The sequence below is a fragment of the Arthrobacter sp. STN4 genome (assembly GCF_024539665.1).
Classification (GTDB): domain Bacteria; phylum Actinomycetota; class Actinomycetes; order Actinomycetales; family Micrococcaceae; genus Specibacter.
In genome coordinates this window covers 1-55,769 of record NZ_JAKZGX010000026.1, presented here as the reverse complement: position 1 = coordinate 55,769, position 55,769 = coordinate 1, and the positions used below count along the sequence as shown (strand labels likewise).

Annotated in this window: 50 protein-coding genes and 2 pseudogenes; 20 read left to right on the top strand and 32 right to left on the bottom strand. The window is 60.7% G+C overall.

All coding sequences use genetic code 11. From position 1 onward, the window contains the following. Nucleotides 1–116 precede the first annotated feature (116 nt). Nucleotides 117–524 carry an SOS response-associated peptidase gene (locus tag MMF96_RS15850; protein ID WP_256884112.1) on the top strand — a complete coding sequence of 136 codons (408 nt, stop codon included), beginning with the start codon at nucleotides 117–119 and terminating at the stop codon, nucleotides 522–524. Here MMF96_RS15850 and MMF96_RS15845 read toward each other — a convergent pair. The 9 genes and pseudogenes from MMF96_RS15845 to MMF96_RS15805 form a co-directional block, all read right to left on the bottom strand. Then, nucleotides 519–674, bottom strand: a pseudogene (locus MMF96_RS15845) (DUF4113 domain-containing protein); the annotation flags it as partial. The gene MMF96_RS15850 and the pseudogene MMF96_RS15845 overlap by 6 nt on opposite strands. A gap of 473 nt (nucleotides 675–1,147) precedes the next feature. After that, nucleotides 1,148–1,927 carry a ParA family protein gene (locus MMF96_RS15840; protein WP_256884110.1) on the bottom strand — a complete coding sequence of 260 codons (780 nt, stop codon included), beginning with the start codon at nucleotides 1,925–1,927 and terminating at the stop codon, nucleotides 1,148–1,150. Between the two features lie 875 nt (nucleotides 1,928–2,802). Then, nucleotides 2,803–3,564 carry a helicase associated domain-containing protein gene (locus MMF96_RS15835; RefSeq protein ID WP_256884109.1) on the bottom strand — a complete coding sequence of 254 codons (762 nt, stop codon included), beginning with the start codon at nucleotides 3,562–3,564 and terminating at the stop codon, nucleotides 2,803–2,805. 139 nt (nucleotides 3,565–3,703) lie between these two features. Next, a complete protein-coding gene (locus tag MMF96_RS15830; protein WP_256884108.1) occupies nucleotides 3,704–4,129 on the bottom strand; it encodes a hypothetical protein in 426 nt (141 codons plus the stop codon). Between the two features lie 872 nt (nucleotides 4,130–5,001). After that, nucleotides 5,002–5,262, bottom strand: coding sequence for a hypothetical protein (locus MMF96_RS15825; RefSeq protein ID WP_256884107.1), 261 nt, complete (start codon nucleotides 5,260–5,262; stop codon nucleotides 5,002–5,004). A gap of 26 nt (nucleotides 5,263–5,288) precedes the next feature. Then, nucleotides 5,289–6,728 carry a chromosome partitioning protein ParA gene (locus MMF96_RS15820; RefSeq protein WP_256884106.1) on the bottom strand — a complete coding sequence of 480 codons (1,440 nt, stop codon included), beginning with the start codon at nucleotides 6,726–6,728 and terminating at the stop codon, nucleotides 5,289–5,291. Between the two features lie 9 nt (nucleotides 6,729–6,737). Continuing rightward, nucleotides 6,738–7,253, bottom strand: coding sequence for a hypothetical protein (locus tag MMF96_RS15815; protein WP_256884105.1), 516 nt, complete (start codon nucleotides 7,251–7,253; stop codon nucleotides 6,738–6,740). Between the two features lie 10 nt (nucleotides 7,254–7,263). Beyond that, nucleotides 7,264–8,361 carry a CHAP domain-containing protein gene (locus MMF96_RS15810; RefSeq protein ID WP_256884104.1) on the bottom strand — a complete coding sequence of 366 codons (1,098 nt, stop codon included), beginning with the start codon at nucleotides 8,359–8,361 and terminating at the stop codon, nucleotides 7,264–7,266. A 28-nt stretch (nucleotides 8,362–8,389) separates the two neighbouring features. Beyond that, nucleotides 8,390–8,671, bottom strand: a complete 282-nt coding sequence (locus MMF96_RS15805; protein WP_256884103.1) for a helix-turn-helix domain-containing protein — start codon at nucleotides 8,669–8,671, stop codon at nucleotides 8,390–8,392. 143 nt (nucleotides 8,672–8,814) lie between these two features. Here MMF96_RS15805 and MMF96_RS19805 point away from each other — a divergent pair, with 143 nt between their 5' ends. The 8 genes from MMF96_RS19805 to MMF96_RS15765 all read left to right on the top strand — a co-directional run bounded on the left by MMF96_RS19805 (nucleotide 8,815) and on the right by MMF96_RS15765 (nucleotide 17,102). Beyond that, on the top strand, nucleotides 8,815–9,435 hold the full coding sequence (locus tag MMF96_RS19805) for a DUF6668 family protein (protein ID WP_309145234.1): 621 nt from the start codon (nucleotides 8,815–8,817) through the stop codon (nucleotides 9,433–9,435). A 109-nt stretch (nucleotides 9,436–9,544) separates the two neighbouring features. Continuing rightward, complete coding sequence (locus tag MMF96_RS15795; protein ID WP_256884101.1) at nucleotides 9,545–9,736, top strand: hypothetical protein; 192 nt, start codon at nucleotides 9,545–9,547, stop codon at nucleotides 9,734–9,736. Between the two features lie 11 nt (nucleotides 9,737–9,747). Next, nucleotides 9,748–10,476, top strand: a complete 729-nt coding sequence (locus tag MMF96_RS15790) for a hypothetical protein (protein ID WP_256884100.1) — start codon at nucleotides 9,748–9,750, stop codon at nucleotides 10,474–10,476. Nucleotides 10,477–10,565: 89 nt separating this feature from the next. Further along, complete coding sequence (locus MMF96_RS15785) at nucleotides 10,566–11,810, top strand: hypothetical protein (RefSeq protein WP_256884099.1); 1,245 nt, start codon at nucleotides 10,566–10,568, stop codon at nucleotides 11,808–11,810. 1 nt (nucleotide 11,811) lies between these two features. Beyond that, on the top strand, nucleotides 11,812–13,323 hold the full coding sequence (locus MMF96_RS15780) for an SCO6880 family protein (RefSeq protein WP_256884098.1): 1,512 nt from the start codon (nucleotides 11,812–11,814) through the stop codon (nucleotides 13,321–13,323). Next, the gene (locus MMF96_RS15775; RefSeq protein WP_375141452.1) at nucleotides 13,323–14,915 is read left to right on the top strand and encodes a helicase HerA domain-containing protein; all 1,593 of its coding nucleotides are present in this window, start codon (nucleotides 13,323–13,325) and stop codon (nucleotides 14,913–14,915) included. Before MMF96_RS15780 ends, MMF96_RS15775 begins: the two co-directional genes overlap by 1 nt. After that, the gene (locus MMF96_RS15770) at nucleotides 14,915–16,684 is read left to right on the top strand and encodes a type IV secretory system conjugative DNA transfer family protein (RefSeq protein WP_256884096.1); all 1,770 of its coding nucleotides are present in this window, start codon (nucleotides 14,915–14,917) and stop codon (nucleotides 16,682–16,684) included. The genes MMF96_RS15775 and MMF96_RS15770 overlap by 1 nt, the downstream gene beginning before the upstream one ends. Beyond that, nucleotides 16,677–17,102, top strand: a complete 426-nt coding sequence (locus tag MMF96_RS15765; RefSeq protein ID WP_256884095.1) for a DUF4913 domain-containing protein — start codon at nucleotides 16,677–16,679, stop codon at nucleotides 17,100–17,102. The genes MMF96_RS15770 and MMF96_RS15765 overlap by 8 nt, the downstream gene beginning before the upstream one ends. A gap of 71 nt (nucleotides 17,103–17,173) precedes the next feature. Here MMF96_RS15765 and MMF96_RS15760 read toward each other — a convergent pair whose 3' ends face one another. From MMF96_RS15760 to mobC, 6 genes are all read right to left on the bottom strand, one after another. Continuing rightward, nucleotides 17,174–18,217, bottom strand: coding sequence for a hypothetical protein (locus MMF96_RS15760; protein ID WP_256884094.1), 1,044 nt, complete (start codon nucleotides 18,215–18,217; stop codon nucleotides 17,174–17,176). Next, complete coding sequence (locus tag MMF96_RS15755) at nucleotides 18,214–19,272, bottom strand: DNA methyltransferase (RefSeq protein WP_256884093.1); 1,059 nt, start codon at nucleotides 19,270–19,272, stop codon at nucleotides 18,214–18,216. Before MMF96_RS15755 ends, MMF96_RS15760 begins: the two co-directional genes overlap by 4 nt. A gap of 166 nt (nucleotides 19,273–19,438) precedes the next feature. Continuing rightward, nucleotides 19,439–20,227: a hypothetical protein gene (locus MMF96_RS15750; protein WP_256884092.1), complete on the bottom strand. Its 789-nt coding sequence runs from the start codon at nucleotides 20,225–20,227 to the stop codon at nucleotides 19,439–19,441. Then, nucleotides 20,220–20,615, bottom strand: a complete 396-nt coding sequence (locus MMF96_RS15745) for a hypothetical protein (protein ID WP_256884091.1) — start codon at nucleotides 20,613–20,615, stop codon at nucleotides 20,220–20,222. The genes MMF96_RS15750 and MMF96_RS15745 overlap by 8 nt, the downstream gene beginning before the upstream one ends. Before the next feature lie 14 nt (nucleotides 20,616–20,629). Further along, on the bottom strand, nucleotides 20,630–22,189 hold the full coding sequence (locus tag MMF96_RS15740) for a relaxase/mobilization nuclease domain-containing protein (protein WP_256884090.1): 1,560 nt from the start codon (nucleotides 22,187–22,189) through the stop codon (nucleotides 20,630–20,632). Continuing rightward, nucleotides 22,189–22,581, bottom strand: a complete 393-nt coding sequence (gene mobC, locus MMF96_RS15735) for a plasmid mobilization relaxosome protein MobC (RefSeq protein ID WP_256884089.1) — start codon at nucleotides 22,579–22,581, stop codon at nucleotides 22,189–22,191. The genes MMF96_RS15740 and mobC overlap by 1 nt, the downstream gene beginning before the upstream one ends. Nucleotides 22,582–22,829: 248 nt before the next feature. Here mobC and MMF96_RS15730 point away from each other — a divergent pair, with 248 nt between their 5' ends. Next, nucleotides 22,830–23,144 (top strand): hypothetical protein, encoded by a 315-nt coding sequence (locus MMF96_RS15730; protein ID WP_256884088.1) that lies wholly within the window; start codon nucleotides 22,830–22,832, stop codon nucleotides 23,142–23,144. A 407-nt stretch (nucleotides 23,145–23,551) separates the two neighbouring features. Here the strand turns inward: MMF96_RS15730 and MMF96_RS15725 are convergent, their stop codons facing one another. The 3 genes from MMF96_RS15725 to MMF96_RS15715 form a co-directional block, all read right to left on the bottom strand. After that, the gene (locus tag MMF96_RS15725; protein ID WP_256884087.1) at nucleotides 23,552–28,516 is read right to left on the bottom strand and encodes a helicase-related protein; all 4,965 of its coding nucleotides are present in this window, start codon (nucleotides 28,514–28,516) and stop codon (nucleotides 23,552–23,554) included. A gap of 95 nt (nucleotides 28,517–28,611) precedes the next feature. Further along, a complete protein-coding gene (locus tag MMF96_RS15720) occupies nucleotides 28,612–29,043 on the bottom strand; it encodes a TnpV protein (protein WP_256884086.1) in 432 nt (143 codons plus the stop codon). Continuing rightward, entirely contained in the window at nucleotides 29,043–29,750 is a 708-nt protein-coding gene (locus MMF96_RS15715; RefSeq protein ID WP_256884085.1) for a recombinase family protein, read from the bottom strand. The genes MMF96_RS15720 and MMF96_RS15715 overlap by 1 nt, the downstream gene beginning before the upstream one ends. Nucleotides 29,751–30,051: 301 nt before the next feature. Here MMF96_RS15715 and MMF96_RS15710 point away from each other — a divergent pair, with 301 nt between their 5' ends. Continuing rightward, nucleotides 30,052–32,634 carry a DEAD/DEAH box helicase gene (locus tag MMF96_RS15710; RefSeq protein ID WP_375141451.1) on the top strand — a complete coding sequence of 861 codons (2,583 nt, stop codon included), beginning with the start codon at nucleotides 30,052–30,054 and terminating at the stop codon, nucleotides 32,632–32,634. A 409-nt stretch (nucleotides 32,635–33,043) separates the two neighbouring features. Then, on the top strand, nucleotides 33,044–33,253 hold the full coding sequence (locus MMF96_RS15705; protein ID WP_256884083.1) for a DUF1653 domain-containing protein: 210 nt from the start codon (nucleotides 33,044–33,046) through the stop codon (nucleotides 33,251–33,253). Here MMF96_RS15705 and MMF96_RS15700 read toward each other — a convergent pair. The 4 genes from MMF96_RS15700 to MMF96_RS15685 all read right to left on the bottom strand — a co-directional run bounded on the left by MMF96_RS15700 (nucleotide 33,250) and on the right by MMF96_RS15685 (nucleotide 39,263). Then, a complete protein-coding gene (locus MMF96_RS15700) occupies nucleotides 33,250–33,819 on the bottom strand; it encodes a hypothetical protein (protein ID WP_256884082.1) in 570 nt (189 codons plus the stop codon). The genes MMF96_RS15705 and MMF96_RS15700 overlap by 4 nt on opposite strands. Nucleotides 33,820–34,233: 414 nt before the next feature. Continuing rightward, nucleotides 34,234–35,454 carry a helix-turn-helix domain-containing protein gene (locus MMF96_RS15695; protein ID WP_256884081.1) on the bottom strand — a complete coding sequence of 407 codons (1,221 nt, stop codon included), beginning with the start codon at nucleotides 35,452–35,454 and terminating at the stop codon, nucleotides 34,234–34,236. A gap of 432 nt (nucleotides 35,455–35,886) precedes the next feature. Further along, nucleotides 35,887–38,064 carry a 3-hydroxyacyl-CoA dehydrogenase NAD-binding domain-containing protein gene (locus MMF96_RS15690; protein ID WP_256884080.1) on the bottom strand — a complete coding sequence of 726 codons (2,178 nt, stop codon included), beginning with the start codon at nucleotides 38,062–38,064 and terminating at the stop codon, nucleotides 35,887–35,889. After that, entirely contained in the window at nucleotides 38,061–39,263 is a 1,203-nt protein-coding gene (locus tag MMF96_RS15685; RefSeq protein WP_256884079.1) for an acetyl-CoA C-acyltransferase, read from the bottom strand. The genes MMF96_RS15690 and MMF96_RS15685 overlap by 4 nt, the downstream gene beginning before the upstream one ends. 764 nt (nucleotides 39,264–40,027) lie before the next feature. Here MMF96_RS15685 and MMF96_RS15680 point away from each other — a divergent pair. Beyond that, nucleotides 40,028–40,264 (top strand): annotated as a pseudogene (locus MMF96_RS15680) (integrase core domain-containing protein); the annotation flags it as partial. A gap of 105 nt (nucleotides 40,265–40,369) precedes the next feature. On the opposite strand, the gene MMF96_RS15675 reads toward MMF96_RS15680, so the two are convergent. Then, nucleotides 40,370–41,722, bottom strand: coding sequence for a phenylacetate--CoA ligase family protein (locus MMF96_RS15675; protein WP_256884078.1), 1,353 nt, complete (start codon nucleotides 41,720–41,722; stop codon nucleotides 40,370–40,372). Between the two features lie 496 nt (nucleotides 41,723–42,218). Here MMF96_RS15675 and MMF96_RS15670 point away from each other — a divergent pair, with 496 nt between their 5' ends. From MMF96_RS15670 to MMF96_RS15660, 3 genes are all read left to right on the top strand, one after another. Then, complete coding sequence (locus tag MMF96_RS15670) at nucleotides 42,219–43,694, top strand: NCS1 family nucleobase:cation symporter-1 (protein ID WP_256884077.1); 1,476 nt, start codon at nucleotides 42,219–42,221, stop codon at nucleotides 43,692–43,694. Nucleotides 43,695–43,882: 188 nt separating this feature from the next. Then, complete coding sequence (locus tag MMF96_RS15665; RefSeq protein ID WP_256884076.1) at nucleotides 43,883–44,413, top strand: MaoC/PaaZ C-terminal domain-containing protein; 531 nt, start codon at nucleotides 43,883–43,885, stop codon at nucleotides 44,411–44,413. A gap of 6 nt (nucleotides 44,414–44,419) precedes the next feature. Then, complete coding sequence (locus tag MMF96_RS15660) at nucleotides 44,420–45,820, top strand: dihydroorotase family protein (protein ID WP_256884075.1); 1,401 nt, start codon at nucleotides 44,420–44,422, stop codon at nucleotides 45,818–45,820. 251 nt (nucleotides 45,821–46,071) lie between these two features. Here MMF96_RS15660 and MMF96_RS15655 read toward each other — a convergent pair whose 3' ends face one another. Continuing rightward, complete coding sequence (locus tag MMF96_RS15655) at nucleotides 46,072–46,365, bottom strand: helix-turn-helix domain-containing protein (RefSeq protein WP_256884074.1); 294 nt, start codon at nucleotides 46,363–46,365, stop codon at nucleotides 46,072–46,074. 87 nt (nucleotides 46,366–46,452) lie between these two features. Then, nucleotides 46,453–46,659, bottom strand: a complete 207-nt coding sequence (locus MMF96_RS15650; protein ID WP_256884073.1) for a recombinase family protein — start codon at nucleotides 46,657–46,659, stop codon at nucleotides 46,453–46,455. A 591-nt stretch (nucleotides 46,660–47,250) separates the two neighbouring features. On the opposite strand from MMF96_RS15650, the gene MMF96_RS15645 reads away from it, so the two are divergent. Beyond that, entirely contained in the window at nucleotides 47,251–47,832 is a 582-nt protein-coding gene (locus MMF96_RS15645; RefSeq protein WP_256884072.1) for a recombinase family protein, read from the top strand. A gap of 218 nt (nucleotides 47,833–48,050) precedes the next feature. Here the strand turns inward: MMF96_RS15645 and MMF96_RS15640 are convergent, their stop codons facing one another. Together MMF96_RS15640 and MMF96_RS15635 are read right to left on the bottom strand one after the other, a co-directional pair. After that, nucleotides 48,051–48,629 carry a hypothetical protein gene (locus tag MMF96_RS15640; RefSeq protein ID WP_256884071.1) on the bottom strand — a complete coding sequence of 193 codons (579 nt, stop codon included), beginning with the start codon at nucleotides 48,627–48,629 and terminating at the stop codon, nucleotides 48,051–48,053. Nucleotides 48,630–48,984: 355 nt separating this feature from the next. Beyond that, nucleotides 48,985–50,364 (bottom strand): DUF4209 domain-containing protein, encoded by a 1,380-nt coding sequence (locus MMF96_RS15635; protein WP_256884070.1) that lies wholly within the window; start codon nucleotides 50,362–50,364, stop codon nucleotides 48,985–48,987. 155 nt (nucleotides 50,365–50,519) lie between these two features. Between MMF96_RS15635 and MMF96_RS15630 the strand changes: the two genes are divergently transcribed. Together MMF96_RS15630 and MMF96_RS15625 are read left to right on the top strand one after the other, a co-directional pair. Beyond that, entirely contained in the window at nucleotides 50,520–51,776 is a 1,257-nt protein-coding gene (locus MMF96_RS15630) for an IS256 family transposase (RefSeq protein ID WP_256884069.1), read from the top strand. Continuing rightward, nucleotides 51,773–51,994 carry a hypothetical protein gene (locus MMF96_RS15625; protein WP_256884068.1) on the top strand — a complete coding sequence of 74 codons (222 nt, stop codon included), beginning with the start codon at nucleotides 51,773–51,775 and terminating at the stop codon, nucleotides 51,992–51,994. The genes MMF96_RS15630 and MMF96_RS15625 overlap by 4 nt, the downstream gene beginning before the upstream one ends. 589 nt (nucleotides 51,995–52,583) lie before the next feature. On the opposite strand, the gene MMF96_RS15620 is transcribed toward MMF96_RS15625, so the two are convergent. The 5 genes from MMF96_RS15620 to MMF96_RS15600 all read right to left on the bottom strand — a co-directional run bounded on the left by MMF96_RS15620 (nucleotide 52,584) and on the right by MMF96_RS15600 (nucleotide 55,287). Further along, a complete protein-coding gene (locus MMF96_RS15620; protein ID WP_256884067.1) occupies nucleotides 52,584–53,186 on the bottom strand; it encodes a DNA-binding protein in 603 nt (200 codons plus the stop codon). 474 nt (nucleotides 53,187–53,660) lie between these two features. Next, nucleotides 53,661–53,927: a hypothetical protein gene (locus MMF96_RS15615; RefSeq protein WP_256884066.1), complete on the bottom strand. Its 267-nt coding sequence runs from the start codon at nucleotides 53,925–53,927 to the stop codon at nucleotides 53,661–53,663. Further along, nucleotides 53,920–54,216 (bottom strand): hypothetical protein, encoded by a 297-nt coding sequence (locus MMF96_RS15610; RefSeq protein WP_256884065.1) that lies wholly within the window; start codon nucleotides 54,214–54,216, stop codon nucleotides 53,920–53,922. Before MMF96_RS15610 ends, MMF96_RS15615 begins: the two co-directional genes overlap by 8 nt. A gap of 10 nt (nucleotides 54,217–54,226) precedes the next feature. Next, nucleotides 54,227–54,499 carry a glutaredoxin family protein gene (locus MMF96_RS15605; protein WP_256884111.1) on the bottom strand — a complete coding sequence of 91 codons (273 nt, stop codon included), beginning with the start codon at nucleotides 54,497–54,499 and terminating at the stop codon, nucleotides 54,227–54,229. A 644-nt stretch (nucleotides 54,500–55,143) separates the two neighbouring features. Continuing rightward, a complete protein-coding gene (locus tag MMF96_RS15600) occupies nucleotides 55,144–55,287 on the bottom strand; it encodes a hypothetical protein (protein ID WP_256884064.1) in 144 nt (47 codons plus the stop codon). A 52-nt stretch (nucleotides 55,288–55,339) separates the two neighbouring features. On the opposite strand from MMF96_RS15600, the gene MMF96_RS15595 reads away from it, so the two are divergent. Further along, nucleotides 55,340–55,663, top strand: coding sequence for an SOS response-associated peptidase (locus MMF96_RS15595; protein ID WP_256884063.1), 324 nt, complete (start codon nucleotides 55,340–55,342; stop codon nucleotides 55,661–55,663). The last annotated feature ends 106 nt before the right edge of the window (nucleotides 55,664–55,769 follow it).

The following is a 55,769-nucleotide window of genomic DNA, read 5'->3' as shown; positions in this document are numbered from 1 at the left end:
GTTTTACCTCTTGACGACGTCAAAGACATTCAAGAACAGGACCAGATAGTCAGGTCTTCAACAGGATCTGACGACCCGTCACCGCACTCAAAGACGTTGAAGACGACCGCAAATGGATACCGGATAACCCGGCAGATTTCTACTACGAGTGGCACACCGAGGGGAAGACGAAAACCCCGTACGCGATCCACTCCCCCCATGACGAGATCCTGGCCTTTGCCGGCCTGTACACCTGGTGGCCGGATAAGTCCCTGCCAGAGGACCACGCGGACTACTGGACCCTGACGACCACGATCCTGACCCGTGCCGCCGTCGGTGAAGTCAGCCAGCTGCACGACCGCACCCCCGTGACCCTGCCACCGAGCTTTTGGAACGAATGGCTGGACGCCGGCCAGGACGGCGACCAAACACTCGTGGACGCCGCCGTGGCAGCGGCCACGCCCGTGGCCGAGGCGCTGGAGTTCCACCAGGTCGGCCCGCTCACTGGCGACGGGCCCGAGCTGGTAAAGCCCGTCCAGTCATGAGGCCTCCGCGACAGGCAGCTCGTCCCAGTGGGTGGTGTAGCGGGGACTGAGCATGGCGCGATTCATAGACCAATCCGGACCACCCTTCACGCCGGCTGCCCCGAGTCCGATGCTGCCGCGCCCGTACTTTTTGGACCCGTCTTCGAGCAAGGGGAACGGCACCGCGCAATGCACCTGTCCATTGGCGTAGTAAATAGGAGGAATGGTCAATCGAGCGGGCGGTTTGCCATTCCCCAATGCAACTTGGTTTCTATCCAACCGGCCGGAGGACAGGCGCGTTAGGCTCGTCCAGTGTCTGCCGGGCTAGTCGTCTCGCCCCCATTTGGCGAGGATGGCTTGTTCGAGGGCTGAGCGGATAGTGATGCCGTGCTCTGCGACCGCTTGATCGAGTACCTGCATGGCTGTGAGTGAAATGCGTGTTCCGAGTTGGGCAGTTATTTCGCGTCGTCCTGCTGGGCGTCCAACCTTGGATGCGGGCGCATCCGGCTGTGACGTCGTTGTGGGGACCTCTGCCGATGCTTGGGGCACTGTGGGTTGTGCATCCACCGGATCGATTCGTTCGTCGGGGGCAGGCTTGGGGGCCCTGCGCTTGAGTTCTGTAGGCCGGTCTTGCATTTGCTCGGTCATCGGAGGATCTTTCCGGCTAGTTCTTTGTAGGCGTCAACAACGGGCAGGCCCTTGCGGTAGGTCCCGTACCATTCCTGCGTGAGTCGCATTTCCTGGACGATGGTGCGGTGTGGGACCAAGGGTGTCAGGAGCATGCCGGTTTCGCGAAGCTGGTCGATGCTGGCGGCTGCGATTCGGCTCATGATTGTCTCTTGAACGGCTCCGACGACGATGCCTGCCTCGTGCAAATTCGAGGGCGCGCCTATTTGTTCTCGAGAGCGTTTGAAGTGGTTTACGGAACGTCGGGCTCCTTCCACGCCGTCAACTCCGTCTGTTGTCGCGGTGGCGGCATAGACCACGGTGTCCGCGGCATTCAGTGCCGCCAGGGTAAGTGGTCCCCCTTGCCTGTTGGGGCAATCCAGCACTACGAGGTCGGCGTCCACGTCCATGAGAGAGATTCGCAGGCGTAGTTCGGCGTGGTCGGCCCTGTCGGCTTCACGGTTGGAGACGCTGCGGGCGGATGGAATGACGCGTAGTGTGTCGATCCAGTCGCTCTGGACAGCCAGGTCGTTGGCCCATCCCTCGGGGCTCTCGTTCCCCAGGATGGCGCCGACATGTCTCCAGTCTTCCGTGGGTACTATGCCCGTCCATTTGGTGGCTGCAGCTCTCGGGTCGAGGTCGATCAGCAGGACCTTCTTCCCAGTTGCTGCGGCTGTCATGGCCAGCGACACTGCCGACGTCGTTTTGCTTGCTCCGCCTGACTCGCTGTAGACCATCAACGTTTGTGTTGTCTTCATGCGTCAAGGGTACTTTCTTTAGTGCAAGTTAGCTAGCTACGTTTATTTCTTTCTAGAAAGAAATAAACGTAGCTAGCGTTATAGCTTAACTGAAACCGATTCTTTCTTCCAGCTCGCCTACGCCCTCACAGCCTCCTCGCTGGCTCTTCGGCGGTCGCCCAGGCCTGTGTCCTTTGTCAGTGTCAGGTTCTAGCGTTGGGTGTTGTGGAACGAGTATCAGTGATGACGTCGACAACCGGGGTGCCGCTGGCGATGGATGTCGATAACGATCGTTCGCGAGACGCCGGCCAGGATCTCATCCAAGTCAGCAAATACAGGGTCCAATGTGTAACAGCTCCCGTGTACCCACCAATGTAAAGTGCACCGCCTTTTGCGATACGTCGAACGCTTAATCACGGTGACCCGTCATCAATGCGGCTAAATCTAGCCACTACGACGGCTGGCGTCCCTTAGCGTCGGATATTCCACTTTTTCACAAGCCACCCCAATAAGGGGGACACCGTCTGCTTCACAGGTGCAGGACCTGGTAGCTCCCGCTCCGAGTGGGGGAGGCCCGTGCTGAGAGCGCCGGTCTCCGCGTCGCTGTCTCCGTAACGCAGGCGACAGCCGCTCTCGTTGCGCCCATCGACGGGAGCCCGGGCGGCAAGGTAGTCGATGCCGCGCGTCTCGGTATACCGATCGTCAGCTACGAGGACTTCGTCAATTCTTTGGCGCCAGCCCACTAAGGCGCCGGCCGCGCCTCGTCATCAGCTTTGCCGGCGGCGACCTGAGGACATGACGTCGACGTCGGGAGTACTTCAACTTTATACAACTCCCCAGCAGTTGTATGAAGAAGCCCCACGTCAACCCCATGCCGTGGGGCTTCTTCAGTGACGCTACTGGTGCTGATTCCAGCCAGCCAGTAAGGGCCCGGTACTCCTGAACGTGTCCTGAGCCGCCAAGTTCGGTTTAGTTGGCAGCTTGGCGGATGTACTGGTCTCCTGGCCCTGCTGCCGACTTCGGGGTTTTCTCCACCCCGGCACCTCTTCCTCCAGTGCGGTGAGTCGCCATTGTGCCAGGCGCTTGTGGAGTGCGTGGTTGTTTTGGGTTTGGAGCCAGATCGAGAGTGAGCTTTCGGCCTTGGTTGTGAATGGCCGGTGGCGGGGTAGTCGTCCCTGCTCGGCCACGAACACGGCGACGTCGTCTAGGCGTTGGCGCCATTGGGTGTCTTGTTCTCGTTCGAGGTCGGTGGTGACCCAGTCTCCGAGGAGCTCGCCGAGTTCCCTGGCCCGTTCCCAGCCCAGTGTTTGTGTCACCAGTGCGTGGCGCTGGGCGCAGAGCCAACCATAGAGGGAGGCTTCGCCGGCCTCGCGGCCGTGGATGGCGGGGTAGCGGCCGTGGGTGGCGATGAAGTCCCGGAGCTCAAGGAGGCGCCTGTGCCACTGGCGGCCGGGTTTTCGTGGTGCTGCGTGATGTTTGGCGGCCAGTTCCGGGTCCTGGGCCCGCCGGCGTTCCAGGTGCCTCTTCACGGTGGGCACCTTTGCCCCGGCCAGTTCGGCGATGCGGGTTGCCGGCACGCCTGCGGCGTAGAGCTGATCCCACTCGGGGTGGGCCCCGTCCTCGCCCTGCATTCTCTTCTGGTCCCTCCCGGTGGGCATGGTGGATAGTGCCCAGCCTAACGCGGCGGCACGCAGCCGCCCTCGAAGCCCGGCAGACACGGACCACAACCACACGCGTAGCGCCAACCACTGTTCCACCGCAGGTCAAACCTGAGATGGTGCCGGTGAGTTTCGCCCGTCATTCTAGATTCCGGGCGGGCCTGGTCTTTCGCCGGCCGCTGTCGAAAAGCGCACGGATCTGCGCCAGGGCGGTGACCTTGATCGGGGAATCTCCCTGGCTGAGCTGGGCGGCGCGTTCTGCCTGCCGTTCCAGCACGCGGCGGCGTTCGGCTTCGCCCTGGCGGAGTTGGTCTGCGTGGCGTGCGGCGGCCTGCTGGTCGCGGGAGCGAAGTGGTTCGCCGGCCTCCGTGCGCCAGGCTCCCAGGCGGTGCCGCATCCAGCCGCGTAACCGCCAGGCGTCCTTGGTCTCCGGTGCGCCGCTGTGCGGCCACGGCGTGCCGTCAGGCATCCAGTCCAGGGCGTGCAGGACATCAGCGACGGTCCACCCTGCCAAGAAGAAGTCCCGGCACGAGCTGGTGACGTCCTTGGTCGTCATGGAACGCAAGGGAAAGCTCCTGTTACGAATCTCGGCCGCCGCGGCTAGACGCTGTATCCGGCGGTTTGTCGTCCGGTGAGCAGGCCACTGGATTTCTGGACGCCATGGCACCTGGGCGGCAGGTGCGGCGCTCGCGACGCCTTCGACAATGAGTCGTGGCGAAGCCACGTCATTTTGAGAGCTTGTTTCTCGTGCGCGCGTATGGGTTAACTCTTTTCTCTTAAGGTGAGAACCGCCTAGGGCGGGAGGGGTGCCAACTTTATGAACAAGAGTAAGGGGGGAAGGGGTACACAGGACGTACACGGCGGCTTCGTTAATGCGTTCCCCGTCGGGGCCAGCGGCCGCGTATTTTGCCTGTCGGCCAGCTGCTACGCGGCCGATGACGCCCCATGCGACGAGGAGCCGCAGGACACGTGCCACGGTCGTTCGGGACGTGCCTGTGGCCTCGATGAGAGCTTGCCAGCCGGGGCGGGCAGTCATGGTGTCATAGTCCGTGCGCTCGATAAGGGTCCGCAGGACAGCCACGATAGTGGCTTGGCCGTTGCGGTTGCAGGCTGCGAACGATTCATGGTGCAGCAGTGCTGCCATGCTTTGCCGGCCGTGGGCGGCCCGCACGCTGCCCTTGGGCACGGCAGCCAGGACCACGGCAGAATCCGTTTCCCGGGCGCGGTTGACTCGCCGCAGCCGCACTGACGGGCGGTCGCCGGGAGTGTCCACGGCGGTTTCCGTGGACGAAAGGGTATGGGCGTGTAGACTTGTGGGCATACAGAGACTCCGTGAGGGTGTAACTGTTGGAGCCCTTCACCTCGGCCGCCAAGCAAGAGGGTGAAGAGCTTGAATAACTTGATATGAAGGCCCGCCTCTAGGCGGGCCTTCATCGTTTAAGAGACCATTCGGCCGATAGGCAGTTCCTCCGGGGTTTCAATGGTCGAAAGATCGATGCCAGCTAGCTTTTCAGCCACGGCGTTGGCTATGAACTCGCTAGCCGACTGGCCCAAGCTATCTGCAATAGCGAATAGTTTTTCTGCGTCTGCAACGGGGAGTCGGGTAGTCAGAACATGGCGTTCCCCTTTAGAGGGACGCCCTCCGCGTGCGCGTTTCTGAATTGCCATACTCATCACATTAGTTTCTGAAATCGCCATGTCCTGCATCTTCTTTCGCGTGTCGTCTAAAAACCTTTGGCGACAGCGGCGGCGGCCGCGAGCCAGGCGCGCTGGGTAGCTGGTTGGAGGGCTTCATAGCGGATGGGTCCGTTGACCAGGGCCGGGTCGTAGGGGATGCGGACGACGGCCCTGACATGGGGGGCAAAACCGTCAGCGATCCGTTGCGCTTCTGCCTTCGCCCGCTTGAGGGCATCGCCGCTCATGCTGCGCTTGGAGTCGGTGGATTCGGAGACGATGACGACGGCATTGCGTGCAAGTTCGGCGTCGTGTCCACCACGGGATTCGAGCGTCTGCAACGTTAGTCGGGCAGCTTCTGCCCGGTCTTCTATTGCCGTCACGGGCACCACGAGCTGGTTGGTGTGGTGGATCATCTGGCGCCAGTTCGCGGAACGTGCGGTGTTACCTGAGTCCATGACGATAAGCCGGTAATAGCGGGTGAGTACCTGGTGGGCAATGTCGACTTCCTCTGCGGTGACTTCGTGGTCGCCTTCCTCGTTTTCGTCTGAGCGCAGGACATCGAACTTATCGGAGGTCTGGTGGTGGACGAAGCGGGCGATTTCGGCGGCGTTGGTGCTGGGGGAGAGCAGCGTCTGGGATGAGTCGATGAGGTCAAGGACGCTGTTGTTGTGGCCGCCTTGTTCGGTGCGCCAGCCCAGCGTCCCTTGGGACTCGTTGTTGTCCCAGGCGACGGTGGCGGCTCCGCTGTAGCGGGCCAAAATTGCCGAGAGCATCACGACGGTCGGTGTCTTGTTGGCCCCACCCTTGCGGTTGACCACGGCGACGGTGCGCGGGCCCGGCCAGTGTTGGCTGACGGTTCGAATGTCTTCGCGTTCGGTCAGTTCTTCGGCGGATGGTTCCATGCGGAAGCCGAGTTTGGTGAGGATTCCACGCCAGCCGTGTGCAGCGGGTTCCAGGACGGGGGCGCTGACGAGAAACGAGGTTTCTTTCAGGCTGCGCCGGGTTGACTGTTCCGGGGCAGCTGTGGGGGGTGACTGGGACTGGTCGACTGAGGACGCGAAGGTGACGGGCTGCTTCGCTTCGTCCGGTTCATGGGCGGGCGTCGGGGTGGTTTGCACGGGAGCGGCCACAGTTGCTGCTGGCTGCTCGGCGGGGGCTGGGACGGCTTCAGGGACTGAAGTGATCAGGGGGGCCGCTGCCGGGGCTTTTTGTCGCCTGGGTGCGGTTTTCGCCGGTGCTGCTTCGCTCACGTGTCCTTCGGGGGAGACGACTATCAGTCCTTGCCCGTCGGGGTCGGTGGTGGTGACCTTCACGGGCCGGCCCAGGTGGGCGGCGGTGTCGGTGATGAGGCGCAGGGCCTCCCGCAGCACGGCGGCTTCGTCGTCTGCCTGGATCGGGTGGGAGGTGCCGTTGATGGTGACTTCGCCTGTTCCATTGGTTCGCAAAACGGCGTGGATTTTGGGGAAGTCTAGTGCCTGGGTTTCCATCGTCTTTCCTTACTTGGTGCCGTTGGGGGGAGTGAAGCGGTTGACCTGCCATGGCTGGTCGGCGGCGCTGCGCAGCAGCTGTACGTCGTAGCTGCCGGCGTCAGTGGGGAACACGACATGGCAGCCGAATCCGTTGTTTTCGTCGACCTTCAACTGTCCCGGGCCGGTAATTTTTTTGACCGGGATGTTGGCCGGGTCCACGTACTGGTAATCGGCCACCGCCTGGGAAGTCATGAGTTGTCCGAGGTCCTGAATCCACACCTTGTCAGAGACTGTCGGCCGCGCGTAAAGCTCCATCGCACGGGTAGCCGTGTCCAGCGCGGATGTCTTGCTCGCCGCATCCCAAGCGATACCCAGGGTCGGCGGGGCGGTGCCGCCTGGTGCTTGGGCGTGGCCGGCTGCGTCAGGTGAGGCTGTGGGCCTGACGGTGCTTGTTGGTGACTGCTCCACGGCCGTGGTGGTGGCTGCTGGGGTGCAGGCTGTGCACAGCAGCACGGCCGCCAGGACTGGCAGTGTTCGTTTCATGGTTCCTCCGTTACTTGCTGCCGCGCAGGTACAGGAAAGCGCTGGGGACGCTGTTCTGTACCGTTCGCGTGTAGTACGTGTGGTCGTTGGGGGCAGGGTTGCCGTTATATCCCTCTTCCAGGAAGCTTCCGTCGCCGTTGACCGCTTTGACGACAGCCACGTGGCCGTATTCGGCGTCTGATCCACCGACCCCTGGTGCGTACCAAACGACGGCCCCGACACGTGGAATTTTCCCGGTGGGCCAGCCCTTGGCGTCCCAGCCGTCTTTCCAGGTGACGGCGGAGCCCAGCAGTTTCCCGTCTGGCCGAAACGTGCTGTTGGTGACCTTGTACGGGGCGGTCGTGCTCCCCAGCTGCTGGTCAACGCGCCAGAGCGCGAAATCCACGCATTCGCGGTTGAAGAAGCCCAGAGGGGAATGGCTTGCGGGGTTTTCGGCTCCGACACTCACCCACGTTGGTGCCGTCTTCCAAGGCAGGTCATCGCCCTTGCCGGACTCTCCCGGGATTCCGCAGGAGCTTTCTCCGCTGGCGCCGGTCAAGGGGACGTTGGCCAGGGCCGCAACGACTTCCACAGCGGCCGGCCAGTAGCTCTGGTAGTGGTACGGGTCTGCGTTCCGCTGGACGCGGTGGGCTGCAGTGGAGGGGTCGAGGTGCTCCCAGCCGTCGATCTGTTGGAGGGCTTTGAAGAAGTTGCTTGCTGAGATGGTGGGATCCACGCGGTCGGCATAGCTTCCCCATGCGCCGCTGCCGCGCTGTTGGAACAGCCCCCGGGAGTCGGGGCCTGCACCGTCGCCGTGGTCAAGGGCGAGCAGGCCCGATTCGCCCATGGCGGTCATGACACCGATCGTTTGTCCGCGGGCCGAGAGCTTGAGTGCCTTGCCGGCGTTGATGATCAGGGCGGCATTTTTCAGCTGCACTCCTTGATAGCCGGCTACGGCAACTTTGGGGAGCTTGCCCTCGTCGACGCTGACGCTGCTCCCTGTGGGGGAGCAAACAGTGGCTACGGCTTTCGCGGAGCCACCGCCGAACAAGAGGATGGACAGAACCAGGACGATCGGCATCGCGATTGAGCCAATGATCAGTGCTGGTCCACCTTTGGCGGCCTCCATGGTCCCCTCCCGCTTGTTTTCGCTGCTTTTAGTCCTGCTCGATGTTCGGTTCCGGCTGCGATTCGGGGGCTTTGCCCAGACGCAGGGAGTTCCGGTTCTCCCACACCCAGTCCCGTACCTCGTCCCGGGAGATCAGCCAGGTCTTTTCGATCTGGTAAGCCGGAATCACCCCAGTCTGGAGCCAGCGGTACACCGTGTTGCGGGACATGCCAAAGATGGCCTCCAAGTCCTGCGGGGTAAGCCGCTCGGAATAACTGGCAAAGAGGGCATCAAGATATTTAGGATCCACTCTCATTCCGTCCCAGTCCATGAAGACATACTAACGCACTTACGGGTACGATAAGGTACTAGAAGTGACCAAACGTTACTCTGAGTCGTTCTTATAGCCATGGAAAGCCTTTCGTGACAGACGGTACAGATACGATCATTGCGGACATGTCAGGGGGATGTTAAATGCCAGTCTCAAAGAACCGCTGGATAAGTCTCGGCAGTGAATACGTTGACGATCCAGCACCCGCAGTAGTAGATGATCCGTCAGCGCTCCACCCTACGGGACCAACAAAACCCCAACTCAGTGTCCCGCAACCGGAACACGTTGACCGGCTACCTCGCCGGAACGTCCCTGACGGCTCTGCGGATTACTGGTGGTTGGGTGTTCATGGAGGCGCTGGAGAGTCCTCGTTAGCTCGTCTCGATAAGCAGACCAAGGCAGCAGGCCACCATTGGCCCATGAATCCCGCTGGGTCCACCATCGTGTTGGTCGCCAGATCCAATATGCATGGTCTGCGTGCGGCGCAGCGAGCTGCGACGGAATGGGCCTCCGGTTCGTTGCCGGAGGTCACCGTGGCCGGTCTCGTTCTCTCTGCCGACGCTCCCGGCAGAATGCCCAAAGAGATTCGCGAGTTCGCTCGCGTCGTTGGTGGAGGAGTGCCACACCTCTGGCACATCCCCTGGATTGAAGAGTGGCGGCTGGGTCACGAAATACCCTACGAACTGCTCCCCAAAGATGTGCGCACGGTCCTCGATCAGGTGCGTAGCGCTACAAAAAACACTGCCGGCTCGCCGGCCAAATAGAAAGTAGAAGAATATGTTAGTCTCCAAGGCTTTGTACTGGTCCGGCACCGTACTAACCGTTGTTCCCAACCCTGGCACCGGTGAGGCACCTCCCGGGTCCGAAGGGCTCTTGACGATCCTGAAATGGGTCGCCTGGATCGTTTTTGCCCTGGCCGTCGTAGGCATCCTGATCTGCGCTGGAACCATGATGGTGAACAACCGTCGTGGCGAGGGCGGTGAGCACGCCGCCCGGCTGTCCTGGGTCCTCGGCGGCTGTGTCCTCGCAAGCGTCGCTTCAGGCGTTGTAGGCGCCTTGGTCTAAGGAGTAGAGCCATGACTGAGTCGGCAGAAGCGAACAAAGACCAAAATCCACTGACCAAGCCCAAATTCATCATCTCCGCCGTAGTTGTAGCCATTCTTGTAGCGCTGGCCATCATCCTGCCCCTGCTGCCAAAAGGGGAAGGAGCGGCCAGCCCGGCTCCCACCATGGCAGCGACGAGTACAGCGACTGCCACTGTGGAATCAGGAAGTGCAGCGAGCATATGCGGACTTCCGACAGGCCCCCAGTCAAAACTGGCAACTGCTCCGACCGACACCAAGTGGGAACTCGTAGGAAAAGTCGCGGCTCCCACTTCCCCCCGGGAATTTGGACCAGGAAAGGTCGCTGCGAATGGTCTCAGATCGTGTTTTTCCCACTCTCCGACAGGTGCCTTGTACGCGGCAGTAAACCTCACCGCACTGTCGGGGTCCGGGAAAGCAGGACTCGTCTACAAGTATTTGTCCGTCCCTGGTCCTCAGCGCGACAAAATGCTGAACGAGTCGCCAGCTGCTTCTGACGGAAGTGTTACGGCTCAGCTGGCTGGCTTCATGGTCCGTTCCTACGACTCAGACCAAACCGTGGTTGACCTTGCCTTCAAGGCAGACAACGGGACCTATGTTTCGATACCCGTCCCCCTTCAGTGGTCTGGCGGCGACTGGAAATTTATAATCCCGGCCACGGGAGACACTGGCTCACAGCAGATTTCTGATCTGAGCGGCTATATAGAGTGGGGCGCTTTCTAGTGGCTGGGTGCACTGGCTGGAATGTGCTCAATCCTCTTTGCCACGCGAGCGAAGCGGTTCAAGACATAGCTAATGACAGCATCAAAAACATGGCACAGGCCGTAGCTGACGCTGTTGGACAGACCGTTAAAACGCTTGGCACCTTTTGGGTCAATGTCGGCACACCGAACTTGACGGCCACCGCTGGGGGAAGCGCACCGAGTGATCCCGTTGCATTCCTGCAGAACAGCCTATGGTTCTGGACTGCTGCATTGGCAGTGCTATCTGTCCTGGTGGGCGCGGCCAAGATGATCATCGAACGCAGGGGTTCACCCCTGCGCGACCTCGCGCGATCACTGGCGACCCTGGTTGTTGTTTCCGGTGCGGGGGTCGGAGCCGTTGGGTTGCTGACTATAGCAGCCGACAAGTTCTCCGTCTGGATTATTGACAACTCCACCGGACAATCCTTCAGCGACAACATCACAGCCATGCTGCTAATCACGTCGGCGGACGGCCCACTGGGGGCGATCATGATCATTTTGCTTGGTCTGATTGCGATCCTTGCCTCCGTGATTCAGATCGTTCTCATGATTGTTCGCGGGGGTCTGCTGGTCGTCCTGACTGGCATATTTCCTACAGCCGCTGCCTTCACGAATACGGAGGCCGGCAAGGGTTGGTTCCAGAAATGCGTGGCATGGCTCATTGCTTTCATCCTCTATAAACCGGCCGCTGCAATTGTCTACGCCACTGCATTCAAGCTCGTCGGGACGAACGTCTTCGGCAACGTCGGAGACGGCAAGACCTTCGGTTCTGCCCTATTGAGCACCGTGACCGGTTTGTCCCTGATGGTTGTCGCTTTGTTCGCGATGCCGGCTCTGATGCGCTTCGTCACTCCGATGGTCGGCGCCGCCACCGGTGGTGGCGGCGCACTGGCGGCCGGAGCAATTGGCGGCCTGGCTTCGGGAGCCGTGAATATGGGAATGTCGGGCCGTGGTGGGGGCGGATCGACCAGCCCGGCTGCTGCGCCGACATCCAGCCAAAAGGAATCCGGACAAGGACCCACGGGCACCAGCAGCCAGGGTGAGACCGGTAAGGCAGGAAAGAGCGGTGGCGCCCCTGCTTCCCAGGGAGCCCAAGCTTCGACTGCCGGTGGTGGGGCGGCCTCAACGGGCGGCGCGGCAGCTACTGCCGGCGGTGGGGCAGCCGCAACCGGAGGAGGCGCGGCGGCGGCCTCGGGTGGCGCCGCGGCAGCTGGTGGGCCGGCAGGCATTGCCGTTATGGCAGGTGTCAAGGCGGGCAAGGCCGCTGCAGGGGCGGCTAAATCAATAAGCGACGAATCAACAGGGGAGGCCTGACATGGCCGCTATCGACAACACGTATCAAGAGCCGACGTATGGGAATTGGCGCAAGCCACGAAAAGCAGGCATCGGAACACTGGGAGGCCTGGCCACTGCCGGCCTCTTCGTGGGCCTGATCGTGACTGTTGTGTGCTTTTTTCTTGGCGGTTGGCCCGCCGGCCTGGTCGCGCTGGTCGTGTTGGGCGTGGCCCTGGCCGTCGTTTCGGTGAGTGACAAGCACGGCAAGTCCATAGGTGAGCGTATCTTTGGCCGGTTGGCCTTCGGTTCGGCCCGTCGACGAAAAATCAATCTTTACCGGTCCGGCCCGCTCGGGCTAGTGCCCTGGGGAGAGTTTCAGCTGCCTGGTATCTCGGCAGGTTCAAAACTGTACGAATTCAAGGATTCATACAGCCGCCCATTCGCCTTGATTCACCTGCCGTCCACGGCGCACTACACCGTTGTCTTTGGCACACAACCTGATGGCGCCTCACTGGTCGATCCGGAGCAAGTCGATGCCTGGGTGGCTAACTGGGGCGGCTGGCTGGCTGGCCTGTCCAATGAGCCGGCCGTGGTGGCCGCGTCCGTGACGGTCGAGACGGCGCCCGATTCCGGGGCACGCCTGCGCCGGGAAGTCGAGTCTAATATTCACGAAGATGCCCCTGACATTGCCAAGGCCATGCTGCGTGAGGCTTTGGAAACCTATCCACAGGGTTCTGCAACGATCCGGGCCTGGGTGGCCCTGACGTTCAGCGCAGCCGCCCGGTCAGGCGGCAAGCGGCGCACGGCTGACGAGATCGCCCGCGATTTGGCATCCCGGCTGCCTGGCTTGACGGAACGTTTGGAGTCCACGGGGGCTGGTGCTTGCACTCCATTGACGGCACAGGAGCTATGCGAGGTTGTACGCATTGCTTACGACCCTGCCGCAGCCCGGCTCATTGAGGAAGCCCACTACCAGGGCACTCCCGTTGACCTGGGGTGGGGTGATGTTGGCCCGTCCGCCCATCAAGCAGACTGGGACGGCTACCGGCATGACTCCGGGCACTCCGTGTCCTGGACCATGACCGGTGCACCGCGCGGGCATATCATCGCGTCCGTGCTGGCCCGGCTGGTTGCTCCCCATGGGGAGATTGACCGTAAGCGAGTCACGTTGCTTTACCGTCCGATTGAGTCGGGCCGTGCCGCTTCCATCGTTGAATCCGACCAGACAAACGCCTTGACCAGGGCATCATCGACGAACCGGCCAACGGCCCGCTCCCTCGTGGATGCCCGTGCAGCCCAGGCAACGGCGGCGGAGGAAGCCAAGGGGGCGGGCCTGGTCAACTTCGGCATGGTTGTCACCGCAACCGTCCTCTCCTCTGAGGCTCTCTCGGATGCGGTGGCCACGGTGGAAGGCAATCTCGGCCCGTCCGCGCGCCTGCTCCTGCGTCGGGCCTACGGTTCCCAGGATTCGGCCTTTGCTGCGTCACTGCCGCTGGGACTGGTGTTGCCTAAGCATTTGAAAGTCCCTGAAGAGATCCGCGAGGCCATGTGATGTTCGGCAGTAAGACAAAGCATTCGAGGCCTGACAGCAAAACACGGACCCTTCCAGCTGCAGTTGTCCGTCGTCCGGGTTTGCGTGGATGGCGGGGCCGGGGCCAGGGTGAGGCCTCCTATGTGACGGCCGCCGATGAATGGCGCGGTACATCCGTGCAGGTCTGTGGGATGTGGCCATTTGTTGCCGGCAGCGGCACCCCCATTCTGGGGGTGCCCATCGGTGTCCAGACGGACACGGGCGCACCGTTTGGCGGTGACCCCATTAGTTGGTTCATGCACGGGATGATCAACAACCCCTCCATGTTCGTCCTCGGCCTGCCCCACTATGGCAAGTCCACGCTGGTGCGTCACATGGTGTTGGGTCTGGCCGGCAGGGGCATTAACCCGCTGATCTTGGGCGACTTGAAACCTGACTATGTGGACTTGATCAAGGCCATGGGCGGCCAGGTCATCAGTCTCGGACCGGGCCGCGGCCACCTGAACGTCCTTGACCCGGGCGAGGCGACGGATGCGGCCCTCCGGCTGCTGGCTGCCGCCGAAGGGCACAGGGCCAAAGCAACCCTCGAGGCGGACGAGGCCGAGAAAACGCGCCTGCTGGCGGCGGCCGTGAAAGCTGCGAGGCTGGCCGACGAGCTGACGGCCGATGCCCACAACCGCCGCTTGAACATGATCACTGCCTTGATTACGATCGTGCGGACCCAAAAGCCCAGCGCGCATGAAGAATCAATGCTTGACCGGATACTGCACATCGTCGATGAACGGTTGGACCGCGTGGCCTTGATCGGTGACTTGATCGAGGTCATCAAGGAAGCGCCTCCGGAGCTGCGCGACATTGCCCTGGACCGAGGCGACATGTCCCGCTACCTGGACGCCACGGACCAGCTGCGCCAATCGCTGTACTCCCTGGACGGGACAGGTCGGTTCGGGGACATGTTCTCCCGCCCGACGGACCAGCCCATGAGCCTTGGCAAGCCGGTCGTCTTTGACCTTTCGGGTATCTCCGATACCCAGCGGGACATTCAGGCCGCCTCGCTGCTGGCTTGCTGGTCCACCGGCTTTGCCACGGTGCAGGTTGCCCATGCCCTGGCTGACGCCGGTCTTGAACCTCGCCGGAACTACTTTGTGGTGATGGACGAGTTGTGGCGGGCGCTGCGCTCCGGTGAAGGCATGGTGGACCGGGTGGATTCCCTGACCCGCCTGAACCGCACGGAAGGCGTGGGCCAGGCCATGATCACGCACACCATGAGCGATTTGGAGGCACTGCCCACGGAGTCCGAACGGATGAAGGCCCGCGGATTTGTGGAACGCTCCGGCATGGTCGTCTGCGGGGCACTGCCGGGCGGGGAAATGGAGAAGCTGAACAAGGCGGTCACGCTCTCCCGCGCCGAACAGGCACGGCTTATTTCCTGGGCTGACCCGGGGTCATGGACGGACGTGGGCGGCTCACGCAAGCGGGTACGGCCCGGATTGGGGAAGTTCCTTTTCAAGGTCGGCGGCCGCCCTGGCATTCCGGTGGCGTTGAAGCTGACCAGTGTTGAAAAGTCGCTGCACGATACGAATAAGCGCTGGCACGATGAGGGGGAAGAGTAATGGGTGCACCGAACAGCAACAAGCGTTCCCAGCTCGGCGGCGAAACGATCATCCTCTGGGTGGTCATTGCCGTGGTCGTGTTGGGTACCGGCTCCGTGACCGGGGCCGTCCACGTGGGGTCGATGCTATCCGGTGACGGCCAGCAGCTCCCGGGCAATCCCTTTGCCCTGGTCCTTGGTCTTATCAAAGGAACAGTGAGCTGGCCGCCGGCCGCTACATGGGTGTTGATTGGCCTGGGCTTCCTCGTCGTGGTCCTGGCTGTTCTGGTGCTGCGCGTGACGCTGCGTCGTCGCTCCAAGCGCTCCCGCGTGGACATCGCCGCCCAGCACATGGCCAAAGGCAAGGACTTGCGGGCACTGAGCCTGCGCGGGGCGACAGCCACGGCCGAACGCCTCGGCGTAAAGGGCTCACCTGGTGTCCCGGTCGGCAAGACGGTCCTTGGCAAGCAGATGGTATTTGGCTCGTGGGAAGACATGCACATCGACATTTGGGGGCCTCGAACGGGTAAGACGACCTCGAGGGCGATCCCGGCGATTCTCGCCGCCCCGGGCGCTGCCCTGGTCACCTCGAACAAGCGCGACATTGTGGACGGCACCCGCGACGTGCGGGCTGTCGCCGGTCCGGTGTGGGTCTTCGATCCTCAGTCAGTGGCCTTGGAAGAACCGGACTGGTGGTGGAACCCACTGTCGTACGTGACGGACGAAGTGCGAGCTGCACGACTCGCTGACCACTTTGCTTCCGGTTCTCGCGGTCCCGATGCGAAAACGGATGCCTATTTCGACCCGGCCGGGCAAGACCTCTTGGCTGGCCTGTTGCTCGCGGCTGCCCTCGACGGCCGGCCCATCACGCAGGTGCACACCTGGTTGACGCGGCCGACGGACGATGAGGCTGTGGACATTCTCAAAACTCACGGATTCACCCAAACCTCAAACGCCGTGGCCGGCGTCGTCAACGCTCCCGATAAGCAGCGCGGCGGTGTCTATGGCACGGCGCTGCAAATGGCGTCCTGCCTGACTAACCGCCAGGTGGCCCAGTGGGTCACCCCGCAAGGTGCGGCCGACACGCGGCCGCAGTTTGATCCTGCCGCGTTTGTGCGGTCCAAGGGCACGCTGTACAGCCTTTCCAAGGAGGGCAAGGGAACCGCCGGACCGTTGGTAACCGCGTTGACCGTGGCCACGGTGGAAGCGGCGGAAGAACTAGCCGTGCATTCCCCGGGTGGCCGCTTGGCCACGCCCATGATTGGCGTCCTGGATGAGGCGGCCAACGTGTGCCGTTGGCGCGAGCTGCCGAACCTCTACAGCCACTATGGTTCACGTGGCATCGTCCTGCTGACCATTCTTCAATCCTGGTCCCAGGGCGTGGAGGTCTGGGGTCGCGACGGGATGCGCAAACTCTGGTCGGCGGCCAACATCAAGGTCTACGGCGGCGGCGTGGCCGAAGCCGAGTTCTTGAACGAGCTGGCGCAGCTGGTGGGGGAGTACCGCTACTCCAACACCACCCAGAACCGTTCCAAGCAAGGCACGTCCTACAACCACGACGACGACCGCAAGGAACGCACCCTGGACGTCTCGGACCTCGCAGCGTTCCCTCGTGGCCGCGCAATCATGTTTGCCTCCGGTGCCCCTGCCGCATTGCTGGAAACGGTGCCGTGGATGAGCGGCCCTCACGCCGACGCGGTCAGAGCGTCCATTGATGCTCATGATCCAGCGAACCGTCCGGCGGCCGCCGCCGGCAACCGCTGGATTGCTGCCGGGGCCTCCGATGAGTGAGGAACTGGGAGAGTGGGACGACGAACTGGATCGTACAGCTACAGCCGTCACGGAGCCGGCAGAACAGGACGGGGACGCCCCCGAACTGTTCTATGCCAACGTGGCCGAATTCGTCGGAGACAAGCTGGCACCCACGTATCGCAGGCACATCAACCCTGGCGGCGGGATCACCTGGTGCCCGCAGTGGTGGAAGCATGCCGAAGCGATTAGTCGGCTGGAAGCGCTCTGGCGGGCCTGGGAGTTTCTGCGCCTGGAAGGTGCCACGGGGATGAGCGTGTGGTGGCGTGACCACGCGGACCACCACATGTCCGTCCTGCTCTCGGCCGACGGCCCTTTCAAGGGTTGCAGCCCCGACGACGGGCACAAGTCCAAGCTGCCGCCGCTGCCATGTGAGGAACCGCCAGCAGGACTCTTCTGAGATAAGCCCGGCGCCCTCCCATCAAATCGTGCTGACCCCTAGTCAGGATTCACGGCATAGCGCGACAGCTGTTAGTCAGGAGGGCTTGCCGCAGCTGGAGGGTTCCCGCTAATAAGTTCCTGAAGTCGGTGCAGCACAGCACCAATTTCATCACTTCGAGCGTCATCAAGCTTATTGCTGACTCTAGCGAGGGCCCTCTGTATGGCAGCGTCAACCTGGTCGGTGTTGGCGTTATCTGAATATGTCTTAAAAAACGAAACCCAATGTTTGGCCCGAATGCCGGCTACCGGCGTCTTAAGCATCTCATCGCAATAGCTGTCCATCAAGTCTGGGACACGTGCGACGCGCCCGAAATTTGATCCACCGTCTGAATTTGCTTTGTCAGCAGTTCGTACTTTCGGAGATGGGTATGGGGTCGCTCCAGCCGGGCTAGTGATGCCGGTATCACCTGATGCACCTCTGAGATTCTCCCAATAGTAATTGCGAAGATCGGCAGCGTACATTGCTTGTTCTACAAAAGGTTCATAGACGACAGGGACCCCGGCCAGCACGTTTGAAAGACGCCAAGGGACTACAACTAATAGATCAAATTCTGAGCATGCTTTCCTACTGGCAGTGTAGCGAAAACTCGGTTCACCTTCCTTGCTGAGGAGGTACCATCCTTTGAGCTCGATTCCGAGCACTGGCGACGGTTTATCAGCAGAGCGACTCACCAGCCGAACATCGGGGAATGTCTGGCTGCTTCGTTCGAATCCGTATTCGGACCACTCGTCGTCAGGATCCCAAACTTCACGAATTCGGTTGAGTGTAGTTACGGTCTGAACTTCAATAGTCCCGCCCAAGACGGTGTTCAGCGAGAAAAGATCCCCTGCTTCTAGTCCTTCGATGGCTGTTGTGGATCTGAAATAGAACGGGAGGGCTGCAAGTGCATCGCGTACGTTTTTAACCAGCTTCTCGCGCTTCGGCTCCGAGCTAGGAAGTTGTGTGCGCTCAGGGCGGGATGGGATGCCAGGTTCTGGGGAGGACATGAATTCTGTAGCCGACGTCTCGATATGCGTGGTGGGGGCATTATCGGCTGATGAAAGTTCTGCACCTGACGTAGTGTCGTCGATCACGCGCGTGCCTCATTAGCAATGTTGCTACCGTATTCTTGTGCGGCCCCGCGAAGTCGCTCTTCAGCAATCGCTTGAAAGTTCTTGTCAAGTTCTGCGACAAACGCGCGTCGCCCCAGTCCAACAGCGGCCACTGATGCGGAGGCTAATCCTCCAAAGGGTTCCCAAACGACGTCACCCTCTTGGGTGACCGCTTGAACTTGCCGTTCCATGAACTCAAGAGGTTTCTGGTTCAGGTGAGTGGCCGACGCCAAAGAGGGATTGTGTACCCGAGGGGCTGAACGGTTCATTGTTCCCTTGAATCTTTCACTATCGTGAAGGGATGGACGCTGCCACACGTTAGTCAGTCCGTGGACATGGTTCCAGCGGTAACGAAGCTCGTCCCATTCATCAGCGGTCACAGAATTCTGCCCGTCCAGTGAATAGTAGGGCCGCGCCTTTGAATCGCCGTATTCTTGTGCGTACGCCGCCAAGCGCTCAACCATTATTCCGGGTGGCCAGTACCAGAGCCAGTCTTGAGTCAGGTATTTGCGAGTTGCCGCGTTCTTCACTCCACAAGCTTCGTTAGCTTTATTTAGGGCTAGCCCTGCACGCTGCCATTCGTAACGAAGCCATTTTTTTACGCTCATAGGCCCATCGTCGGCAGCATCAATCATAAACTTGCGTTGATACAGCACAGAGACTTCAGAAGCTACGGGAAAGCGTCGAATTGTTTTACCGTTAACGTTCCCCGCGATGTGGGAAATTCCCTTGTCCCATGTGATGGTCTGAACGTATTCCCAGCCATGGGCCACGAGAAGCGGGTGCACGGTTGCCCAGCCAATTTCCGTGTTCCAAAACCAGAGCGTTGTTGCCGGGGTAGCTGCCTGCTCCCAAGCCGTGACATGGGGGCGATACCATTCAACAAGATCGTCAACACCTGTGGTGTCCCCGTGAAAGCCGCGTACACCATATGCACCATCGGAGATGATTGTTGTAGGGTTTTCCCAAGAGGAATATGCCCTCAAAACGTTGCCCTTATGAAGGGTGTAGGGGGGACGGAGCTGAGATACATTCACCACCCAACAGTAGCAACGGGTGGGGACACTCGGTTGCATCACCGGGCCGGGGCCCCGGGCCAACGAAGAAGCAACTCCAAATTGCGGTTGAGGCGAGAGGCGCAGACCGCCTAGTTTGCGCCTCTCACTGTTGATCCTAGTTCAGTGACTTCAGCCATTTTCCCGCCTAACGGCTCATGCCCTTTTGCAGGACCTTCGCCGGCCCCGTAGCTCCGCGCGTCTTGCGTGCCTTGGGTGCCTTTCCTGAAACTTTGGCCACTGCTGCACTGGGCGGGGTTCCCTGGTCCTGGTCAGCGCTCAACCGCGCCTGTACGGCTTCCTTGTCGACAACGCCTTCAAGACTGGCGGCCAGTCCTTTGCGCCGCTCGGCCGAGTCGTATTTGAGGCCTGCTTCGTCCCGTAAAGCGTCGGGTCGGTCGTTCTCTTCGACCGCGGCCCTCTGGCGGTCCTGGTCTTCCCGTGCGGCTTCTGCCAACAGCTGGGCTGCCTGCGCGTTCTCTTCTGTCCCTGCGCCGCGTTCCTTGTCGGCCTTCTCCCGGTCCCGTTCGGCTTTCGCCAGGGCTGTGGCCACGGACGTTTCGTCAGCGCCCAGGTTGTCTACGTCCAGCCCGTACCGCCGCTGCACCTGGTCCTTGATCGTGGCGGCCGCATTGCGGGCCGCCGGGTCGTGGTTTTTCCACGCCGTGGCCGTCTCGTGCACGCGTTCAATGTCGCGGCCGCTGGCGGCGTCCCACCATCGGTTGTCCATAACAGGGGCGAGCTGTGCACGCGCCCCTGCGCGCTCGGCGTCGAGCCGCCCTTGCAGTTCCCGCGCCTGTTGTTCCTCGGCTGCCTGGGCGCGGCGCAGGGCCGTTTCGTGTGCCCTGGCAAGTTGTTCGCCTAGTCGGCCGGCAACGGTCAGCGCGACGCGGGACATTCCTTCAATAGCTTCCTCAATACCGTCTGATTCACTCATCGCTTTCCTCCCTGATGTTAACTTTCGAGGCTGTATCCCAAGACAAACCGCCTAGGTCGTCACCAAGATCTGTCCATGCACAACGAGCTTTCCATTCAAGCTCTTCATTTGATTCCCACACTTCCCGAAGCCGATCGAGGCTCAGATTGGGATGAGCGTAAGCGACGTCATACCACCACAGGTCCATATCGCCAGCCATCAACCCTCCAACTGAGTAGCCCACCAGTTCATACCCATCGCCCCAGACGGACTCTACGGGATGGACCACGAACCCAGCAGCGTACAAACCGCGAACGTATTCTGCCTCAGTCCGCGAATTGGCAGCACACCTGCAGACCCGCTCGAGAATGTCTTCCTTCATCCGGTCCACGTCGATTGATTCAGCCACGATTTCCCCTGATGTCATCTTTCAACGTCCGGGCGGGTGGTCCCGCCTCGGGTTGTAACGGGGGTGCGTGCCTGCTCGTACTTGGGTGGCACCACTGAACCGGCTACACGTGCCGGGGCCTGTCCGGCGGCACTCATCCGCACAGCTTCCGCAGCTTCGCTATCAACGGCCTGGACTGGCACTGTGGCGCTCGGGAGTGCAGCAGCCACCTGGCTAAGTTGCGTCCTAACAAGGTCGCTGATCTGGCGGGCACGCCGCAAATCGTTGGACGCTTTGTGCATGTCATGGACAGCCTTGGAGACGTTAAGCAACTGCCGCAGCATGATTGCCTGGGCAGCGGTCCCTTGACCGCCCATGGTGGCCGCCATGAGGATCATGGAGGCACCTCGTGCGGACGGCCCGACACTCTTGATCGGGCGTACAGGGTAGCGGCGTAGCTGGGCTGTTTTGGAAAGTTCATCGGCCGCGGCTGCCAGCGGCCCGGGCGTGGCTTCGGTTGCCGTTGACCACGCGGCGAACGCGCCCGACGTTTCCCGGGCAACGTGTGCCCAGGTCGCATGATCGTCCAGCGGAACATTGCGCAAGCTCTCGCGTAGTTGTGCAACCTCGTCGCTGTACCGTTCCCACAGTTGCGGGTCCGGTTCGTTGGCTTCCCTGCCGACACTGACCGGACGCCGGCCGCGTGCGGCGGCTCCCCATTCAGCCACGGCCTCCGTGGCCAATTGTGGGCTGTCGGTCCAGTCGTTGCGCAGTCGTGGCAGCGTCAAGTCCTTGGCCAGGTGTCCGCCGCCGTACCAGACTGGACGCACCCCCTTGGGGGGACGTTCGGCAACGGAGTAGCCCACCACCACGTCGTCTCGGCCAGCAGCGTAGCGGGGCTTGATCATGGCACCCGTGCGGCGGAATCGACGTACAAACTCTGCTTCATCCTGTGCCGATGTAGCGCAGGCTCGAACCTTACGCGCTAGGGATCGTCGTTCCGGTTCCGGTGCACCTCGGCGCTCCGCCACTTCACGTTCGCCTGGGCGCAGACCGCGCATGGCGTAGACAGGGGACAGTTCCTCCAGGCCGTACTTCTTCTCCAGTGTCCTTGCAGTGTCCTGCGCCCTTTTGAAGTCGAGGTGGCTACTCCATTTGGTGCCGTCCTCGCGCACCATGGAAGCGGCAATGTGGATGTGGTCATTGCCGGCCTTGCTGTGGCCGTGACGAACGGCAACCCATGACACAGGCGCTTTGCCACTCGTCTCGGTGAATCCCATACCGTCCATGAAGTCGTTGGCAATATCCGCCCACCTCTGGTCGGTAAGATCGCCTTCCTCGGCACGCAGGCTGAGCGAGCAATGCCAGACGTGACCGCCCTTAACCTCGACACCCAGCACGCTTTTAGCTTGATCCAGCTCGTGGGCAATGGACAGGGCCGCGTCGCGTCCCAGCTCGTCGTCATTGTGCCACGCCATGATTGGCGCAGAACCGGCAACGAGGTGCGGGTCAGTGTGTTCGTTGGCCCGACCTGGCCCTGCCAGGTAGACCAGTAGACCCGCCATGCGGTTACCCTTGGTGATGTTCGGAATCATCAGCCAGCCAGCCCGTCAACGATGCCGTTGATCCGTTCGGCAACGTCGCGTACTCGTCCCAGGGCTACCCGTGCTTCCTCGGGAAACTCATCAGTGGCATTGGCGTGTTTGGCGAGCTGATTCACGTTGTTGGACAGGGCGGCCAGGTAGCGGCGAGCCGCCATGAACTCGGTGACTAGGGCGCGACGCTCGGCCAGTGATTCGGAAGACTGGGCGTACAGGGATGCACTCACCAGAATTTCTGAGGGGCTGCGGCCGGTCTGTTCTTCCAGTACGTAGAGGCGGGTGCGTTCCTGCTCCGACATGGACACCCGAACGTACTGTGTTTGACCGTCAATGTTCGCACGGCGACGACGACTCAAACGACGGCTGGAACTTTGCTCCTCAGCCATTGCCTTGCCGCCTTTCCATGCCCAGCGCAGCGCCCCGGATTATCCGGGATCACACTCCTAGTGTGACGCATCCTCGACACGAAGTCGAGGTGCAAGTCCACTTATGGCACATAAGTGTATAGCTTGCTCCGTCTGGTAACGCCATGCTGGGAAACTCGACTCCGTAGGCGGCGAGTGGACGACTTCACCGCGCCCATCTTCTTGTAAGCCCTAGCGGACTGAAATCCCGCTGCTCTAGACTGGGTGGCATGGCTACCAACATTGATGCACAGAAGATCGAACACGAACTGCAGCAGCGACTCAACAACCGCATGGACTCGGTACGCTCTCTCGTGAAAACTCGCCAAGCTGTGGCGGACGCACGCGACGCACTCGACTCCGCCGAAGACGAGGACGCACGCCAGTACCAAGCAGCGATTAGTGCGGGATGGACAGCCGACGAGTTGCGCGCCTCGGGACTATCCGAGCCGGAAAAGAAGTTGCGCGTTCGTAAGCGGGCGGCACGCAAGCCGGCGGCTGCACCGCAGCCCGAACCGGCCGCAGAAAATGTGGGTCACTCCTAGGTTGCCTCTCGTCCACAGGTGCACAGCAAAAGCTCTATCCTTCGGGCTTTTCCTGCACACAGGTGGACGACATGGACCAGCTGACCGGCTGCACACAACCGCTACGGCACCGACACGATAAGAGGTCACCACAGGCGAGCAGCGGCCATGCACAGCCTCCCACAGCGCTGCGCAAGAGAAGGGCCGGCTAATGCCGGCCCTTCTCCATCACTCACCCCCAAGTTGGAGGGTCCTATTAGGTAGGTCAGTCGTCCTGGTCACAGATCCGGCGTGCCGGCGCGTCTGGGTCGACAGCCCCAGTCACAAGCCAACCTTCTAATCGTGCACGCTCTTCTGCTTGAGGGGAGTCCATCTCTCCCCTCAGTATTTCTGCCTTGATCCTGTCCGCGAATGAACGATCCATAGTGCTACCTCTCCATTGCCTCACGCAGTCTTGGATCACTGGAACGATAGGTCTTATTGACGGAGGTATCCATAGTCGCTGTCTTCAGTCGCTGTCCAGCGGGAGCAGGGAAATCTGCCCGCTGGCTCCTGCGAAGCGCCTCCAATTCAGCATCAAACGTTGGCTGCGGAGCCTCTTCGCCGCGCATCTCGCGACCTATCCTCTCCACTTCCCATCGTGCTGACTTCAAAGCTTCTTCATGTTTGAAAGGCTCCCTCAATGCTGTAACCGCATCCCTGTAGTCCTGGCGGGCTTCCTCTATTTTTTGTTCCTGTATGGCGACAGCCTGGGGCAAACGAACGACCTGATTTTCCAATCTGGTAATCAGTCCCACGTTCGGATTCAACGCAGCGTCCCTGCGGACCTCGACGTAAACCCCTGGGGCTTGGTCTATCTGAAAGCGAACAGGTGATGAATTGATGTCCCCGAGGATTCCCAATCCCTCCACCACGCGAATGTTGTGGCCTGCAATGGTGGCGGCGATTCCCGCATCGCGCTCTGAATGCGGCGATGGCCTAAACGATGTGTTTTCCCGCACCCAGGCACCCAGCGCTTCGGCAGCCTCGGTCCGCTTGTCGAGACGTTCAGCGTCGACCATCATGGAGAACGAATCTCCTCCAATTTCGCCCGTTGTCCGTGCAGCGGCTTCTTGCAACTTGGGCAGGTTTTCAACCAACTTCCTGCCCCTGGACTCAGCGCCATCCTTGCGGTGAACCAGTGACGATTGGTTACGGTTCCATGCACGGCTCAGTCTCTCCAAACGGGAGAGTTCCTGGTCAGCCTTCGACTTCTCAAGGATCAATGGATTGCCGCTGGAAATGGCTTTGACCTCGGCATACGAGAGTGTATTCTCACCCACATCCTCGATCTCTCGCACATCCAGCTTGCCACGCATAATCTGGTCAATGAACCGAGACTTCCGTTCCAGGGTTTGCCACATGAAGGTGTCGAACGAGCCCTTGGTGACCACTTGTGAAATGTCGACCTCGGGGTTTTGGTTTCCCTGTCGAATGATGCGGCCGTGACGTTGGGAAACGTCGGCCGGCCGCCAGGGCGCATCCATGTCCACCAGGTGCACGGCACGGTCTTGAATGTTGGTTCCCACCCCCATCTTCTGCGTGGACCCAACGAGCACTGCCACGTCTCCGTTGCGGCAGGCAGCAAAGAGCCGGCCCTTGTCGGCGTCGTTTTTGGCATCATGCATGAAGCGCACCTTCTCCCCCGGCACACCACGGCTAACAAGGTCGTCCTTGAGCTGGTCATACACGTTCCAGTCCTTTGACGGTGTGCCCAAATCGCAGAAGACGATTTGCAGGGCCCCGGGCGTCGGGTGGTCTTCCCCTGTACCCGGGTTTTCGAAGATGCGGTCCTTGTTCTTTTCGTAAACCTCCGTGATGAGATCCGCCGCTGCACTGGTTTTGGTGGCTGCCTCCAGCATCTCCAGCGTGGGGTCAACCAGGCGCATATCCAGTGCAGCCTTCCGTCCGTCACTGGATATTTTGAGCATGTTGTCATCATGGGGATCAACCAGGCGTTGCTGGACGGCTTCGGCTCGTTCGCCGATGTCCGCAATGTAGTCCGACAGTTCTGCGCTTGGTTCCACCGTGACCATCCGCGGGAGCCGCTTTCCATCGTCACGTGCGGCCAACTTGGGCACAGGCAGCTTGAGGTCTTCGGCGGTCTTGACGTCCGCGAAGGTGTGGAACATTTTCAAGAGCTCCGGGACGTTCTGGAACTTAGCGAACCGTTCCTTCATCTTGAAGTTCTCTCCACCCGCTACGGACATTTCCATGTCAGAGACGACTTCGCCGAAAGTTGCCGCCCAGGTGTCGAAGTCGTGGATGCCGGCCTTTTCCAAGAGGTCCGGACGCAAGTACCGCTGCATGACGTACATTTCGGTGACACTGTTGGCAATCGGTGTGGCCGTGGCTCCGGTAATAACCCGGTCTCCGTGCGTTTCGCGCAAGTATTCGATCTTGGCGTGCAGGTCGGAGGCACGCTTGGAACCATCAATGGCGGCATCGCTGATATTGGAAGGTGTATCGAGGTTCTTGAAGTCGTGCAGTTCATCAACGATCAAATAATCGATGCCGGTCTGCTCGAAGGTGATGCCTGGGTCCACCGGCCTTTCGAGCCTGGCCTTCATCTTTTCTTCCCGGGCTTGGAGACGTGCCTCCATCTTCTTGACGGTCATCGACTTTTCGCCGCGTTCCGCCGCCCGGGCACTCGTGGCGGCCAGTTCCTGGCGCATGCGGTCGGTCTCGCGATTCATGTACGCCTGTTCCGCCGCAGGGGACAGCTCAATGCGCTCAAATGCCGTGCGGGTCATAATGACCGCATCCCAGTCATTGGCCGCAACACGGGCCACGAACTCCCGACGCTTGTCCCCCGTCAAGTCTGCCGACGAGGCCGCCAGAATACGTGCCTGTGGATAGAGTTGCAGCCACTCACGGGCGAACTGGTCCAGCATGTGATTGGGCACGACGACGGCTGGTTTGTTCGTCATTCCTAGCCGGCGTAGTTCCATGGCCCCCATGGCCATCTCGGCAGTCTTGCCAGCCCCCACCTCGTGGAACAGTCCCACGGAAGGTTCTGAAATCATGCGCGCCACCGCTGCGCGCTGGTGCGGGCGTGGATGCCAGTCCTTCACCAGCCCTGGCAGGGTCAATCTCTCACCTTCGACGGTGTAGTCGCGGAGGACCAGGGAATTGAAGCGGCGATTGTATTCATCGGTCAAAACAACAGTGCGTGCTGGGTCTTCCCAGACCCATTCGCTGAACCGCTCCTTGATCATCTGCGCCTTTTCCTGCGCAGCCGTGGTCTCTGTGGGGTTCACGATGCGCCGGCTGCCCTCGGGGTTGTCTGGGTCGGGATCGGTGACCTGGACGCGGCGCTGTTCCAGGAGATTCTTAAAAATGTCTCCCGCAGGCATCCGTTCGGTACCCCAGTCGTTCCGAGCCTGAAAGGTGTGTCTGCTGGCTTTTACATCCCAGCTCGCGCCACTGGCCCTGTCCACATGGGCGCGAGGGTCCCTGATCAGTTCTTGCAGGAACTGTGCATGGATGTCCGGGGAGATCCACACCGAACCGATCTTGGCTTCAATTTCATCGGCACCTAGTGGGCGTGGCAGTACCCCTTGAAGGTCCGTGACGTTGCGCTGATAGATCGGATCATCGACAGCCGCTGCGGCAGCTGCATCGAGCTTTTCGCGGATATTGCCACTGAGATATTCGGCCCGTGTCTCCATCGCGCCCGGTTCCCCGGGAATGTCATAAACCAGGTCGCCAAGGGCTTCACGCGCTTCTCCGTGTTCTATACCCAGCAAGGCGGCGATGCTCCCCAAGTCCACTTCCCCGGCGGCCTCCAGCGTCACCGCCAAGGCCTCGGCGGGGTTGTCTACCCCAAGTACGGGCTTGCGTGGCTGTACTTGGCGTTCCTTGAGCAGTGCTGCAGGTACAGCCTTCTGCGTTCCCTCATCAAAGTATTCAAGCGCTGGCACCAGCGGTCCGTAGGGGTCCTTGCGCAGGGTTGCCATGACACGGGGTTGAGTGCGGGCCATAACTTCCTGCCCGTTGTCGTCGGTGCGTCCGGTGCGCCGCTCCCCGAACCGATTGATGGGCCCGTACTTTTCTGCGTAGTCCTGATACTTCGCGGCCAGATCCGCCCGTGCTGCGGTCAGCTCGTCGGTATCCTCCACATTGGACGCTTCCAAGGTCAACACGGCGCGTGCTCCATCGCGCAGGCCCAATAGCGCGCGAAGCTCTGCTTGTTGGCTGACAGGAACGTTCAATTCCTCAGTGGCCCTGGCTGTGCTGATTTGGGTGAAGGTGCCATCCTCGAGGGCCGCGATGTGTCCTACCTGTTCGCTGGCCGGTGCCTGTGGCAAGCTCGCGGCGACCCGCACCTCGGGGGAGCGCTGGTCTTGGCCGAATCCGCGGCCGGCGGCTACCGCGATGGTCGCAATCTCCTGTAACTGCCCATGCAACTGTGTGGGGACGGCTGGCAGGTCATCGGTGCGCACGTTCACCGTGGCGTTTCCGTACATGCCGTTGCCTACTTCAATTATTCCCAACACTCTGTGCGGGTGCTGCGTGAAATAGTCATTGATGCGTGCGTTGGCCCCGGATTCGGTGGATACGGGATGGGATGTGAGCCATGCTGCGTTTCCTGGCTCTTCCCCTGGTAGGCGACGGCGAAAGACCAGAACATCGGTCAAGGCGTCAGTGCCGGCTGACCTGCGGTGGGCGCCGTTGGGCAGGCGTACTGCACCCAGAAGGTCAGCATTCTCGTAGATTTCGCGCCGCGCTGCGGGGTTCTGCGCGTCGAGTGTAAAAGCGGAGGAAATGACTGCGACCACCCCGCCTGGGCGGGTGAGGTCCAAGGATTTGATGATGAAGTGGTTGTGCATTGAGTGCCGGCCCTGGTTATGGGTCGTATCGTGCAAGGTATTCCTGCCAAAGGGGACGTTACCCACGGCTGCGTCAAAGCGTCCGCTGCCGAATTGTGAATCAGCAAACGATTCGGTGCGGATGGTGGCTTCTGGGTAGAGCGCTTGGGATATGCCTGCGGTTACCGGGTCCAGCTCCACCCCTGTCATGGTGGTGCCTTCCGGTGCCAAACCAATGAAGGTGCCCGACCCGGAGCCTGGCTCCAATACATTCCCGCCCTCGTACCCCAGGCTTTGCAGCGTTTGCCAGATTTCGGCGGCCAGTGCAGGGTCGGTGTAGTGGGCATTGATGACCGTTCGGTTGGCGGCGCGGTATTCGTCCTCGGTGAGCAGTTCGCGCAGCTCTGCCCGATCGTTGGCGAACTCGGCACGGGTTTCATCAAAGACCTCCGCGACACCGGAAGCTCCCCAGCTGCCCCACCGGGCAAGAGCTTCCTTCTCCTGTTCGGTAGCTACTCTGTCGGCTGCTTGCAGTGCTCGCAAGGTGCGTAAGGCTTCAAGGTTGGCGTGGAAACGTGCCCTTGCTCCTGACGGTGCCAGGGCATCTTGGTTCGTGGGAATGAACCGTGTCGGTGCGGCTACTGATTCAGGTTGCTGTCCCTCTCCAACTGGTCCAGTTCTTCCGTCGCTTGCTGTTGCAGTTCTCTCATCTCTTTCACGAACTGGAGGTGAAGGCTCATCTCGCTCGGCTCCTCGTCCTCGTCCTCCGTCAGATCCCCGGCCTGTGGGGTCAGCATCTCTACTCGCACGATTTCCTCGGCCTGCATCTTCGCCGCGTTCAATCGTCCTACTTTCTCCAGATAGGTCTCCCCCGGCAGGTCGTGTCCCGCGATCTTCACCGAGAGGTCCCCCACCGCGTTCTCCGCTTCCTTCCCCAGATTGGTGAACCATTCCTCCGGGTTCACTATCAGCTCGTACTGGCTCGGGGCCAGTATCTTCCACGTGTCCTGCGCGAACTTGCCGTATGCGTTCATTGCGAACCTCCTCTGGTTCTGAAAAGAGAAAATCATCAAAGGATACTTGGCCCTGGATCTGGGTTTTGCGTGCTCTGGCCATCGCTCGGCTCCCGGGTTGAGTTAGCTGGTTTGGTACCAGCGTATCCAGCACCGGCTAAGCCATCTTGGCGAAGCGCACGGATAATAGTGGATCGGCTGACCTTGAATTTGGCCGCAATCCGGTCAAGGGACCATTCTTCGCGTTCCCTGAGCCTGCTCGCCTCGCGCACATCATGGGGTTGCAGCCTCGGTGGCCTGCCACCCTTGCCGGCTGCCACGGCCAACCCGGCCATGGTGCGTTCACGGATGAGCTCGCGCTCCATCTCGGCCACTGAGGCAATGATGCCGAACATCATCCGGCCCTGCATGGTGGTGGTGTCGATGCCTTCGGTCAACGAACGGAAGGCGATCTTGCGTTCCTTGAGCGTGTCCAACAATTCGACCAGGCCACGCACGGTCCGGCCCAGGCGGTCCAGCTTGGTAACCACCAGCGTGTTACCCGGTTGAAGGGCACGCAGGCAGGCATCCAATTCAGGGCGCGGCATGGTCGCCCCGGACTTGCCGTGGTCCGCGTACACGTCATAGCAGCCTGCAGCAACAAGCTGCTGGCGCTGGCTCTCCAAGGACTGGTCGCGAGTGGAAACGCGGGCGTATCCGAGGGAAACACCCTCCGGGACCATGCGCGGTTCCTCCACGCCTTCCAGGCTTTCCGGCCGTTCCATGCTGCTCCCCCTTGGTGGGTCAGAAACCATGTCATGGTGTTGAATTCAGCATACATGTTTCGTACTTGGTTTGTGACCCCATCTGAGTAGAGTTTCTGCGGGTCATAGATGTCAGTTTCCGAAGTCAACTGCACGGAACGTCCAAAGTCGTGTGCACAATTCCCCCGGCTGCCACTCGGAGTGCTCTTCCTCCGCTCAACACGCCAGCCAAGTCCATATATCGATGCGAGTCTTCTCGGATGCGAGACACTTGGTGTGGTAAAGGCCAGGAGACGCGCTCCCGAGCCAGTGAGGAGGCGACGTGGCGTTCGTTCGGACAAAATCAGGTGGGACGAATTACGCATCCCCCGGCGAGCTGTACCGAGATCTGCCGCGGCGTCCAGGTGCTGTGCCCGGTCTGTGGGCGCATCAGTCCGAAATGCTCAAGACCTTCACGTCTCATGCAAACAAACCTGATATCGCTCTTGAGCTGCCGACGGGGACCGGGAAGACGCTGACCGGTTTGCTGATCGCAGAGTGGACACGTCATAGTCGTCGCTCGCGTGTGATCTATGCATGCCCCACGCAGCAGCTGGCACGCCAGGTCGCCGCTGCCGCCTACCGCGAGGGTATCGAGACCGCCCTTCTCATTGGCCGGCACACAGACTGGCCGGTTTCCTCGCATGCAGCGTACGAAGCAGCCGAAGCGATCGCTGTCACAACTTACAGCAGCATTTTCAATAGCAATCCTCACCTAGCCGAAGCCGATTTGATCCTGTTCGATGACGCACACGCCGGCGAGCAATACGTCGGCGAGGCATACAGCGTGGATTTGAGCCGCTGGAAGTCTCCCACCGAGTACATCACTGCCCTCGACACAATCGCACCTGCGCTCGACGGCATATTCCTCGAACGTCTCCGCAACGCGCAACCGGACCCGGGCATCAGCGCCGATGTGCGGCTGGTTCTACCCCTTCGACAATCCGACATGGTCACCAAACTCGATGCCAGCCTGGGCTCGTTCTCGGCACCTCATAACTACAGCTACTCGATGATTCGAGCGGGCCTAGCGTCGTGCTTGGTGTATGTCGCGTACTCGGGAATTTTGATTCGTCCGTACCTGCCCCCGACCCATCAGAACCACCTGTTCTCCGGCGCACGGCAACGGGTATACCTGTCGGCCACATTGGGAGAGGGCGGAGAGCTCGAACGGGCGTTCGGTCGAGCAGGGATTCTCCGTCTAGAGCAGCCCGACGAGAGTACGGCGCCGCGTTACGGCCGGCGGTTCTTTGTCTTCCCTGAGTTTGTCGAGGGTGGGGATACGGCTGAGCTGAGCCGTGCGATCGTGGCCGAGGCAGGCAAGGCCCTCGTCCTTTCGCCTCGCACGGAAACCGCGATGGCCGATGCCTCTGCCCTGGCTCAACCGGGATGGCCAGTCTGGGGCGTCGATCAGGTTGCCGACGGCATGGACGCTTTCGCAAAGCTTGAACACGGAGCGTGTGGCCTGGCTGCACGGTATGACGGACTCGACCTGCCTGGAGATGCGTGCCGTCTTGTCGCACTGGACGGCGTGCCCGATCAAGATAACCTTCAAGAGCGGTTCCTCCAGTCACGCGCACGCGCGGGCGCCGCCTTGGCCGCGCGCGTGCGCACTCGGGTCATTCAGGGGGCAGGGCGGTGCACGCGCGGCCCAGGCGATACGGCCGTCGTGCTCGTCCTCAGCTCAGACCTTTCCAGGTACCTCACCCGTCCCGAGGTAGTTGCTGCTCTCGATGCAGAGTTGCAGGCAGAAATTCGATTCGGCCGCGAGAACTCCCAGACCACATCGGACCACGATGTTCTCAGCAACGTTCAGGCCTTCCTCCGGCAGCACACGGACGAGAGCTGGCGCACTCAAGCAGAACCGGCCCTCACTGACTACCGCCGAGAAATGCCGCAGCGAATGCCGGAGGGCACGGCTGCTTTGTCTTCCTGCGTCCAGGACGAGATTCAGGCATGGGCGGCGGCCACTATCGGGGCCTGGGCCGACGCGTCGCGACATGCCCATGAGGTTGCGCGCCTCGCGGGCACGGGAGGCGTAGGCACCGCCGGCTACCGCGCATTCTGGATCTACCTCGAAGCGGCCTGGGCCGACCTAGCCGCAGAGCAAACGGGCGATGGCGCTGGCCGAGCCGCGGCGCAAAGGCTGGTCCGGCTTGCAGAACAGGTCATGGGCCTAGGGTCATGGGTTCGACAGATGGCACCGTTCCCCGCAATGCAGCGCCCCGCGCTATGCGCCGTAGACGCCCACGCAGTCAACACGATAGCCACCAAGCTGGACGCCGGAGTCAACCAAGGAACAATCCGCCGGCGGATTGGTGAAATGCACGCTGGCCTCGACCAACGTGATCCGAGCAAATACGAGCCGGCGTTGACAGAACTCGGGAAACTTGTTGGCGCGACAGCATCTAAGCCGCCGGGTGCGGGGCGGTGCGACTCGACTTGGTGCTGGGGGAACGAACTTTGGCTTGCTTTGGAAGCAAAGAGCGACCATGAGCCGACGGGAGTCGTTCCGCACAAGGACATCAGACAAGCCAACGATCAGCTGAGACTGCTCGCGGCCGACAGGGGTGTGGACGCCGCGCCTGCCGAAAGCGCAACGGTCGTTATCTCACCTAAGCCGAGCATCCACGATGATGGGATCAAAGGTGCGGAGACTCATGTCCACCTGATCGCGCCGTCTACCATGATCGAGATCGCGTTCGACGTCAGCTCTGTGTGGGAGGAGCTGCTCGCCAGGAGCGCAAATCGAACCTTGCAGGAACTACGCCAGCTTGTTGCCGACACGTTCAACGCTCGGGGCATACTCCCCTCACAACTTCTTGAGCGAGTCACCCATGACCCAGTTGCCGCGAAGGGCCTCTAGACCATGGCAGCTGTAAAACATCCACCGTTTCCGGCTCTCCGGACGCATCAGTGAGTTAATTTCGTTCTGAGAGCACTGGTTTGTGGCCGCCGAGGCTGAGCATGGCCAGTGTGATGAGTGTTTCGGCGCCCTTGGGCGGACTATCCCGCGTTCTCCTCAGGAATTGGGCACCTACAAGGTGGCCGGGTAATATCCCGAGTGTGAGCTTCCAAGACGTGACCATCGATTACACGAATCACCGCGGTGAGCGATTCACACGCAGGATCCGTCCAGTACGGATCTGGTTCGGGTCCACCGAGTGGCATGACCGTGACCAGTGGTTGCTCGAGGCTCACGACTACTCGCGGGGTTCGCTTAGGAATTTTTCATTAGATGATGTGCATAGCTGGTCTGGGGAAGAAGCCTGACTATGTCTCTTGAGCCGGGAATCTACGAGCACTTCAAAGGGGAGAGGTACGAGGTCTTCGGGGTCGGCCGCCACAGTGAGACGGAAATCTACTTTGTCTACTACCGAAAGCTCTATGACGACTACAGCTTCTGGGTGCGCCCACTGACCATGTTTACCGAACAGGTCACCCGTGACGGATACAACGGGCCTCGCTTCTATCGCGTGGCTTAGTTGGCCTTGGCGGCATCTGATCGCTGCTGCCACTCGTTGGGCAACACTTTCTGCAAGTCCGTTGCCACGTTCATTGAACGATCAAGGAACAGTGCGGAATCAGTCACCCTCAGCATTGAGTGGCCCATCTGACGAGCACCGTTCGAGCCGCTATAGAGATAGAAACCGTCGCTTGGGACGAGTTCCTTCCCTCTCACCACCAGTGAAACGACCCCATACCCGTATGACTGCACCTGCGGAGACGATAGGTCGTGGTTCGCGAAGATGTAGTGAAGCTCCTTGCGTTCCTTGTCTACGTAGCTTGCCGTCGTACTCCAGTGACAATAGGGGCGACCATCGTTATAGTAGTTCGTTCCATCAAAATCGTAGCGACGTTTCCAGAACCTGTACTTGATCACTCCGACGCTAAACTGGCGCCCATACCCTTCGGGAGTCCATTCACACCAGGTACCCTCGATGGCTAACGTGCCACCCGACCTGCGGGCGATCAGCGACCAAAGGTACTCGAATACAAACATTCCAACGATACCCAAAACCGCACCGACGATTGTCCACATCCACTCCATACGGAAATACTGCCAGAAGGATGGCCTCCACATGAGAAAACAGGCACTGTGACGGTTGAGCCATGAGGTTGAAGACTCCCCGTGCCCGAATGACACCCCCGGTTTCCGGGCAGCAACCCGAATTCGATTCTCGGAAACGAAGGATTTCGAGAACGCATCGAATCGATAATCTCCGGTTGGGGTCGCTCGTCGAGGTGGTGCGGCGTCCTGCCGCAGAAAACCGGCATCAGCTGCGCGTATAGCTTGACCACCGGTTCCCTGGGCAGAGGACGGCCATACCGATCCTGGCGGGGGCCGTGAAAACTATCGACTCGCGATTGCTTGCCAATTGGCGCGGTTCAACCAGTATGGCGGTTCATCCCACGCCCAACGAGAGCGAGTTCTCTCGACCGAATGGCGTCGACTCCAAACACCTCACTCTACTGAATCGAGCTGACGTTGGCCACGACTGTGACGCTCAAGGAGCAAACCCACAAATTTTGCTGCAACCAGGGTCTCGGGTTCCGTCAGATCGATGCCAAACGACCGCATTACGGACAGTCGATAGTAGATTGTATTCGGATGCACAAACAGCGCCTCCGCCGTTTCTACGACATTCCCTGCATGTGCCAGCAGCGCATCCACGGTGCTCGACCAGCTTGAGGATCGCTTGGCGTCTTCAGATAGGTACGTGTGGACCCACGGAGGCAGATCGGAAGACTCGATCGGCGTCCGGCTGGCGATGATTTCAAAAACAGTCATTGCATCGGCTTCCACCAAGCGGCGGCCATCTGATGCAAACCCCAATGCCATTATGGCTCGGCGGAGGCCGTCAGCTAAGTTGCATTCGGGAGGAGTTGATGGCCCCAGGCCGACTCGCATCTTGCTTTGCTGTTCTGCAACGATGGTCAGACGTCGCTTCAGCGTGTCGGTAATTTCAACAATGGTAATTAGCATCTTTCCGTGGATGACCCATGGGGGTCGGACGCCGGCCGCGGTTGTGATCACCGATAGTAATGGAACAAACGTGGCGCTACTCCTCTCTGCACCGTTGGGTTCACCGTCGAGTTCACTAGTTACTATGGCAATCGGGCCCTTCGACACCCCAAGTCGACTCAATCCGTGAGCGACTTCCGATGGATCTCGTTCAGTGAGAAGGCGTTCGAACGTCGTACTCGCAACCATTTGGCTCGAAAGATCAGCTTTTTCACGTGCATCCTTATAGGCGCGAGATGACGCCTCGATCGTCAAGTCGGAGAAATCCAGGAAAGAAGACCAAAGTCCAGCAAAACTGACGCTACTCCCATCTGCGGTTTCTCTTTGATCCTCAAGCCAAAGCCACAGTTGATGTCCAACTATTCGCCAGGCGTGAAGGATGCACTCGAGCGGCAATCCCTCGTACGCTCGCTGTCGCGTCTGCGCAACGAACGATTCATCCGGATCCGTGTCGCGTTGATGTAAGTGCTTTACAAAAGTCAAAATTAGTCGAGTGAAGGATTCGCGCAGGTAGCCGCCCTCGCCCTCACTCTCCAAGACACGATACTCGGGCACGTCGCGCTCCACTGCGTCGGCGAACCAATTAGCCAGGGTTGCTGCTTCAGAGCGCAGGCGAGTGGACAAGATGCGCTCGAAAGGGGACAGTCTCGCCTTTGACATTGCAGGCCTCCTCGCCGGGGGCGCACTCGCGCCCTCACCGATGATCGTAGCGCGGACATGTCATCCTCTTTGATATGAGCACAGACCCAGCGCAGTACACGAAGCACCGGCGGCCGTGTTGCCGACAACACCTTGGTATGCCACTCCTCCGCAGAGACAGGCATTCCCCTACGTGTCAGGGTTTCCTGACATCCTTCGTATTTCGTGATGTCTTGCAGGAAGGGCGCTGCAGTGTCATGACACCTGGGCGACGGAGTTCATCTCGACAGCGCCTGCCACTGTCGTCCCTAACGGTCGGCACTCTTTCCGCGTCGGCGAACTTGGAGTCCCGCTATGCCCGATGCAGGACCAGTTGGCTTGTTCGGCCTTCCGCTTGTGATGGCCGCCAGTTGACAAGAACAAACTGGTTAACGTGTTTTACACTGTGCCGGGTCAATTCGAAGGAATTTTGTTTGGACCGGTTGGTTTGGATGTGAGTGCCTCGTGGGAGGCTGGACGGAACCACCGCCCGTTGACTCTTTCGGAGGCACCGGTCCGGTCCAGATAGGGGGTGATGCCGCCCAGGTGCAGGGGCCAGCCGGCGCCCGCGAGCATGCAAAGGTCCACGTCGTCCGGGTCAACGACGACGCCTTCGTCCAGCATGAGGGCGATCTCTTCGGCGAGGGCGTCCTGGACCCGGACCAGCAGTCCCTCGGAGGTGCTAGGCGAATCACCAAATTCCAGTATTTCCAGGGTGCGGTCGGGAACCGACCGGCTGCCGTCCGGGTCAAGCTCCCACAGGGACGTGATGCCGTGATCGATGAGTTTCTGCTGGTTCGCCGAGACGGGGAACCGGTCCCCGAAAGCGGCGTTCAGGGACCGGGTCACATGCAGGGAAACGGGCAAGCCAATCATGGCCAGCAGGGTAAATGGCGTCATCGGAAGGCCCATGCATTTAAGTGCATGGTCAGCCACCTCCGCGGGGGTTCCTTCGTCGAACGCGGCAGCCACTTCACCCATGAGTCGGAGCAGTACACGGTTGACCACGAAGGCGGTCGAGTCCTGGACCAGCACAGTGGTCTTGCCCAGCGCCTTGCCGAGACCAAACGCAGTGGCAAGGACCTCGTCACTGGTCCTGGGGGCTTGGACGATTTCCAGCAGCGGCATGGCGGCCACCGGGTTGAAGAAGTGAAAGCCGACCACGCGCTCGGGATGCCGCAGACCGGCCGCCATCTCCGTGACGGACAGTGAGGAAGTGTTGGTGGCGATGATGCATTCGGGGCGGACCACGGCTTCGACCTCTGCGAAGACCTGCTTTTTGATGGACAGTTCCTCGAAGACAGCCTCTATGACGAAGTCAGCGTCGGCGAAGGCTTCCTTGGACACTGATCCGGTGACCAGGGCCTTGGTGCGGTTGGCTGCATCGATGGAGATGCGTTTCCTGATGAGGAGTTTGTCCACCTCGGCGTGGACATAGCCCACTCCCTTGTCTGCTCGGGCCTGGTCGATGTCGGTCATGACCACGGGCACCTGCAGCTGACGGGCGAAGAGCAGGGCCAGCTGTCCGGCCATCAGACCGGCACCGACGACGCCGACTTTGGTGACAGGGCGCCCCAGCTTCGGGTCGGGGGCGCCAACCGGATTTTTGGAGCGGCGCTGGAGCAGGTCGAGGAACGCATAGACGGAGTTCTTGAACTGCGGCGTCTGGATCAGCTCGGTCAGGGCATCGGTTTCCAGGTCCGCGGATTCGTTCGGGCTCAGGTGCTGGCCTCTTTCGAGCAGATCCAGCACCCGTGTCGGTGCTGGTGCGGCATTGGCCGTCTTGGTCTCGACTACGGTGCGGCCGCGGGCGACGGCCGTGTCCCAGTCGGCCGCGGTATAGGCAGCCTTTGCTGCCCGTCGTTGCCCAAGTTGGTGCCGGTTGGCAGCGTCTGCATGGATGACACCGATCGCCCAGGCCAGGGATTGTTCCAGGAAGTCCGTGGGCTCGAAGATGGTGTCGGCGATGCCGAGTTCGAATGCGGACGTGCCGTCCAGGACTCTGTTGTTGCTCAATGCGTTCTCAATCATCACCTTCACCGCGTTGCCCGGGCCGATCAGCCGGGGCAGCCGGTATACACCGCCCCAGCCCGGGACCAGGCCGAGGAACGCCTCGGGAAGCGAGATCCCGTTGGCTCCCGAGGAGATGGTGCGGTAGTCGGCGGCCAAGGCGATTTCCAGGCCGCCACCGATGGCCGCGCCGTTGATAAAGGCGAAGGTCGGCACGTCCATGTCATTGAGGATGCCGAAGACGTCATGGCCCAGGCGCGCCATCCGGCGCGCGGACTCCGGATCCTTGAGCTCCTTCATGGCTGTCAGGTCCGCGCCGGCGACGAAGCAGCGGTGCTGCCCGGTGACGCCGACGCCGACGAGCTCCCCGGCGGCCGCCCGCTTCCTGACGCCTTCCAGCAGGGTGCCCAGTTCCAACAGCGAGCCGGGGCTGAAGGTGGCGGGCTTCCGGTCGTTGCTGTTAACGATCGTAATCAGGGCGAAGGTGCCGGCCCCGGGCAGCGGGATTTCCCTCAGCTCGACATGGGTGGAGTCCCCGCCGTAGAGGGGCTCAGCCCATGCTGTGAACGACGCCGCGCTCATTTGGCGCTCCTGAGGATCAGGGCGTCGCCCTGGCCGCCTCCGCCGCACAGGGCGACCACTCCGGTTCCGCCGCCTTGGCGACGCAATGCCAGGGCCTGGTGGAGCACGAGCCGGGCGCCGGAGGCGCCGACCGGGTGGCCCAGGGCGATGGCCCCGCCGTCGGCGTTGATGCGGTCCGTGTCCAGACCCAGGTCCTTGGCCGACTGGATGACCACGGAGGCGAAGGCCTCGTTGATTTCGATCAGGTCCAGGTCATCGCTGCCCAGGCCTTCGCGTTTGAGCGCGGCCTCGATGGCGCGCGAGGGCTGGGAATGCAGGGACCCGTCGGGACCGGCGGTCTGGCCGTGTGCACCGATCTCGGCGATCCATTCCAGCCCGGCTGCTTCGGCTGCGGCTTTGCTGGCGATGATCAGGGCGCAGGCCCCGTCGGAGAGCGGGGATGATGAGCCGGCCGTGACTGTCGCGTCGGGCCGATTCGAGAAGGCGGGCTTTAGCGCGGACAGTGCCTGGGCGGTGGTTCCCGGCCGGATGGCCTCGTCGGCGTCGAGCGTCAGCGCTGGACCTCTGCGCTGTGGGACTTTCACCGGGGCGATCTCGTCCGCGAAGATGCCGGCGGCGCGGGCGGCGTCGGCGCGCCGGTGTGATCGCGCGGCCAGTTCGTCTTGGTCTTCGCGGCTGATGCCGCGGGCGGCGTTTCCGGCATCGGTCGAGGCGCCCATCAGCTCGCCGCTGAACGGATCCTGCAGCCCATCATGGTTCAGCGAGTCGACCATGGAGGTGTCCCCAATGGTGACCCCGGCGCGCAGTCCCTTGGCCAGATGCGGGGCATTGGTCATGGACTCCTGCCCGGCGGCAACCACGAAGTCTGCCTCACCGGCCCGGATCATCCGGGCCGCGTCGATGACGGCGGTCAGGCCGGAGAGGCAGAGCTTGTTCACGGTCACGGTGGGCACGTCCCAGCCGATCCCCGCGCCCAGGCTGGACTGCCGGGCCGGGCCCTGTCCCGCCCCGGCCTGGATGACCTGTCCGACGATGACAGCGCCGATCTGTTCCGCGGTGACACCGCTTCGCTCCAGGGCTGCCCTGATGGCGTGGGCACCGAGATCACTCGCGGAAAGGGGCGCCAGGCCGCCGCGGATGCGGCCGAAGGGCGTGCGGGCACCGCCGAGAATGACGGGGACTATGGGCTTTGAACTCATGGGGATTGCCTTTCGGGCGGGATCAGTGGAAATAAGTGGGGCCGGGGAGGCGGACGCCGGGTGCCGGTCACGGATCCGACGGCGCTTAGTTGAAGGTGGAGATGCCGGTGTTGGAGCAGCCGATGATCAGGGTCTGGACGGTTTACGTGCCCCGTAGGTGTGGATCGCCTCGATGTCTGCAAAATACCGGGCGATTCGCTTGCCCAGCAGGATGCCCGTTTCCGCCGAACAGGTCCCTGGCGTTGGCGGCCGTGGCAGTGGACCTTGCAGTGTGCGTGCAGGTGTGCTTTGCAACGGGGCCTGCACCGGGTGAGCTTCCCTGCCTCATCCGGAACGGTCATCTGGACCACGATCACAGTGCCGATGGAACCATCGCCGCGGCTGTTCCCCATGTTCACAAACCCTGCAGCCATCGTGGACTTCAGGGCAAGCCCTCCACCGGAATGCCGTCGCGCAAGAGATCATCACCCAGACGCTCGACCTGGCGCAACGGGTACTCGCCGCGCTTTCAGAAGACGGTAATCACCGGATGTACCTCGTCCTGGACGAACGCACGGAGGCGCAGTTCGTCCAGGACGTCCTCGGCGGCGCTGGTGGTTCCCGAGCCTTCTGTCGTCCTCAGCCATGATAAATTCTGTTCCCATGACGGGCTCGGGCGGCATTGCCCTTTGACCCTGGGGTTGAGCCCTGCCAAGACCTGCCGGGCAACAATGCCGGAGATAGCATCCAGGCTGAGCCTGCCATCCGGGCATGCGCCTGATCCCGGCATCAAGCACAAGCGCACCCGCCCGAACGGCTCCAGACCAATGATAAGGTCGAACGCTTCCACCGTACCCTCATCGACAGCTGGGCCTACTTCAGGCTCTACGGCGGCGAGTTAGAACGCCGAGCCGCCCTGAAAGGGTGGCCCCACCCCTACAATCACCACAGGTTCCACCCCGCCACCGGGAACAGGCCGCCCAATCAGCCGCCTGACCACCCTCCCAGGGCAGTACACCTAGGCCGCCGTCGTTCTGCTGGTTGGTGAAGGCGCCGTCAAAGATGCGCATCAGGGGAACTGCCCGATGAAAGTTCGCGGCTAACCTGGCACGACCCAGGCAACAGACTCAGTAGTTCTTCTCGAACAGAGGAGTCTTAGTCATCGATATTGGCAGAGTCCCCGGTGCATGCCACGTAATCTCAGGCTTTACGTGCAGGCGGCTGCTCAGACGAGATCCGATCTCTGACGCGAGGCCGGGGAGATCACCTTCTCTCGTGTCTGAACCGAACTCAAGTCGAATTCGAAGCGGCGGCTCGACGCGAGGAGGTGGTGTGTCGAGGATGATCCGCATTTCTCCGGTCACGGCCGGGGCAAATTCTGCCACCAACTTCTTAATTGCACCGGGATAGACGTTGGAACCCTTGACTATCAGCATGTCATCCGAGCGTCCGACAACCTTGACGCGGGGACCCCGGAAACCGCAACCTGGGCACGGCTCGGTGAAGACCTGCACCACATCACCAGAGGCGTATCTCAGCACTGGGACGGCGTGGCGGCTCAGCGACGTGTACATCGCTTCACCAATTACGCCATCGTGGATCTCTAGTGGCTCTCGGGACTCAACATCGATGAGGTCCAGTGGATAAAGGTCGAGATCAGGGGTAACGGCGTGCATTCCGAAATATTCTTCAGAATCGCATGAGAATGCGAGCGTCTGTCCCATCGGGGCGGTCCAGTCGTATACGCGACAGCCATATGCATCTTGCAACTTCTGGCGGATGTGCGGGATCCCGATCGCAATTTCCCCAACCGTGAAAAGCGCGGTGAGCCCGAGCTCCTTGGGCTCGATGCCGATGGTTTCCGGCATTCTGGTGATCAGATGCTCAGCCAGTGAAGGGGTGGTCATCAAGGCATCAGGAAACGTCAGCCGAGCGGCCTTCAAGATCGCCTCGGCGCCGCCCCGCACATCCACGTCGATCGGGAGAATCCCTGCGCTCCGAATGGGTGGAAGCAGGCTCGACGTGGCATATATTCCCAGTGAGTGGCAAAACATCGCCCGGTCACCTCGGGTAAGGCCAGCGTAGGACAGAAAGTAGGAGAACCCTTCCGCCAAGTTGAGAAGATCGCTCCGGGCGAGTGTGTACGAGAACGTGGGATCACCGGTCGTGCCACTCGTCGTGGCAGCCAATCCAATATCCCTAGGAGAACAGCACAAGTGAGCGCCGAAGGGATGCCTATGCCTGTCGATCGACTCTTGCTGACTGATACGTTCCTGCTGTTTGTCCATGATGACGGGAAGCGCTTGGTAGTCATCAAGCGTCCGAACATCCTTGGGGTCAATGCCCAGGTCCGCAAAACGCCGGCGATAGAAATCCGAATTGGCGAGGCAGTAACTCAGCTGTGCGAGCATCCTTTTCTCTTGGAACTTCCGAATACCCTGCTCGTCCAGCGAGTTGAGTGCCTCGTTGGCATAGCGCATTGGTTTAGTCATCCTAGGGCTTCCTATCTCGAACTTGGGCGAACGTACGGACCGTCGCCGACTCCAACGATTCTCCGGCGGAGATGGACGCCACCTCAATGTGGCAGACCCCAGAAGTCGTCTCTACTCCCCTGTGGCTGCACACAGTTCAACGATTACTCCACCCTTCCCGTGAGCCGCCTGGGTACGTGCCGCCGGAGTTGTGCGGCCCGGACACGCGGGGCCCCAGCCCGTGCACCCGGCGGCCCTGAACGAGCCGCCCCTATGTGCACTGTTTGGATGGATCCACAGTGCCAGCACTACAACTTTGGAGAGCACACCATGCGTCGCACCAGCACATACCGGCTGTAATGGGCATAAGCATTCTCTCCAGGCATGGGCAACAAGGACCCGCTTCGAGGCGACTGCCAACCAGATCCGTCTCGACGGTTACAGAGCCACAAGGGGGGCTCTGCGTGTTTCTGTCGTCGAAGAGCACATCCTGAGGAGATTCACCATGACAGAGCACAGTACGCGTCTATACAACGAAGACCTCGCCCCGGCAAAGGAACGACACTGGGGAACATTTAGCATCGTCACCATGTGGATGTCGACCGTTCATTCACTCGGCGGGTACGCAATGGCGGCAGGGCTGTTCATGCTGGGCTTGGCTGCTTGGCAGGTTCTCGCAGCATTACTCTTGGGAATGGCCATCGCATGCGTTCTAATGACCCTCTCGGGATTCGCCGGTCAACGAACTGGTGCGCCGTTCCCCGTACTCGCCCGGATCTCGTTCGGCGTCTTCGGAGGCAATCTTCCGGCCGTGGTGAGGGGCATCACCGGGATCGCATGGTACGGGATACAGACATGGCTTGCGTCGTCCGCCCTTGTCGTTCTCGCAGTTCAGATTGCCCCCGGACTTTCGCCACTTACATCGGGGGGGTTTCTAGGTCTGTCCTTCCTAGGCTGGGTGTCATTCGCTGTGATGTGGTTCCTGCAACTCCTGGTTGTCCGGCGCGGTATGGAACGCATTCGCAAGTTCCAGCACTGGGCCGGCCCGACCGTCTGGGTGGTGATGCTCTTTCTGGCACTGTGGATCGCGTTCAAAACCGGTGGTCGCGTTCCATGGAATTTCGGCACTCAGAATCTCTCCGGCGGCCAATCAGCCTTGTTGTTCTTCACTGGCGTGTCGTTGACAATCGCTTATGTTGCAACATTGCTCTTGAACTTCTCGGACTTCTCCCGCTTCGCACCAGATCGTCGCTCAGTTCGTCGTGGGAACTTCTGGGGCCTCATGGTCAACTGGCTGGCGTTTGTACTCGTTGTCGTATTCGTCACCGCGGGTTCCATCAAAGTATTCGGCAGGGCGATCACCAACCCCGTCGATCTGGTGGCGGCGATTAATAACCCCGTCATCACGATCGTTGGCGCGTCGACGTTCATGGTGGCCACGATCGGCATCAACGTCGTTTGCAACTCTGTGTCGCCGGCCTATGATGTCGTCAACTTGATGCCTAAGCACATCGACTTCAAGCGTGGAGCGCTCATCAGCGCCGTCATCGCATTCATTATCCTGCCGTGGAATCTGTATTCCAGTGCAGTCGCGGTCAACTATTTCCTCGGCGCAATCGGAGCTATCCTCGGACCTCTCTTCGGCATCATGTTCGTGGACTACTACATGGTGCGGAAGCAACGGGTAGCGCTTGACGACCTCTACTCCGATTCGCCGAGCGCAGCTTATTACTACCACCGCGGCTGGAACCCGCGTGCTGTCGCGGCGCTTATACCATCTGCGCTAGTCGCAATAATTGCAGCTACCGTTCCGACGCTGCATGACGTGGCTGCCTTCTCTTGGCCCATTGGAGCGGTCCTTGCGGCCGGAATTTATGTACTGATCGCAAAGGATGCTGGGGAGTCGCGCCATGAGACGCGGTTCAGCGCACCCGAAGAGAAGTTCGACCTCGACCACCCAAGGGTGCTGTCGTCTGAATAGAGGCGCCGATCGTCAACCACGGCCGCCCGGCGTGACACCCCACCAGGGGTCGCGCTTTGCAGGCCACCGAAGGGTCCAAGCTAGCCCGTTCCACGCACAAACCCAACCCAATAGGCGGAAACGTTCTCGCGATGAACGGGCAAGGCGAACGCTTACGCAAATTCGAATTACCTCAAGAAAGGTGCACCATGCATCCCGTAACCGAAACACTCAAGCGCCGCGCTGACGAAATCGGGAAGGAGGAGATCACGGAATGGATCACGATCGACCAAACGCATGTCGATGTTTTCGGCGCGATCACTGGAAATCTCGACCCCATGCACAACGACCCGGAACGCGCCAGGGAGCTCGATCTATTTGGCGGAACGACAGTTAATTACGGGCTGTTCACTCTTGCGCTCACGACGCGCTTTCTGAAAATGATTCCTAACTCCCTTTTCTATTCGAATGCGGACGCTCACACGATCAATTACGGAGTCGACGGGGTGCGGTGGCCTGCGCCCATGTACGTGGGAATTCCGATTCGGGCAAAGATCACTCTTCTTGGCGCCACCGAGAAGCGCCCCAATCATTTCAAGATGACATATGGGTTTGTAGTCGAGCAGCAAGGATACGACACACCACGGATGGTCGCGACTACATACGCCATGATTGTTTGCACCGGCGGCAGTTTTCAGGACCGGGCCGAACAGAGCGCCCTCCAGGCCTCCGGAAGGTAGCAGCAAATGGCTCACGACCTGATTTTCAAAAACGGTGTAGTTGTGACTCCTTCCGGTCTCGTCCAAGGGGGTGTGTCAATTGATGGCGAAAGCATCACGCATGTCGGTTCGGACGACGAACTTGGACAAGGATTCCGTGAAGTTAATCTAGATGGTCGGATCCTGTTTCCTGGCGTGATGGACCCGCACACTCATTTTGGCTGTGGGGATAGATGGGACGAGGATACCCTTGTCACTGATTTCACCATAAATAGCAAAGATGCCCTCATCGGCGGCGTCACGACCGTGGCGACAACCACCCTCGTCGGGTCCGACTCACTGACCGGTTTGTACAACCAAACAAAGCGTGCGGGAACGGGACGGTCCTACTGCGACTTTGTCATTGATTCCGTGGTGACGGATAGGGCCGGGATTGATGAGATTCCCTCGCTGATCGCGCAAGGGGCATCGGGGTTCAAGTTCTTTACCGGCTATATCGGTGAACAGGCTGAGGCGTTCGGCATGAACCCAAACGGCTTTCCGCCGGCATTGTTCTTCGAAGCGTGTGAGGCAATTCGAAAGGGTGGGAGGGCTGGGTTCGCGAAGATCCATGCAGAGGAACCGACAGTGCGCGGACTCTTGGTCGACCGCATGCGCAGATCTGACGCACCCGCCACTCTAATGTCATGGGCGGACACCACGCCCGAATGGGCTGAGAGTGCCCAGGTGTACACCTACGGAATGATTGCGTCACAGCTATCTGTGCCGTTTTACCCCGTCCATATCAGCACGGCGAGAACACTCGACACAATCAGATGGATGCGGTCCCAGGGCACCAAGATGACCATCGAGACGCTGACGCTGTTTTTGAATGCCACGGCGCAAGAGATGGATGCACGAAAGTTGGGTGGCATGGCCAAGATCCAGCCCCCGTTGCGCCACCAGGCCGACCAGGACGGACTTTGGGATGCGGTAGTCGACGGCACAATACAAACGATCGGTACGGACACTTGCACCTATTCTGCTACCTACAAGACCGGCGCCGACTTCTGGGGCTGCCGGGTCGGCGTCAACATTCAGTTCGCAGATACCATTGCACTGATGATGACCAACGGGGTTGCCACGGGTCGCATAGACCTCCGAACGATGGCCCGCCTGCTTTCTGAGAATCCGGCTAAGAGATATGGCATTTATCCGCAAAAAGGTGCGATCACTGTCGGCGCCGATGCCGATCTCGTTGTCATCGACCCGGAGCGAGAAATGACGTTGGGGGTTGACCGACTGAGGGGGAAGTCCGACTACTCAGTTTGGGAGGGCACACCCGCGCAAGGAGTACCCGTTCTGACAACGCTTCGGGGAAATATAGTTATGGAAGACGGAGAAATCACTGCGGATGAGCCAAAAGGAATGTTCTTAGGGGCAAGGTAGGACGCACGATAGACGGCCTGACGTAGTTAAGTATGATTGTCTGTTGGCCTGACAGGGGCGGACCGGCCCACGGTGTTGTCGAAACCAAAGACCGGGCCACCGGGGTGTCGTTTTTCGAAGGCGACTGCACTGGGAACGCCGTCATTTCGGGGTAGTGCAGGGGACTTCTGACATTGATATGTCCGAAGTCCCCTGCGCAAAGCTGCATTCCGGTCCGTAGTCGTCTGCACCAGCGATCAAATCCGGGCGCTTCAGCGGGTTTCGTGTTCATCCTCGGCGGTCAGCGTCTCTGGCGGTCGGGGTGGCAGGTGGCGGTAGAGACTGGAGCGTGTAATGCCGATTTTCTCCACGATCTGGCTGATGGAGAGACCTTCGTCGCGCAGGTGCGCCGCGTAGTCGAGTTTCGTCGGATCGACAACGCTGGGCCGGCCGATGCGTTTTCCCTTGCTGGTGGCGACGGCGCGGGCGTGGACTGCCCGCTCGATCGCATAGGTCCGTTCCATTTGTCCGAACAGCGCCACCATCACCACTACCAGCTGGGACATGGGGTCCTCCGGGTTTGCCGAGTCAAACGGATCGGATCGGCCAAATTACGGACCCCACGCCGCGGTCGGCCAGGTCATGGATGAGATTCAAGGTGTCCCTGACCGTGCGACCAGCCGGTCCAAGGTGTGGACGACAATCACATCGCCATCACGTGCCCGGTCCAGGGCCTCGTGGAGTCCCGGGCGATTGGTGGTTGAGCCGGATTTCTTGTCGACGTAGATGTGTTTGGCGGGGATGCCCTCGGCGCGAAGCGCGTCGAGCTGCCGGTCGAGATCATGTTTTGCGGTTGACACGCGGGCGTTATGTAGACGCTTTGGCTGTGTCTCATTGCAGGTGTTGCGGAAGCCATCAAATTGAAGTCTTCCGCTTCGCGTTCCCCTATGGAACAGCGCCCCGGAGAATGCTCAACGGTAGCTCAGCCTCTGGGAACCAACCGCCTTGAAAGGTTCCACGGCAACGACAGCCCCCGATGAGTCCGGCCGCAAAAGGTGGTGTTACACATGAGACGGAGGACTTAGCGGACGTGTCTCACGCCCACATATCTCACATACCCAATTGTCATTTTCAGAAGTCGTCTGCACGGAATGTCAGAACTCGCCTGCACAGGTAAGGCCCGGCCCGTTCGGAAAGGCACGCCTCGCCCGGAGGACGTCCCCGGGTGGCGCACTGCGGCGTGGCGGCCATTCTCGAAAACGAAGGATTTCAAGAATGTATCTAATCGAGAATCTCTGGTATGGCCACATCTCGAGGTGGTGCGGCGTCCTGGCCCAGAAAACCGCATCAGCAAAGTAGTAAGTGGCAGCCGACCCGTATTCTCACAAATAGTTCTCGAAACGGTACAGTCGAACCAAGGCCCCGACACGAGTTTTGAGAAGAGAACACCTATGACCACGCATCGCATCGGCTACGCCAGGGTCTCCACCCGGGACCAGAACCTCGACCTGCAGCTCGACGCCCTCAAGGAGGCAGGATGCGACAAGATCTACGAAGACACGATCAGCGGCACCAAGTCCCAACGCCCCGGACTCGAGCAGGCGATGGACACCCTGCGTGAAGGTGACACCCTCGTAGTATGGAAACTGGACCGCCTGGGTCGGAGCGTCAAAGACCTCTTGGACTTCGCCGGCGGACTAAACAAACGCGGCGTAGGATTTGCCAGCCTCACCGACGCGATCGACACCACCACAGTCTCCGGGCGCTTCTTCTTCAACGTCATGGCCTCCCTGGCCCAGATGGAACGGGAACTCATGGTCGAGCGCACCCAGGCAGGACTGCAAGCCGCGCGCGAACAAGGACGGGTCGGCGGCCGCAAGCGCATCATGACGGAGACCAAGATCCGCTCTGCACGCAAACTCCTCAACCAGGGAACACCGCCCCGGGAGGTCGCTAACAGCCTCGGCGTCTCCGTACCCACCCTCTACCGATGGGTCCCGGCAACAGGTGCTACTGAGGCTTCAAAAAAGTAGTTCCTGCTAACTGGTGCAGACGACTTCTGAAAATAACAGGGATGTTGCCAACCTGCTTGCCGCAGCTTGCCACTACTCATTAGGCAACAGCGAGGCTACAGTTAGATATTTCACTTTTCCAAAAAGTATCCCGTGACGCACGTTTTCCTCCCTCACTTACTTGAGAGGGCGCAGCGAAGATCTTCTCGATAGAAACACCGTTGCGACGGAAGGGCGGGTCAAAAGTCCTCATAATCTTTTGCGAAACCCCATCGGAATAGCCCGCCCACGAAACCGTTCTCTCGGAGCCAATCTTCCTTCTGCTCAGACTTCAAACGCCAAGTCCTAACGCGTATGACCCACCCGCCTGGGAAATAGCGTAGCTGGGCGAAAATGCCTGGATGGGAACGATCCGAGTACAATTTCCCATTGCTGAGCTTGTACCATGTACGGTTCGATGCATCGTTGAAACTTACGTACCCCAGGACCAACTGCAGTCCTTCAGGATAACGTAAATCCATTTCCCAATCGTTCCCCATCATCAACAGCGGCCTTGAGGCTTGAGCCTCCCATTGTCGCGCAGGGTAGTCGCAAAAATAGAGCTGAACAGCTGTTATCGGGGCGTCGCTCAGGTTCATCACATGGATGATGTCCCGCTGGTTGCCATCATCGAATTCGATCCCGAAGTAGACCCTATCTGCTTGCCCGCGTCGGCGGTCTAGGGTGAGCTTTCGTAGGTTGTACCCGCCATAGATGACACCACCGAGAGCAATGAACATTGTGATCCAACTGGGCAGATCACCAAGGACGGGGCTCATCCCCAAACCCTATATGAACTGTCGCTATTTGCCTCAGAGGGCTTAACCGTACGGCAGCAGAGAGTGCGCTCGGGCTGCGTTTCGGCCCGTGCAGGGTACTTGTGGCATCTCCGCGTCTATTCGGCTCTTCGCGTTTCGTTGCACGCGGCCAGGTGTCGGTAGACGATCGGCTACCGACACCCGGCTCCAGATCAGTACCGCACTAAGCACGGGAGTTGAGGTTCCAATTCCTTTTGAACTGAGACCATGTCTCGGCCGACACTCTCCTGCCGCATGTCATAGCCGGACGGTCAGGATTCTGGCCGGCATAGTGACACTGACTTTCGTCGAAACCTCGTGGAAAAGTCCCGGAAGATCACATGGCGGTGGTCTCAGACTCCGCATCTTCGATGGTGACCGGCACAGACTGTGCAAGAGCAAGATAGAGAGCGGACAAGAGAACCAAGGCGGCATCCTTTCGGGTGACTTCAGCGACGAAACCGTGCAGGAGCTCGTTGCGGTAGTTACGGCCAAAGCGACTTACCAAGAAGGTCCGAAGGAATCGGTGCCATGAAGGATCGACGTTTGGCTTGAGGGCCGCCAGGAGACTATTCAGCGTCGGGTACTGGCCCGGGGTCTGTTGTTTTTGGATGCGGTATTGAAGGTCGCCGGTCATGCCTAGGCGTGCGCGTACAAGCGTCTCAATTTTCGGCATTGCGAGTGCTGCCGCCTCCTCGAAATGCTCAGAGCCGAAGGCGTGAAGCGCCTTGCTGATGGTTTGGGCTGCATGTGGCGGGACGTGAGGCCGCGATTGGAGGATCTGCGATAGTTCTTCCAACGTCGGATGGAATTGGTCCAGAAGTGCACTCAGGATTTGCGCCGTTACCTCGGCGCCAATAATCAGGTTCCATGCCTCCACTTCAGCGAGCCGTTCATCCTCCCTGTCCTCATCCGTGACTGCCTTGACCCGTGGAAGGGCATCGTCGCCAAGATGCACTTTAGGGATCAGGCTGGAAAATACAGCGATGGATTTCAAATGCTCGGCCTGCGCAGTGTTCTTGTCTTTGTCTCCGGTGGGTGGCTCGTTCTTGGTCAGCGCTGTGAGCGCATCGGCAAGCGAAGCGCTCCCGACGAGAGAAGCGATATATGCATCAACTGCTTCTTTAGGGAAAGGGACCGTGAAGGCATGCTTTTTCAGATCGAGATCGTCCAAAGTCATGGCCTGCATAGCACTGGTCGCCTTCAGCAGAAGGTCAGGGAATCCTTTGTCCCTTGCCAAGCGCGCGGCGTCCTCCATATAGGCCATCCTCAGCATCCCTTCATGGCCTTCGGCAAAGTCATATGCGTGCTGCACCAGTTCCCGCCTCAACTGTTGCTTTCTGTCGGTGTCACCTTGGGCCACCACTTCTTGAATGGCGATAACCCGCTCAACCAGCCAAGGTTGGTTATAAGTCTCTCGTGCCTGGCACAGGAGATCCGGAAGGGCCGCGTTTCCGGGGTCCTCTTCGGCCAGAATTTGAAGGGCTGGCAGTGCCACGCCCGGCTCAGGGCTCTCTTGGGCAAGAGAGTCCTCCGCGATTCCCAATAGCGGCCTAATGACTTGCTTGGCATCGTCGTGGGCCTTGATCCGACGGGCCAGCTCTCGTGACCAATACAGAAAAAGGACGCGATCCAAACGGTCAAGCGCCCCGGTTCCGAGCTCTAAATATGCCGCCGCTGCCACCCTGGCATGCAGGCCTGCATTTCTTTCACGCATCTCGAACAGAAGATGGTGAAGCCGTGCCAGGCACAACGAGTAGTGCCCCGTAGAGTGGTGTAACACCCGCCGGTGACCGGTAGCCCTGAAATGGGGGCGGTCACCGTGGGTCCTTCGAGGAAACTCTCACATCCCACTCGAAAGGACATCTCACGATGACCGCTCCTCATATTGTCGACCCTGCAGGCGTACTTACTGAAGTTCTGGGTGACGCGTCACCTGACTTGATGCGTCATCTGCTGCAAACCATGATCAACGCGCTGCTGTCCGCCGATGCGGATGCCGTGGTTGGTGCGGAATGGGGCAAGCCCTCACCCGAGCGCCTGACCCAGCGCAACGGCTACCGCCACCGCGAGCTCGACACCCGTGCCGGCACGATCGATGTCGCCATCCCGAAACTGCGGGCGGGCACCTATTTCCCGGACTGGTTGTTGGAACGGCGCAAGCGTGCCGAAGCGGCCATGATCACCGTCGTCGCGGACTGCTACCTCGCCGGGGTATCAACCCGCCGCATGGACAAACTCGTGAAGACCCTGGGCATCCACTCACTGTCAAAATCCCAGGTCTCCCGCATGGCGGCGGACCTCGACGAGCAAGTCGCCGCGTTCCGCACCCGCCTCCTGGGCGACGCAGGCCCGTTCACGTTCGTCGCCGCCGACGCACTGACCATGAAGGTCCGTGAAGGCGGACGAGTCATCAACGCGGTCGTCATGGTCGCCACCGGCGTCAACGCCGACGGGCACCGTGAAGTGCTTGGCCTGAAGGTGGCAACCAGTGAGACCGGGGCGGCGTGGAACATGTTCTTCGCCGACCTGGTCGCCCGCGGCCTGACCGGGGTTCTCCTGGTCACCTCCGACGCCCACGCCGGCCTGGTCGAGGCCATCGCGGCGAACCTGCCTGGTGCGTCCTGGCAGCGCTGCCGCACCCACTACGCGGCGAACCTGATGGCGGCGACCCCGAAGAACCTGTGGCCTGCCGTGAAGGCCATGCTGCACTCGGTCTATGACCAGCCGGACACTGCCAGCGTGAACGCCCAGTTCGACCGGCTCCTGGACTACGTCGAGGCCAAACTCCCGAAAGTCTTCGCGCACCTGGACGCTGCCCGGGCCGACATCCTCGCGTTCACCGGGTTCCCGAAGGATGTGTGGCAGCAGGTCTGGTCGAACAACCCCAATGAGCGGTTGAACAAGGAAATCCGCCGCCGCACCGACGTCGTCGGGATCTTCCCGAACCGTGATGCGATCACCCGCCTGGTCGGGGCCGTGCTGGCCGAGCAAAGCGATGAATGGGCCGAGGGACGCCGCTATTTCGGCCTCGAGGTCCTCGCCCGCTGCCGCCTCACAGCCCTGGACCCTGGCGACGGCCAACACACCGACCTGCCCGCCCTGGAAAGCATGGAGATCGCCGCATGAACACCAACCAACCCGCCACCCCACAACACCACCATGACCTCGCGCTCCTTGCCGCCGGCCACGACACCGGCTGGTGGGACGAGCACGGCAGGCCAGCGCCCTGGCCCGAAGACTACTGGCTCCCCGATGGCACCATCAACCCCGACTGGCAGACAAACAACCACAACCAAACAGAGGAAACAGCACCCGCCACCGCGTCCGAGAATCACAACTTCTAACCCTCGATAACCTCGAAGCATCACAAAACGATTACACCACTCCACGGGACTTGACCGCACAACGGAGAATTAGTGACCTCTACCGTCTCACTCCACAGGGTCCTGACCTCATTCGGGACCTGGGCCAGGGGCATCGGATAGCAATCCCCATTAAGTGAATTGGCTTCTGTAAACGCCCCACGTCCAGGGCGTCCAGATGCTCCCCCAAATGGATACGTAAGAACGTAGTCAAACGCCGTCATCAACCACCCCGCCTGCAGGTCCCCGGTGGAGGACTCGCGCCGTCGCAAGGCTTCGGAAATTTCAGACCAACGATGCGCCTTTTCGGCTACAGCCTGAAGTGTAGCGAGCAGGTCCTCGTTCGGAAGTGCATCGGGGAGATCCATCATCGGCTCAGACTACCGACCAACGCCCGGTCTGTTCGCACGCAACACACGGGGGAACAAACCGCCAACGTCCCGAGACCTATTTAGCTGAACCGATTTCTTGCCACGGCAGTGAAGAGTGTCGGTAAACGATCGTCTACCGACACCGGTCTAAGCGTGACTTTCGTGAGCATTGGTCCTCAATCCCCTAGGCTCCCATGGATCTACTTGGCTTTCTTACCCTCAGTCGAGGGCTGGATCCGGGCAATGAGGGCGTCCTGGGTTTGCTGCAGCGTGGCGACGGTGGCGCGGGCTTCTGCCAACTGGCTCTTGAACTCCGCAATTTCCTCGGCGTGCTTCCGTGCCACAAGCGCCAGCTGCTCGCGGACGTCGGCCACTGTGGCGGCGTTGTCGCGGGCGGCCTGGTTGCTTTCCTCCACCTGGGCCATTAGGTCCTTGATGGTTTCCTGGTGGGTGCGGGCTGCGGTGTCGAGGTCGGCGGCGAGTTCGTTGATTTCGCGGTCTTTGTGGGCCTTTTCGTCCCGCCAGGCCTTTTCGATGATGGCGTGCTCTGCCGTGGCGGTGTGGACTGCCTCCGCCCAGACGGTGCCGGCGAGGCGCAGGGCCTGCTCGGTGATGGTGGCCGGGGTGGCGGCGATCTTCGAGCCGGCACTGTCACGCTCGGCGCGCCATTCCTTCAGGAACCTGGTGGCGTCGGCGTTGGACACGCCGGCGGCTTCGCGCACGGTGGCGACCGTGGGGTTCTTCTCGGCGCTAATGCGCTCGGCGGCGGCGTAAACGCGATCCTTGACTGACTGCTCGGCCACGGTGACTCTCCTTTGGTAGTAATAGTAATAGTAATACTACTATTACTATTACTATTACTGGACGGACACCACGCCGCCGCATGAATTTTGAGGGCTCCCCAACCCCTGTCGCGCCAGCGCGGGACGCGCGCTGCGGCGCCGTCCACCGTGGCCTGGCTGGTGCCATGGCCAGCGTGGGTGTGCCGTCATCCCGTCGCGAGCTGGTGGAATCCGCGGCGGGCGTAGATGGCCTTGTGGCTGTCGCTGCCCTGGCTAAGGCGAGGCCTTAGCGGGTCTACGGATAAATGGCAGGTGCGATGGCTTGAAGGCCTCCCGTCGGGCCAGCGTCCGTCTCCAATGCCGGATGGTGTCCGCGTTCGGGGGCTGACCGCCGGGCGGCATCTCCCCAAGCGATGGAACGACGTTCAGCAGAAGTAGTAACAGTAGGGGTAGGGCAAGGGCCATGATTCCTGACCAGACGGGCCCTTCCGATCTTCATGGCCTGCCCTGGTGCTCCGTGGTTTGTTCAGCCCGGGTGCGTTGTCCCGGGCGCAGGCTCCCGGGGCCGGCACCCTCCCAGGGTCGGCCGTGGTTGTGTTTGCGCTGGAGACGCTTCACTTCCTTCAGGGTGGCAGCCTCGATCAGCTCCGAGATGGAGGCGTAACCCTCCAGCCGGCCGGCGGCCAGGAAGGCTGCCCGGACCTGGTCCGCGTCACTGGTGGTGAAGTAGGGGGCGAATGACGAGGGCTTCTGCTTACTCATGGCCGTCCTTGTCCCAGGGAACCGGTCCGCCGGTGTAATTGCCAATACGGGTCCGGTTCCTGGCCTGCCGAACCTCGGCCATGCTCAGCGTGTTGGCCCGTTGGGCCCTGATTTGGTCCTGGCAGTATTCCAGGACCAGCTGCCGACGGGCGACCAGGTCGGCGAGGTCCTCCATGCCGGCCCGCTCGTCCTGATGGCCCTGGGCCAGCCCGATTTCGTAGCCGTTCATCCAGATGCGCCACGCCAACTCGTCGTGGATAATGAATCCGGCCAGCTCTTCCTCGTCCACGCCACTCCCCCTACTCTCCCCTAGCGGAGGCGCCGGCCATGGCGGCGGCGTGCAGGGTGGCCGCCTGCTCGATGAGGTCGGGACGTAGCCCGGACCAGTGGAAGTGGTCATCCACCACAACTATGGGGGCCTGCGCATATCCGAGCTCTTCGGTGACGTATTCAAGGGCGGCCGGAGTCGCCGTCAGGTCCACTTTCTGGAACGGGACACCCAGAGCGGTGAACTTCTCGGCCGTCTTGCGGCATCCAAAGCATCCGGGCTTTGAGTAAAGGGTGATGGTCAGCATCGTCAGTACCTGGTTTCGTATGGTCAAAAGTTTCGTTCGCCTGTGCTGCTGTATATGTTCAATTATACGCTTCATTCATATGGATGAATAGGTATTTTTACCCTGGATTTCGCTGAAGTTAGCCACTATTTGAACCTGTTTGGGTGTCGTTTCTGGCGTGCGCGGCGCTGGGTGGGTGTGGGGCAGGGCGTGAAGTACCCCGGCGTAAATCCCCGTGCGCTTGCAACCCCATCCCCCACAGTTGGCACCTCTATGCGCGAACCTGGGCCCCGCTCCCCCACCAGTGTCGTCATCGGCTGAAGGAAACTCGACCACGGCGGCCGGCGACTCGGCAGCGCTACGTCTTGGACCATGGGGGACGCTCCCGGCCTTGGCCACGGATCACGGTTGTTAAACGACGAAGTGGCCAACCTCTTGGGGGATGGTTGGCCACTTCAACACAGACGCTACACGGATACTCTGACAATGCACCACTCACCAGCTTGCCAGCCACAGCCAGGCAACCCATGCGCGAGGTTCCCGATGCTCGCGACTTCACCCAGCCACCAGGCCCGGCACTACCGGCGGCAAGGCCTAAATCAACTCCCCCGCCAGCAGGCGAGGCGGCCGCGATACCTGATACAACGATTTCCTGCTTATCGCTAAACCCTTACGCTCAACAGCCGCAGACCGTCCGGGAGGGTGCGACGCATGGCGTCCAGGCCGGCCTGGTAGTCGGCGGCCTCCACTTCCGTTTGCTCGATGGCGCCGCTCTCGATGTGTTCCAGGGTTCCGATGATCTTCACCGCATAATTGTAGGGTCTTTACCCCGTGGCCCCACCCGGAAAGAATGGGCTCATGTGTGGACGATACGTAGTCGCTCGGGCAACCGCTGACTTGGTGAGCATGTTCGACGTCCAGGAAGCGGCGGAGAACCTGCCAGGGCCGGCATGGAACATCAAACCCACAACCCGGGTGCCGGTGGTCCTGGAGTCCGCGAAGGGTGACAAGAAGGCAGTCCGCCGGCTCGAACCTGCCCGCTGGTCGCTGACACCCTCCTACTCCAAGGAGCTGAAGACGAAATTCGCCACCTTCAACGCCCGCTCCGAAACAGCGGCCGAAAAGGCCACGTTCCGCGGATCGGTCAAAAGCAAGCGTGCCATCCTCCCGGCTTATCTGTAGTTGATGGGCAAGCATTGAGTGTTGGCGCAGGTCCACCTCTTGACGTCGCGTCTTCGGCAGCTATGCCGAGGTGATGTGGCAGGCGTGGTGGTTTCCATGAGTATTC

Coding starts and splice junctions, on each gene's coding strand:
- MMF96_RS15820 (WP_256884106.1), bottom strand. CDS start 6,728: ATGGAAACCCAGGCACTAGACTTCCCCAAAATCCACGCCGTTTTGCGA.
- MMF96_RS15740 (WP_256884090.1), bottom strand. CDS start 22,189: ATGATTCCGAACATCACCAAGGGTAACCGCATGGCGGGTCTACTGGTC.
- MMF96_RS15655 (WP_256884074.1), bottom strand. CDS start 46,365: ATGTCCCAGCTGGTAGTGGTGATGGTGGCGCTGTTCGGACAAATGGAA.
- MMF96_RS15765 (WP_256884095.1), top strand. CDS start 16,677: ATGAGTGAGGAACTGGGAGAGTGGGACGACGAACTGGATCGTACAGCT.
- MMF96_RS15645 (WP_256884072.1), top strand. CDS start 47,251: ATGACCACGCATCGCATCGGCTACGCCAGGGTCTCCACCCGGGACCAG.
- MMF96_RS15750 (WP_256884092.1), bottom strand. CDS start 20,227: ATGAGTGAATCAGACGGTATTGAGGAAGCTATTGAAGGAATGTCCCGC.
- MMF96_RS15685 (WP_256884079.1), bottom strand. CDS start 39,263: ATGAGTTCAAAGCCCATAGTCCCCGTCATTCTCGGCGGTGCCCGCACG.
- mobC (WP_256884089.1), bottom strand. CDS start 22,581: ATGGCTGAGGAGCAAAGTTCCAGCCGTCGTTTGAGTCGTCGTCGCCGT.
- MMF96_RS15805 (WP_256884103.1), bottom strand. CDS start 8,671: ATGGACTGGGACGGAATGAGAGTGGATCCTAAATATCTTGATGCCCTC.
- MMF96_RS15595 (WP_256884063.1), top strand. CDS start 55,340: ATGTGTGGACGATACGTAGTCGCTCGGGCAACCGCTGACTTGGTGAGC.
- MMF96_RS15785 (WP_256884099.1), top strand. CDS start 10,566: ATGGCACAGGCCGTAGCTGACGCTGTTGGACAGACCGTTAAAACGCTT.
- MMF96_RS15700 (WP_256884082.1), bottom strand. CDS start 33,819: ATGGAGTGGATGTGGACAATCGTCGGTGCGGTTTTGGGTATCGTTGGA.
- MMF96_RS15705 (WP_256884083.1), top strand. CDS start 33,044: ATGTCTCTTGAGCCGGGAATCTACGAGCACTTCAAAGGGGAGAGGTAC.
- MMF96_RS15630 (WP_256884069.1), top strand. CDS start 50,520: ATGACCGCTCCTCATATTGTCGACCCTGCAGGCGTACTTACTGAAGTT.
- MMF96_RS15840 (WP_256884110.1), bottom strand. CDS start 1,927: ATGAAGACAACACAAACGTTGATGGTCTACAGCGAGTCAGGCGGAGCA.
- MMF96_RS15825 (WP_256884107.1), bottom strand. CDS start 5,262: ATGGCGATTTCAGAAACTAATGTGATGAGTATGGCAATTCAGAAACGC.
- MMF96_RS15690 (WP_256884080.1), bottom strand. CDS start 38,064: ATGAGCGCGGCGTCGTTCACAGCATGGGCTGAGCCCCTCTACGGCGGG.
- MMF96_RS15715 (WP_256884085.1), bottom strand. CDS start 29,750: ATGGAACGGCCGGAAAGCCTGGAAGGCGTGGAGGAACCGCGCATGGTC.
- MMF96_RS15640 (WP_256884071.1), bottom strand. CDS start 48,629: ATGAGCCCCGTCCTTGGTGATCTGCCCAGTTGGATCACAATGTTCATT.
- MMF96_RS15835 (WP_256884109.1), bottom strand. CDS start 3,564: ATGCCCACCGGGAGGGACCAGAAGAGAATGCAGGGCGAGGACGGGGCC.
- MMF96_RS15810 (WP_256884104.1), bottom strand. CDS start 8,361: ATGGAGGCCGCCAAAGGTGGACCAGCACTGATCATTGGCTCAATCGCG.
- MMF96_RS15790 (WP_256884100.1), top strand. CDS start 9,748: ATGACTGAGTCGGCAGAAGCGAACAAAGACCAAAATCCACTGACCAAG.
- MMF96_RS15780 (WP_256884098.1), top strand. CDS start 11,812: ATGGCCGCTATCGACAACACGTATCAAGAGCCGACGTATGGGAATTGG.
- MMF96_RS15770 (WP_256884096.1), top strand. CDS start 14,915: ATGGGTGCACCGAACAGCAACAAGCGTTCCCAGCTCGGCGGCGAAACG.
- MMF96_RS19805 (WP_309145234.1), top strand. CDS start 8,815: ATGCCAGTCTCAAAGAACCGCTGGATAAGTCTCGGCAGTGAATACGTT.
- MMF96_RS15775 (WP_375141452.1), top strand. CDS start 13,323: ATGTTCGGCAGTAAGACAAAGCATTCGAGGCCTGACAGCAAAACACGG.
- MMF96_RS15660 (WP_256884075.1), top strand. CDS start 44,420: ATGGCTCACGACCTGATTTTCAAAAACGGTGTAGTTGTGACTCCTTCC.
- MMF96_RS15675 (WP_256884078.1), bottom strand. CDS start 41,722: ATGCGCTATGCCAACGAGGCACTCAACTCGCTGGACGAGCAGGGTATT.
- MMF96_RS15670 (WP_256884077.1), top strand. CDS start 42,219: ATGACAGAGCACAGTACGCGTCTATACAACGAAGACCTCGCCCCGGCA.
- MMF96_RS15615 (WP_256884066.1), bottom strand. CDS start 53,927: ATGAGTAAGCAGAAGCCCTCGTCATTCGCCCCCTACTTCACCACCAGT.
- MMF96_RS15625 (WP_256884068.1), top strand. CDS start 51,773: ATGAACACCAACCAACCCGCCACCCCACAACACCACCATGACCTCGCG.
- MMF96_RS15730 (WP_256884088.1), top strand. CDS start 22,830: ATGGCTACCAACATTGATGCACAGAAGATCGAACACGAACTGCAGCAG.
- MMF96_RS15635 (WP_256884070.1), bottom strand. CDS start 50,364: ATGCGTGAAAGAAATGCAGGCCTGCATGCCAGGGTGGCAGCGGCGGCA.
- MMF96_RS15665 (WP_256884076.1), top strand. CDS start 43,883: ATGCATCCCGTAACCGAAACACTCAAGCGCCGCGCTGACGAAATCGGG.
- MMF96_RS15815 (WP_256884105.1), bottom strand. CDS start 7,253: ATGAAACGAACACTGCCAGTCCTGGCGGCCGTGCTGCTGTGCACAGCC.
- MMF96_RS15695 (WP_256884081.1), bottom strand. CDS start 35,454: ATGTCAAAGGCGAGACTGTCCCCTTTCGAGCGCATCTTGTCCACTCGC.
- MMF96_RS15720 (WP_256884086.1), bottom strand. CDS start 29,043: ATGATTTTCTCTTTTCAGAACCAGAGGAGGTTCGCAATGAACGCATAC.